Source organism: Mycobacterium sp. 852014-50255_SCH5639931 (assembly GCF_001665605.1).
In the GTDB taxonomy this organism is placed as follows: domain Bacteria; phylum Actinomycetota; class Actinomycetes; order Mycobacteriales; family Mycobacteriaceae; genus Mycobacterium; species Mycobacterium paraffinicum.
Genome location: NZ_LZSV01000018.1, coordinates 1 through 53,708, shown reverse-complemented (window position 1 = coordinate 53,708; position 53,708 = coordinate 1). Strand labels below are relative to the sequence as shown.

Here is a 53,708-nt window from a genome sequence, read left to right as displayed (position 1 = left end):
CGCCCGCGCCTCCGCACGCCCCGCCTCGCGCACCCGAGCCAACAACACCCAAGACTCCGGGGTAGACCGCGACGCCAGCGCGTACTCGAACATACATTCGATACTAGGCCGAGGGTCCGACAAGCCCGCGACGGCGGCGAGGCGCCGCTGATCAGCCGTCCACCTGGACGGTTTGCGCCGACCCAAACCGGGTACGCACCGAATGCGCTTCGGTCACGACGCGCCGTCGAGACCACCTCGGTTGAAACACACAGCTGGGCGCTTACCAGTTCTCTGGGCAGTCATCGCGAGCCTTCATCGCGCGGTGGCTACCTGAGCGTGTTTCGTTTCAGAAGTGAGGTGACGCATGGGCAAGACGGCCGCAGACTTCTTCTGCGCGCGGGTCCCATGGCCGAAATTCCGACAGTGCTTGCCTCGCAATAGCTCTGGTATGTCCGCGTCGATCAGTGCGCGGAACCGAGCCAGTAACGCGGGCGAATCAACGAGCTAGGAAGGGAAACCAAATGTTGTTGTTAGGCAACACAGGACGGCGCACGGGCGAGGCCCAACAGCTCGCCGAGCGGGCGCTGTACGACGTCGCGCACGGTCGCTTCGAGCGCTCGCTGTCCGGGCTGACGGCCATCGCGGCCCTCGTCACGACGGCGGAAATCTATTTCGAGCACTACAAGGCCAGCTTCGGTAACAAGTGGATGTGGAGCCCGATCGTGGTGACACCACCGGTGGTGGTCGCCGGTATCGGCGGGGTGTTCTCGCGGCGCTGGGCCAAACTCTGGCTGCCGATCACCGCGGGCATCTACACCGCCAACGGCCTGATGGGCGAATACCTGCATGCCCGCGGGGTCGCACGCAAGCCGGGCGGATGGAAGAACGCGTCCTACAACGTGCCCATGGGTCCGCCGATCGCGGCGCCCGGGTTGATGTGCATGGTCGGGGGGATGGGCCTGCTGGCCTCGATCCTGCGCCGCGAGCGGTTCCGGGGCTGAGCGCGATGGCCGACACCTCGCGCCCCGACCACCTGCCCAACCTGCGCGCGGATCGCAAACCGCCGCACCCGTCCTGGCTGCCCAAGCAACGCCGTGGTGTCACGCCCCAAATGATCGGCCGCTACCCGGATTACGACGTGCTCGAAACGACCGACACGTGGGACGAAGCCACCAAGAAGGTGGTGCTGGCCCGGCTGGAACCGCCCGGCCCGCTGCGGTTCTTCACCGCGGAGGAGGAACCGTGCCTGCGCGCGTTCTGCGACACGGTGCTGGCTCAGGACCGCGAGCCGCGAGTGCCGGTGCCCGAGTCGGTCGATTCCAAGCTCGCCGACGGCCGGCTCGACGGCTACCAGTACGCCGACATGCCCGACGACCGCGACACGTGGCGGCTGGTGCTGCTCGCGCTCGACGAGACGGCGTCCGCCCGGTACGGGAGCGCATCGTTCGCCGACGCCGAACCCGACACCCGGGAGGCGATCATCGACCAGTTCTCGCAGGGAGCCTTGGAGGGCGGGACCTGGGAGCGCCTCAACGTCAAACGCGCGTGGTCGGTGTGCATGCGAATGACGTTGTCCGGGTTCTACTCCCACCCGTGGGCGTGGAACGAGATCGGGTTCGGCGGACCGGCCTACCCGCGCGGGTTCATGCGCCTCGGCGGTGCCACCGGTCCCGCCGCCGCGCGCGAACCGTTCGAGACCCCCGGCGCCACCGACGAGGACCCGGTCCGCGTAGTCCAACGGGGAGAGTTGTGATGGGCGACCGACTCCGCGGCCTCCTCAGGGGAGCGATCGGGCCGAAGGACAACGAATCCCGTTTCCTGCTCGACGTGCATTCGCGCGACCTGCCCGGCGAAAAGACCATGCAGCGCTACGGCGACGACGACGAGGTCGACCTGGTGGTCGTCGGCGCCGGCGCCGGCGGATCCGTGCTCGCGCAACGGCTGGCACGGGCCGGCTGGCGGGTGGTGATCCTCGAGGCGGGCCCGTTCTGGCACCCCGACGAGGATTGGGTCTCCGACGAGGCGGGTTCGCACTCCCTGTACTGGACGCAGAAGCGCATCATCGGCGGCGACGACCCGATCGAGCTGGGCAAGAACAACTCCGGGCGAGGGGTCGGCGGCTCGATGGTGCACTACGCCGGCTACACGCCGCGGTTTCATCCCAGCGACTTCCACACCTACACCCTCGACGGGGTCGGGGCGGACTGGCCGATCCGCTACGAAGACGTCCGCCCCCACTACGAGCGGATCGAGCTCGAGTTGCCGGTGGCCGGGCAGAACTGGCCCTGGGGCTACCCGCATCGGTATTCCTTTTCCCCGCACCCGATTTCGGGTGCCGCGGCCAAACTGTGGCGGGGGGCGATGCAGCTCGGCATCGAGATGCGGGTCGGCCCCGTCGGCATCGTCAACGGCACCTTCGGTAACCGCCCGCACTGCATCTACCGCGGCTATTGCCTGCAGGGCTGCAAGGTCAACGCCAAGGCCAGCCCGTACGTAACGCACCTGCCCGATGCCTTGGCCCACGCCGTGGAGATCCGCGCCAACTGCATGGCCGCCCGCGTCGAGCTCGACGAGGCCGGCTCCGCGCGCGGGGTGGTCTACTACGACGAGGCCGGCGGCACCGAGCGGTTGCAGCGGGCCAAGGTCGTCGCGATCGCCGGGTATTCCATCGAAACGCCGCGCCTGCTGCTGAACTCGGTGAGCGAACGCTTCCCGAACGGGCTGGGCAACGACGACGACCAGGTGGGTCGCTACGTGATGGTGCAGGGCGCCACGCAGTCCGCGGGCCGGTGGTCGGACGAGGTGCGGATGTACAAGGCCCCTCCCCCGGAGGTGTCCTCGGAGCAGTTCTACGAAACCGACTCCTCGCGCGGGTTCGCCCGCGGCTTCTCCATCCAGACCGTTTCGCCGCTGCCGATCGGCTGGGCCGAACACGTTCTGGCCGACGGGCATTGGGGCCGGGCGTTGCGCGAATACATGCGCGACTACAACCACTGGGCGACCGTCGGCGTGCTCAACGAGCTGTTGCCGCTGCCCGAGAACCGGGTCACTCTCGCCGAGGAGAGGGACCCCTACGGCATCCCGGTGGCCCGGTTCGATTACACGCTGTGCGACAACGACAAGGCCAACATGGCCTACTCCACCAAAGTGATCGGCGACATCCTGCACGCCGCCGACGCCCAGGACGTGCTCACCATCGAGCGGTTCGCCCACCTGATCGGCGGCGCCCGGATGGGCACCCGCCCGGACAACTCGGTGGTCGACTCTGATCACCGGGTGTGGGGCGTGCCGAACCTGTTTCTGGCCGACGGCTCGGTGTGTCCGACGCAGGGCTCGGCGAACCCGGCATTGACGATCATGGCGCTGGCCTCCCGGCTCGCCGAACGGATGGCGACCGGAAAGATCGACAGCACCGCCCCGGCGAGGCGGCCATCGAAGGCGGGGGTCCGTGGCTGACCGCGCGATCGACATCGAGGCGGCCTTCTCGCCGCGGGTGTTACGCGAGTACGCCCTGCTCGCGGACGGCGAGCGGGGCGCCCTGATCGGGCCGCAGGGCGACGTCGCGTGGATGTGTGCGCCGCGCTGGGATTCCGACGGCGTGTTCTCGAATCTCATCGGTGGTGGCGGCGTCTACGCGATCACGCCGACCGACGTGCGGCATGTGTGGGGCGGCTATTACGAGCCGGGCAGCATGATCTGGCGCAATCGCTGGATCACCCGCGACGGCATCGTGGAATGCCGTGAGGCGCTGGCGTTCCCGGGCGATCCCGACCGGGTGGTGCTGCTGCGCCGACTCGTCGGCTGCCGCGGGACCGCGCGGGTGCGAGTGGTGCTGCAGCCGAGCGCCGAGTTCGGCCGGCACGGTCCCGGCGACATGCGCGTCGACGGCGGGGCATGGAGCGGGAAGTCGGGGCGGTTGCGGTGGCGCTGGCTGGGCGGCTGCGACGTGCGATCGGTGAAGGCGGCGCGCGGCCGCGGGGAGCTGCTCACGTGTGAGATCACCGTCGACGAGGGCGACCAGCACGATTTCGCGCTGGAGCTCTCCGAGCGCACCCTGCCCGACCAACCACCCGACGCCGACATCGCCTGGGACGCAACGGAAGCCGCCTGGCGTCGCAGCATTCCCGAGCTGAACTGCACCATCGCGCCCCGCGACGGGCGTCACTCCTACGCGGTGCTGCGCGGGCTGACCAGTAGCGGCGGCGGCATGGTGGCCGCCGCCACGATGAGCCTGCCCGAACGCGCGCACACCAACCAGAACTACGACTACCGCTACGCGTGGATCCGGGATCAGGTCTACGCAGGCATCGCCGCGGCGACCGTCGGGGCGACCGAGTTGCTCGACCGCGCGGTCGAATTCGTCGGGGCCCGGTTGCTCGAAGACGGCCCCGACCTCAAGCCGGCCTACACCGTCACGGGCGACAGCGTGCCCGGCGAGGAGACGCTCGACCTGCCCGGCTACCCCGGGGGCACCGACAAGGTGGGCAACTGGGTCAACCAGCAATTCCAGCTCGACGTATTCGGCGAGGCGCTGCAGCTGCTGGCCTGGGCGGGCAACGCCGACCGGCTCGACGCCGAGGGCTGGCGCGCCGCGCAGACCGCCATCGGCGCGATCGAAAAGCGCTGGCGCGAAGCGGATGCCGGCATCTGGGAGATCGATGACGAGCACTGGACGCAGTCCCGCCTGGCGTGCGTGGCCGGGCTACGCGCCATCGCCAAGGTTTCCGGCGGCGGCCACGAGGTGGCGGCCTGCGCCTCGCTGGCCGACGCGATCCTGGCCGACACCGCGGCCAGCAGCCTGCACCCGCACGGCGGCTACTGGCAACGCAGCCCGCGGCTGCCCGGGGTTGACGCGTCGCTGCTGCTGCCACCCGTACGCGGCGCCGTGCCCGCCGACGACCCGCGCACCCGGGCCACGCTGGACGCCGTCCGCAAGCAGCTCAGCCACGACGGGTTCGTGTACCGGTTCCGGCACGACGAGCGCGACCTCGGCGACGCCGAGGGCGCCTTCCTGCTCTGCGGATTCATGATGGCGCTCGCCGAACATCAACTGGGACATACCCATTGCGCGATGCGCTGGTTCGAACGCAACCGCGCCGCCTGCGGGCCCCCCGGGCTGTTCTGCGAGGAATACGACGTCCGGCAGCGCCAGCTCCGCGGCAACCTCCCCCAGGCGTTCGCGCACGCGCTGATGCTGGAATGCACGGCCACCCTCGCCGACGACGCCGTACACCATGACTGATTCAACGCAGAAGGAGATTTCGGCGATGACACCGACCACAAAAACAATCGTAGTCACCGGAGCCAGCGCCGGCATCGGCCGGGCCACCGCCCAACTGTTCGGGCAGCGCGGGGCGAACGTCGCCCTGCTCGCCCGCGGGTCCGCCGGGCTGGACGGCGCGGCCCGCGACGTCGAATCCGGCGGCGGCAAGGCGCTGACCCTGCCCACCGACGTCGCCGACCACGCGGCCGTCGTCGCCGCCGCCGACGAGACCGAGGCGACCTTCGGCCCGATCGACGTCTGGGTGAACGTCGCGTTCACCTCCGTGTTCGCGCCGTTCAGCGAGATCAGCGCCGAGGAATTCAAACGCGTGACCGAGGTGTCCTACCTCGGATACGTGCACGGCACCATGGCGGCGCTGGCGAAGATGCGGCCGCGCGACCGCGGCACCATCGTGCAGGTCGGCTCCGCGCTCAGCCAGCGATCCATCCCGCTGCAATCGGCCTACTGCGGCGCCAAGCACGCCATCAACGGTTTCACTGAATCGGTGCGCTGCGAACTGTTGCACGAACACTCCAAGGTGCGGATCACGGTGGCCCAGATGCCCGCGGTCAACACCCCCCAGTTCTCCTGGGTGCTGTCCCGCCTGCCGCGCCATCCCCAACCCGTGCCGCCGATCTACCAGCCGGAGGTCGCCGCCCGCGGCGTCGTGTATGCCGCCGATCATCCGGAGCGCAAACAATATTGGGTCGGCGACAGCACCATGGTCACGCTGCTGGCGCAGAAGTTCGTCGCACCGCTGCTGGACCGCTACCTGGGCCGCACCGGTTATGACTCGCAGCAGACCGAGCAGCACGTCAGCCCGGGGCGCCCGCACAACCTTTGGCACCCGCTGGACGAGGAACCCGGCAGCGACCACGGCGCCCACGGCGGGTTCGACGACAAGTCCCACACGCTGAGCCCGCAGGTGTGGGCGTCGCAGCACCCTGTCGTCAGTGGTACGAGCGCGCTAGGCGCGGCCGGACTGGGCGCGTGGCTCGCCGCGCGCCGGTGGACGCGATGAGCCTCGACGCACGCATCGACGAGGTCACCGCGCAGGTCTACGAAATCCCCACCGACGCACCGGAAGCCGACGGCACTCTGCCCTGGTCGTCGACCACCCTGGTGCTGACCGAGGTTGCGGCGGGCGGGCGCCGCGGGATCGGCTACACCTACGCAGCCGGCGCGTGCGGCACGCTGATCAACGGGCCGCTCGCCGGCACTCTCACCGGACACAGCGCCCTCGACATCACCGGGCGTTGGCAGGCGATGGTCCGGGCGATGCGCAACAACGGACGGCCGGGCTTGGTGTCGTGCGCGATCTCGGCGGTCGACACCGCGCTGTGGGACCTCAAGGGCAAACTCCTGGGCCTACCGGTATGCCGACTGCTCGGCATGGCGCACGACCGGGTGCCGATCTACGGCAGCGGCGGCTTCACCACCTATGACGAGCGCGCCACCCGCGCCCAACTCGAACGCTGGGTGGACGAGTGGAAGATCCCGCGCGTCAAGATCAAGATCGGCGAGTCGTGGGGCTCCGACGAGCGCCGTGATCTTGACCGAATCGCGCTGTCGCGCAAGGTGATCGGCCCCGACGTCGAACTGTATGTGGACGCCAACGGCGCCTATCGCCGCAAGCAGGCCATTCGGGTGGCCCACGCGATGGCCGACCACGATGTCACATGGTTCGAGGAACCCGTCTCCTCCGACGACTTGGCCGGGCTGCGGGAGGTGCGCGATCAGGTCACCCCGGACGTCACCGCCGGCGAGTACGGCTACGACCTGGCCTACTTCAACCGGATGCTCGCCGCGGATGCGGTCGACTGCCTGCAAATCGACGTCACCCGCTGCGGCGGCATCACCGACTGGCTGCGCGCCGCCGCCGTGGCCGCCGCCTGCAACGTCGACGTGTCCGGCCACTGCGCCCCCAACCTGCACGCCCACGTGGCCAGCGCGATCCCGAATCTGCGGCACCTGGAGTACTTCCACGATCACCACCGCATCGAACACATGCTGTTCGACGGCGCCCTGGCGCCCGACGGTGGGGCGTTGCGGCCAGACCAGGAACGGCCCGGGCTGGGCCTGGAGTTCAAACGCGCCGACGCCGAGCCCTATCGAAAAGCCTGATCCATGAATGGACCCGCCCGAAAGTGGGCATTGATATGCGGAGGACATAGTTACGGATCTGAAGGGCAATGCGCGATGACCGTGAACTTTGAAGACGAAACCGTCCGGCGCCGCGACGGGCGGGCGGCCGATGGCGGGTCGGCGGCTCCGGCGTCGGAGAAACTCATGTCCGACGTCGTCGAGGAAGAAGACCTCAACGCGGTCGACCTGGTCCTGGGGCTCGGCGAGCCGCAGCGCGTCGGCCGGTTCCGGTTTTTCCTGGACGGGCACCGCTGGGAGTGGTCGGACGCCGTCGCCCGGATGCACGGGTACAAGCCGGGACGGGTGCAGCCGACCACGGAACTGCTGCTCAAGCACAAGCACCCCGACGACCGCGAGCGCGTCGCCGCCGTCTTGGAGCGCGTGATGCAGGGCAAGCCGTTCAGCAGTCGCCACCGCATCATCGACACCGGCGGGCGCACCCACTGTGTCGTCGTCGCGGGCGACCGGATGCTCGACGACCACGGCACCCCGATCGGGACGTCCGGCTTCTATGTCGACGTCACCGACTCGCTGCAGACCGATATCAACAACGTGCTGTCGGCGGTCGCCGATGCCCGCGCCCGAATCGAGCAGGCGAAGGGCGTACTCATGGCCGCCTATGGCATCTCCGCGGAGCGGGCGTTCGACATCTTGGTCTGGCGATCCCAGGAAACCAACCTGAAACTGCGCGATCTCGCCAGCCGCTTCCTGGACGCGGTGGCCAGCAAGGCGTCGGCGGAGACCCAGAGCGAAGTCGACCGGGCGCTGCTGACCCTCGAATAGCCGCAGTAGGGTCGGGCCGGTGGCACACCTATTGGGAGCCGAGGCCATCCACCTCGAATACCCGACCCAGTTGGTATTCGGAGCGGTCACGCTGGGCGTGAACGACGGCGCACGCATTGGCATCGTCGGACGCAACGGGGACGGCAAATCCAGCCTGCTGCGGTTGCTCACAGGCCAGTTGCAGCCCGATTCCGGCCGCGTCACCCGCCGCAGCGGCTTGCGGGTGGGCGCGCTGAGCCAGGCGGACACCCTGGAACCGGACCACACCGTGGGCTGGACGCTGGTGGGCGATGCGGCCGAACACCAATGGGCCGGCGACGCGCGGGTGCGCGACGTGGTCGGCGGGCTGGTCTCCGACATCGGCTGGGACGCCGCGGTATCGACGCTGAGCGGCGGCCAGCGCCGGCGCGTCCAGCTGGCCAGGTTGCTGGTGGACGAGTGGGACGTCATCGCGCTCGACGAGCCCACCAACCACCTGGACATCGAGGGCATCGCCTGGCTCGCGGAACATCTACGGCAGCGCTGGGCGCGCAATACCGGCGGGCTGCTGCTGGTTACGCACGATCGCTGGTTCCTGGACGAGGTCGCCACCACGACGTGGGAGGTGCACGACGGGATCGTGGAGCCGTTCGAGGGCGGTTACGCGGCCTACGTGCTGCAGCGCGTCGAGCGTGACCGGATGGCCGCCGCCACCGAAGCCAAGCGGCAGAACCTGATGCGCAAGGAGCTGGCCTGGCTGCGACGCGGCGCGCCGGCCCGCACCTCGAAACCCAAGTTCCGCATCGAGGCCGCCAACCAGCTGATCGCCGACGTGCCGCCGCTGCGGAACAACGTCGAGCTGGCCAAGCTGGCGACCGCCCGGCTCGGCAAGGACGTCATCGATCTGCTTGACGTGTCGGTGGCGTTTGGCGGCCACCCGGTGCTGCGCGACGTCGAGTGGCGGATCGCCCCGGGCGAACGCACCGGCATCGTCGGCGCCAACGGCGCCGGGAAATCGACGCTGCTCGGACTGATCGCCGGGAGCATCAAGCCGGACACCGGGCGCGTCAAGCGCGGCAAGACCGTCCAGCTGGCCGTGCTCGACCAGCAGGGTGACACCCTGGCCGGGCTCGCCGACGACCGCATCGCCGACGTGCTGGGCCGGCTGCCCGGCGGGTACGAGGTCGAGGGCCGCGAGGTGACGCCCGCCCAGCTGCTGGAGCGGCTCGGCTTCGGCAAGGGCCAGCTCTCCGCTCGGATCGGGGAACTCTCGGGCGGCCAGCGACGGCGGCTGCAGCTGATGCTCACGCTGCTGTCCGAACCCAACGTGTTGCTCCTCGACGAGCCGACCAACGACGTCGACACCGACATGCTCACCGCCATGGAAGACCTGCTCGACTCCTGGCCGGGCACTCTGATCGTCGTCTCCCACGACCGCTACCTGCTCGAGCGGATCACCGACCAGCAGTACGCCATTCTCGACGGCCGGTTGCGGCACCTGCCCGGCGGCATCGACGAGTACCTGAGGCTGGCACGGCGGGAAGTCGCCGCGGCCGCGCCGCCTGCCGCCGTCGCTCCGGTTGAGCCGGCGGGGATGTCGGGAGCCGAGCGGCGGGCGGCGGAGAAGGAGCTGGCCGGCGTCGACCGCCAGCTCGCCCGGCTGGCCGACCGGATCGCGGACAAACACCACGAGCTGGCCGAGCACGACCAGTCGGACCACGTCGGCATCGCGCGGCTCACCCAGGAATTGCGCGCGCTGGAAGACGAGGTGGCCGCGACGGAGAGCCGCTGGCTGAATCTGTCCGAGGCGCTGGAGTGAGGCGTCTGCTCAGCGCCAGCGCAGGAGCACGAGCTCGGAGCTGAATCCCGGGCCCATCGCGAGCATCAGCCCGGGGCTGCCGCCAGGCGGCGGCTTGGCGATGGTGTCACGCAGGATGTGCAGCACCGAGGCCGACGACAGGTTCGCGATCTCGCCCAGCGAGCGCCACGTCAGCTCGAGAGCGTCCGGCGCCAACCCGAGGCTGTTGCCGATCGCGGTGATGACCTTGGGACCGCCGGGGTGCGCCACCCAGGCGCCGATGTCGTCGTTCGTCAGCCCGTGCTCACCCAGGAACCGGCTCACGTCGCCGGCCAGGTGGCGGTCGATGAGATTCGTCAGCTCGGGTGACATCACCAGGTGCAGCCCGGTCGAGCTGACGTTCCAGGCCATGATGTGCAGCGATTCGGGGTAGAGGCGACTGCGGGAGTCGACGATGTCGGGGCCGCCGGGGCTCAGCCGGTCGGCACGACGGTCGCCGACGGCGACCACGGCGGCGGCCCCATCGCCGAACATGGCGGTTCCCACCAGACCCGAGACGGTCGGCTTGACCGCGGGGAAGGTGAGCGAGCACAGCTCGACCGACACCAGGACCGCGACGCCGTCCGGGGCGCCGCGCAGGTAGTCGTGCAGTTGGCCCACCCCCGCCGCCCCGGCCGCGCAGCCCAGGCCGAACAGCGGCATCCGGCGCACATCCGGCCGCAGCCCGAGCCGTCCGGCGATCCGCGCGTCGAGCGACGGCACGGCAACGCCGGTGACCGTGGTGGTGGCGATCATGTCGACGTCCTGCGGCCGCAGACCCGCCTCGTCCAGCGCGCCCAGCAACGCTTCGCAGCCGAGTTCGACGGCGTGTTCGATGAAGACCTCGTTGGCTTCGCCGAAATCGGTCAGCGACGGGTATCGCTCCAGCGGCAGGACCAAGTGGCGGCTGTTGACCTTGGCCGCGGCGTGCAACCGCCGAACGACCTCTTCGTGCTCCTTCAATGCGGGCAATTCGACGATTTGGTCGGTGATTTCGGCCTGGCTGTAACGATGCGGCGGCAACGCTCCGAATACGCCCGCGATGAAGCTCATGCCCAACCCTCTTGCTTGCGTCCCAGCTCATAAGGGACTTTCATCAATTCCTGAAGTCTAAGCCGTTCTGAGTAGCCCGGCAAAGATTCGACGTATTCGACATGTGTTGTATTGCTTGTGGATTCCGTCATTCGGCGTCCTCGTCGTCGCCGGAGTTCAGCGCCATCGCGATCAGAGCGTCGGGGCTCAACGAGTCGATCATGTCCATGACCGGTTCGGCGACAACGCTTTCCGGTTCCCCGGCGAGCAGCAGAAGTTTGTCGAGCAATCCGGTCCTCCGAAGCTCGGCGAGCGGGATGCCGCGCACTGTTGACCACACCTTTTCCTCGTCCGATTGGTCGTCATCGCCGCGGAACAACTGCCGCCGCAGATGATCGGCCAGCGCCGCGGGGGTGGGATAGTCGAAGATCAGGGTCCGCGACAGCGCCAACCCGGTGGCCGTCGTCAGCCGGTTGCGCAGTTCCACGCCGGTCAGCGAGTCGAACCCGAGGTCGGCGAAGGCGCGATCGCGGTCGATGGCACGGCCATCCGGATGCCCCGACACGGCGGCCGTGTGCTCGCAGACCAGCTCGGCAAGCCGGCTCTGCTGCTCCGCGGGGCCCAGGGCGTGCAATTGTTCGGCCAGGCCCGGCGACCGGGTTGCCTTGGCGGGCAACGCATTATGCTCGTCACCGAGCCAGAATCGTTGCCGGGCAAAGCCATACGTCGGCAGGTCAACCCGGCGCGCGTGCGAACCGGCGAACACGGCCGGCCAGCTCACGCCCACTCCGGCGGTGAAGAGCCGGCCGGCCGCGCTGAGCAGCGACTCGATCTCCGGGGCGTACTTGGGCACGGTGACCACCGAGAGCGGCCGTTCGGTGGTCAGCGATTGGTCGACCGCCGCGCTCAACCCGCCGCCCGGGCCGACCTCTACGAACGCCGTCGCTCCCAGGGTCTCGGCGGCGCGCACGCCGTCGAGGAAACGCACCGGCCGGCGCACGTGCTCGACCCAGTACCGCGCCGACCCGTATCCGGGTCCGGCCGGCTCCCCGGAGACGTTGGAAACCAAGCAGATTCGTGGCTGTCGCGGCTGGATGTCGGCCACCCGATGGGCGAACTCGTCGAGCATCGGCTCCATCAACGCCGAATGAAACGCGTGCGAGACCGCCAACCGGTGCGTCCGCCGACCGGTGCCCGCCAGCCGGTCGGCCACGACGCCCACCGCGGCCCGCTCACCGGACAGGACCACCGAATTGGGTCCGTTGACCGCCGCGATGCTCACGCCGTCGTTCAGCAGCGGCGCAACCTCGGCCTCGCCGGCGCTCACCGCCACCATCGCCCCGCCGGCCGGCAGCGCCGCCATCAATTCTCCGCGGACCGCCACGATGCGCGCCGCGTCGTCAAGCGACAACACGTCCGCCACGCACGCCGCGACGATCTCCCCCACCGAATGACCCAGCACCACATCGGGTGTCACGCCCCAGGACCGCCACAACGCGGCGAGGGCGATCTCGAGGACGAACAACGCCGGCTGCGCGAACTCCGTGCCCTGCAACAGCTCGGCGTCGGTGCCCCACATCACCTCGCGCACCGGCGACCGCAGGTGGGCGTCCATCGCCGCCGCGGCCTCGTCGAAAGCCTGGGCGAAGGCCGGAAACCGTTGATGGAGTTGGCGGCCCATTCCCGGCCATTGCGAGCCTTGGCCGGGGAACACGAAGGCCGTCTGGCCCGCCGGTCCGGCCCGGCCCACCACCACACCGGGGGCCGGCTCCCCGGCCGTCAGCCCGGCCAGGCCACGCGTCAGTGCGTCGCGATCGTGGCCCACCAGCACCGCCCGATGCTTGAACACCGAGCGCGTCGTCGCCAACGACCAGCCCACGTCCGCCGCGGTCACCCCCGAATGGGCCACCCGCTCCGCCAGCCGGCGCGCCTGGTTGGCCAGGGCCTGCTCCGAGCGTGCCGACAGCACCCACGCAACTGACCCGTCACACTCATCAGCGGGCGGATCCGGTTGCGCGGGAGCCTGTTCCACGATGACGTGCGCGTTCGTGCCGCCCATGCCGAACGACGACACCCCGGCACGGCGCGGACGGCCCGCCGCCGGCCAGCGCAACGCGTCGACGTTGACCCGCAGGTGTTCGAGGCCGGAATTCGCGTCGGCGTAGTTGAGGCTCGGCGGAAGCACCGAATGCCGCACGGCCAGCACGGTCTTGAGCAGGCCCGCAATTCCCGCGGCGCCCCCGGCGTGGCCGATGTTGGTCTTGACCGACCCCACCTGCACCGGATGCTCGCGCGCACCGAACACCTCACCCAGCGCCCGGGCCTCGACCGCGTCGCCGACCTTCGTGCCGGTGCCGTGGGCCTCGACGTAGTCGATGTCGGCGCTGCCCAGGCCGGCGGCGGCAAGCGCCCGCCGGATCACGTCGGCCTCACCGGAAACCGAGGGCACCGTCTGGCCGGCGGCGCTGTGCCCGGAGTTAGCCACCGCGCTGCCCCGAATGACGGCATGAATGCGGTCCCCGTCCCGCAGGGCGTTCGGCAGCGGCTTCAGCAGCACCAGTCCCCCACCCTCGCCGCGGACGTAGCCGTCCGCGCGCCGATCGAACGCGTAGGTGTGGCCCGACGTCGACAGTGCGCCGAATTCTCTTTCCAGCATCGCCGTTTCGGTGGCCAGGTTGAGGTGAACCCCGCCGGCTATCGCCAGCGCCGACTCGCCCGCGCGCAGGCTTTCGCAGGCCAGGTGCACGGCGACCAATGAGGACGATTGACCGGAGTCGACCGTCATGCTGGGCCCCTGCAACCCGAAGGCATACGAGACCCGGTTGGCGATCATGCCGCGGCTGATGCCGGCGAACGAGTGGTGGTCGAGGTTGTCGGCGATATCGCGCAGGGTGAGCACAGCGTAATCGTCGGCCATCGCCCCGAAGTACACCGAAATCGCCGTTCCGCGCGCCGTTTCGGGCACCACGAACGCGTCTTCGAAGGCTTCCCACGTCAGTTCGAGCGCCAATCGTTGCCGGGGGTCCATCGCGGACGCCTCGCGCGGCGAGAGGTTGAAGAAGTCGGCGTCGAACTCCGCGACGTCCCCGGGCAGTTGCGTCGCCTCGCGGCCCTCGCGGATGAGATCCCAGAACTCGCGCGGGCTTGCCGCACCGGGGAATCGGCACGCGAGACCGATGACCGCGACGTCCGTCATGCTAGGGGCCCATCTCTTCGTCGAGGATGGCGAAGAGCTGGCTTTCGGTGGCGGTGGCGATGTCGTCGTCGAACGGGTCGTCGGGGTGCTCCGGGTAGGGGACTTCCGCCGGGCCGGTGAGGCTGTTCAGCAGGCCTTCCAGCCGGGTGACGAGCTGCGCTTTGTCGCCGGGGCTCCAGTCGGATTGGCCGAGCAGTGCCTGCAATTCGCGGGCCACGTCGTTGACGCGGGCCATGCGGTCGGGCGGCTCGCCGCTTGCCCCGGTGGTCAGCTGGCCGTCGAGGTGCTCGGCCAGGGCCGCCGGGGTGGGGTAATCGAAGATCAGCGTGGGCGAAAGGGTCAGTCCGGTCGCGATTTTGAGCCTGTTGCGCAGCTCCACCGCGGTCAGCGAGTCGAAGCCGAGGTCTTGAAATGCCTGCTCGCCGTTGACGTCCGCGGTGCTGTGGCCCAACACCGTGGCGGCGTTGCCGCAGACGAGCTCCACCAGCTCGCGCCGCCGCTGCTCGGGGGCCAGGCCTTCCAGCCGCGCCCGCAGGCCCGTCAGCGACACCATGTCGGTGGGGTCGAGGACCCGCCGCGCCGGCCGGGTGGCCAGCTGGCTCAACAGCGGCGGCAGCGCGGCGCCGGCGTGCGCCAGCGCGGCGGTATCGAGGCGGGTGGCCACGACGACGGGCGGCTCGGCCAGCAGTGCGGCGTCGAGCAGGCCGAGCGCCTGGCGCGTGGACAGCGGGGCCAGCCCGGCGCGGCTCATCCGCGCCTTGTCGCGGTCGCCGAGGTTGCGGGTCATGGCCGACTCCTGTTCCCACATCCCCCAGGCGATCGACAAGCCGGGCAGGCGGTGGGCGTGGCGGTACGCCGCCAGGGCGTCGAGGAAGCTGTTGGCGGCCGCGTAGTTGCCCTGGCCCGGGGCGCCCACGATCCCCGCCATCGACGAAAACATCACGAACGCCGACAGATCCAGCTCCCGGGTCAGCTCGTGCAGGTGCCACGCCCCGTCGACCTTGGACCGCAACACCGTGTCGATGCGCTCCGGCGTCAGCGACGCGATCACCGCGTCGTCGAGCGCCCCGGCGGCATGGAACACGCCGCGCAGCGGGAAACGAGCCGGCACCTGCGCCAGCAACCGCGCCACGGCGTCGCGGTCGCCGACATCGCAGGCGATCACCGACACCTGGGCCCCGGCCTCGCGCAGCTCGGCGACCAACGCGGGCACGCCATCCGTCCGCTCACCGCCGCGGCTGACCAACATGACGTGCGGCACGCGATGGCGCTCGACCAGATGCCGGGCCACCGCAGAGCCGGCCATGCCGGTTCCGCCGGTGATCAACGCGGTGCCGCCGGCCAGCCCGGCCGGCCCGTCGGGCATGGTGAGCACCACCTTGCCGATGTGGCGGGCCTGGCTGACGAACCGGTAGGCGTCCGCGGCGCAACGCACATCGAAGGCCTTGACGGGCAATGGCTTCAAAGCTCCGGCCGCGAACAACCGCATCAATTCCGCCGACATCTCCGCGATGCGGTCCGGGCCCGCCTCCATCAGGTCGAACGCGCGGTAGGTCTGGGCGATCGCGCCCGGGTCGCGCAGGTCGGTCTTGCCCATCTCGATGAAGCGCCCGCCGGGACTCAACAACCGCAGCGAGGCGTCGGTGAAGTCACCGGCCAGCGAGTTGAGCACGACGTCCATGCCGGCGCCCCCCGTCGCGGCGGAGAACTCTTCCTCGAAGCCCAGCGTTCGCGAATCCGCGATGTGGTCGTCGTCAAAGCCCATGGCGCGCAGGGTGTCCCACTTGCCGCGGCTGGCCGTCGCGAAGACCTCGGCGCCCCAATGCCGGGCCAGCTGCACCGCCGCCATGCCCACCCCGCCGGTGGCGGCGTGCACCAGTACCCGCTCGCCGGCCCGCAGGCCGCCGAGGTCCGACAGGCCGTAATACGCCGTCAGGAACACCACCGGCACACCCGCCGCCGCGGCGAACGACCAGCCCGGCGGCACCCGGGTCACCAGCCGCCGATCGACGGCCGCCTCCGACCCCGTCAGGCCCAGGATGCCCATGACCGCATCACCGACGGCCAAATCGGTGACGCCGGGGCCGATCTCGGTCACCAGTCCGGCGCCCTCGGCGCCCAACTGCGCGAGACCCGGATACATGCCCAGGGCCACCAGCACGTCGCGGAAGTTCACCCCGGCCGCGGCCACCGCCACCCGCACCTGACCGGCGGCCAGTTCCGCCGGCGGCCCGGATACCACCGCCAGGTCCTCCAGCGTCCCGGCATCACCGGCAGCCAGCCGCCAGACCGACGGCGCTTCGGGCAACCGCAACACCGGGTGCGCCTTGACCGGCTTCAGCCGGGCACCGTGGGCGACGCCCTCCCGCACGATCAATTGCGGTTCACCGCAGCCGATTACGGACCCGAGGTCTAGGGACCCGTCGGAGTCGACCAGCACCGCCCGGCCGGGATGCTCGGCCTGCGCCGACCGCACCAGCCCCCACACCACCGCACCGGCCAGGTCCGACACGTCCTCACCGGGCAGCGCGACCGCCCCGCGGGTCAGCACCACCAACGGCCCGGACCCGTCGCCCCGGGACTGCAACACGCTCAATGCCTCATGCGTGGCGGCGTAGACCGAGCCGACCACGCCCGGGCCGTTCGCTGGCGGCTGCCACACTTCGGGGGCCGCGTCGATGCCGTTGTCCGACAACGGAACCGGGGACCATACCGCCTCCAGCAGTTCGCCGCCACCGGCGCGCGCCGCGGCGGCCGCCGACAGCTGCGCGGCCGAGACCGGACGCGTCACCAGCTCGCGCACCGACAGCACGGGCAAACCCGACGAGTCGGCCACCTCGACCGACACGGCGCTCTTGCCCACCGGCGCCAGCCGCACCCGGACCCGCGACGCCCCGGCCGCGTGCAGACACACCCCTTGCCAGGAGAACGGCAGAACGGTCTCGGCCCGCTCGTCGGCCACCCCCAGTGCGTGCAGGGCCGCGTCCAGCACCACCGGATGAATTCCGAAGCCGCCCACCGTCACACCGGCGTGCTGCGGGGCCTCGACCTCGGCGAAGGTCTCCTCGCCCCGCCGCCACACCTTCCGCAGCCCCCGGAAGGCCGGGCCATACCCGTAGCCGCGCGCGGCCAAATCGTCGTAGGCGCCGGCCACATCGACCGCCGTGGCACCGACCGGCGGCCACACCGACAGATCGGCGCCCGGCTTGGGCGAGCCTTCGCCCAACACACCCTGGGCATGCAGCGTCCACTCCGGGCCGGCCTGCGAATACACCGCGGCCGCCCGGGACCCGCCCTCGCCGGCGGCGTCCACCACCACCTGCACGCGCACCGCGCCGCTGCTCGGCAGAGCCAACGGGGCCGACAACGTCAGCTCCTCGATCACCGGACAGCCGACCTCGTCGCCGGCCCGCAGCATCAGCTCCACAAACCCGGCGCCCGGGAACAACACCGTGCCGGTCACCGCGTGATCGGCCAGCCACGGCTGCGCCGCCATCGACAGCCGGCCCGTGAGCACCACCCCGCCCGAATCGGGGCGTTCGACCACGGCGCCCAACAGCGCGTGCCCGGCCGCGGCCAGACCCAGGCCGGCGGTGTCCCGCGCGCCTACCGACTCGGTCGGCAGCCAAAACCTGCGCCGCTGAAAGGCATACGTCGGCAGGCCGACCCGGTGCGCGTCCAGGCCGTCGAACACCGCGGCCCAGTCCACGTCGGCGCCGGACGCGAACAGCTGCCCGGCCGCCAGCAGCAGCGACTCGACTTCGGGGCGGTCCTTGGCCATCGACACCGCCGAAACGGCCGGCTCGGTCGCCAGGGACTGTTCCACCGCGGCGGTCAACGCCGCGCCAGGCCCCACTTCCACAAACGCACCGGCACCCAGCGATTCGGCCGACCGCACCCCGTCGACGAACCGCACCGGCCGGCGCACGTGCTCGACCCAGTAGTCGGCGGACCCGTATCCGGGTCCCGCCAATTGCCCGGTCACGTTGGAAATCAAGTCTATTCGCGGCGCACCGGGCGACACCCCGGCCAGCACCGCGGAGAACTCGTCGATCATGGGCTCCATTAGCGGCGAGTGGAAGGCGTGCGAGACGGCCAGCTGCCGCACCCGCCTCCCGCAGTCGGCCAGCCGATCTGCCGCGGCCGTCACGGCGGCCCGCTCGCCCGACAGCACGACCGCGTCGGGGCCGTTGACCGCCGCGACGCTCACGTTGTCGTTCAGCAACGGTGCGACCTCGGCCTCGGTGGCCGTCACCGCCACCATGACCCCGCCCGCCGGCAGCGCCGCCATCAACCGTCCGCGGGCCGCCACCACGCGCGCGGCGTCTGCCAGCGACAGCACCCCGGCCACACATGCCGCGGCGATCTCCCCCACCGAATGGCCGATCACCACATCGGGCGTCACACCCCAGGACTGCCACAGCGCCGCCAGGGCGACCTCGAGCACGAACAACGCGGGCTGGGCAAACTCCGTGCTCTCCAACAACTCCGGGTCGGTGCCCCACATCACCTCGCGCAGCGGCAACCGCGCATGGGCATCCACCGCCGCCACGGCCTCGTCGAAGGCCCCGGCGAACACCGGAAAGCGCTGATACAGTTCCCGTCCCATCCCGAGCCGCTGCGACCCCTGACCGGGAAACACGAACGCACGCTTGCCGACCGGGCGGCTGCGCCCGACCACCACGCCCGGGCCCGGTTCCCCGCAAGCCACCCCGGCCAGCCCGGTCCTCAGGGTGTCACGACCGCTCCCCACCACCACCGCGCGGTGTTCCAGGGCCGCCCGGGTGGTGGCCAGCGACCAGCCCACGTCCACGGCACGCAGCTCCGGCTCGGCCTCGAGGTGCGCCAGCAGCCGCTCCGCCTGGGCGGTCAACGCGTCGGCCGACCGGGCCGATACCACCCATGGGATCACCGCATCCTGGCGATCGCCTTGCGGCGCAAGATGTTCCGGTTCCGCCGGCGCCTGCTCGACGATCACGTGGGCATTCGTCCCGCTGATCCCGAACGACGACACCCCCGCGCGGCGCTGCCCGTCCCGCGCCGGCCACGGCTGGGGTTCGGTCAACACCGACACCGCGCCCGCCGACCAATCCACGTGCGGCGACGGCACATCCACGTGCAGCGTCTTGGGCATCACCCCATGTCGCATCGCCTGCACCATCTTGATCACCCCGGCCACCCCCGCCGCGGCCGACGTGTGACCGATGTTGGATTTGATCGATCCCAGCCACAGCGGCCGTCCCGCCGGCCGGTCCTGCCCATAGGTCGCCAGCAGGGCCTGGGCCTCGATGGGGTCGCCCAAAACCGTTCCCGTGCCGTGGCCTTCGACCAGGTCGACGTCCGCCGCGGTCAAGCCGGCGTTGGCCAGTGCGGCGCGGATCACCCGCTGCTGCGACGGCCCATTGGGCGCGGTCAACCCGTTGGAGGCGCCGTCCTGGTTCACCGCGGAGCCGCGCAGCACCGCGACCACCGGATGGCCCAGTCGCCGCGCGTCGGCCAGCCGCTCCAGCACCAGGACTCCCGCGCCTTCCGACCACGACGTCCCGTCCGCGGCGCCGGCGTACACCTTGCACCGGCCGTCCGGGGCCAGTGCCCGCTGCCGGCTGAACTCGACGAACGCGGCGGGCGTGGCCATCACCGTCACACCACCGGCCAGCGCCAGGTCACACTCCCCGGAACGCAGCGACTGCGCCGCCAGATGCATGGCCACCAACGACGACGAACACGCTGTATCCACCGACACCGCGGGGCCTTCCAGGCCCAAAACGTAGGACACCCGGCCCGAGGCCACGCTCAGGGTGGAGCCGGTCAACCCGTAGCCCTCCAGCTCGCCCTTCACCTCGCCGCCGTAGCCGGCGTGGATGACACCGGCGAACACCCCGGTCGCCGAGCCGCGCAGCCCCAGCGGGTCAATACCCGCCCGCTCCAACGCTTCCCACGAGATCTCCAACATCAGCCGCTGCTGGGGATCCATCGCCAGGGCCTCGCTGGGCCCGACCCCGAAGAATCCGGCGTCGAAGTCCGCCGCGTCGCGCAGGAAACTGCCTTGGCGGGTGTACATCTTGCCGGCCGCGTCCGGGTCCGGGTCGTAAAGCCCCTCGACATCCCAGCCGCGGTCCGCCGGGAAGTCCGACACGGTGTCGCGGCCCTCGTTGACCATTTCCCACAGGGTGTCCGGCGAGTCGACCCCACCCGCGTAGCGGCACGCCATGCCCACCACCGCGACCGGTTCGGACAGCCGGCCTTCGAGCTCCGAGACGCGTCGCCGGGCCCGCCTGAGATCCGCCGTCAGGCGCTTCAGGTAATCGACGTGCTGCGTGGTATCCGGCATCGTGGTCTCAGTGGCCGAGTTCTTCGTCGAGGATGGCAAAGAGTTCGCTTTCGGTGGCGGCATTGAGGTCGGCGTCGAGGCCCTCGGGGGCGGGGTGGTCGGCGGGGCCCAGGGCGGCGAGCAGGTTGTGCAGGCGGGCCCGCAGCGCCGATTTGTCTCCCGCAGCCCAGTCGGGCTGGCTGAGTAGCGCCTGCAATTCCCGGGTGATGTCGGTGAAGCGGGCCATCAGGTCCGGCCGGTCACTCGCCCCCGTTCCGGCCAGTTGGGTGTCCAGGTGCCCGGCCAGCACCGCCGGCGTCGGGTAGTCGAAGATCAGCGTGGGCGAAAGCGTCAGCCCGGTGGCCGTTTTCAGCCGGTTGCGCAGTTCGACGGCGGTGAGCGAGTCGAAGCCCAGGTCCTGGAATGCGCGGGCGGGGTTGATGTCGGCGGGGTTGGGCAGCCCCAGCACCGTCGCCGCGTTGCCGCAGACCAGGTCGATCAGCTCCCGCTGGCGCGCGTCGGGGGCGAGGCCGTGCAGGCGCGCGGTGAGACCCGTCATCTGGGCGGTGGTATCGGCGTCGTCGATGACGCGCCGGGTGGTGCGGGCGGCCAGCTCGGTCAGCAGCGGGGGCAGCGCGGCGGCGTTGTCGGACAAGGCAACCCGATCCACCCGGGCGGCCATCAGCACCGGGGCGTCGACCAGCATGGCGGCGTCGAACGACTCCAGCGCCTGCTCGGTGGACAGCGGCGCGATGCCGAGCCTGCTCATCCGGGCCTTGTCGCGCTCGCCGAGGTGGGCCGTCATCGCCGAGGCCTGCTCCCACAGACCCCAGGCCAGCGACAGGCCCGGGAGCCCGTGCGATCGCCGGTACGCGACCAGCCCGTCGAGGAAACTGTTGGCCGCCGCGTAATTGGCCTGGCCCGGGGTGCCGACGATGCCGGCCATCGACGAAAACACCACGAACGCGGACAAATCCAGCTCCCGGGTCAGCTCGTGCAGGTGCCAGGCCCCGTCGACCTTGGCCCGCAGGACCGCGTCCACCCGGTCCGGCGTCAGTGACAAGACCAGCCCGTCGTCGAGGATGCCGGCCGCGTGCACCACACCGCGCAGCGGATACTGCGCCGGTATCTGCGCCAGCATCGCCGCGACCGCGTCGCGGTCGGAGACGTCGCACGCCACCACCGACACCCGGGCGCCGGCCTCCTGGAGGCGATCCACCACCTCCGCCACCCCCGCGGCCTCAGCGCCGGCGCGGCTGGCCAGGACCACATGGGCGACGCGATAACGGTCGACGAGGTGATGGGCGAGCGCCGAGCCGGCCATCCCGGTGCCACCGGTGATCACCACGCTGCCGCCGGCCAGCCCGCCACACCCGCTCAGCACCGCGCCGGGCCCGGACGGAATGGTCAGCGCGACCTTGCCGACGTGGCGGGCCTGGCTGACGAACCGATACGCGGCCGAGGCGCATCGCACATCAAAGGTCTTGAGCGGCAACGGCGTCAAGGCGCCATCCCGCAGCAGCCCGACGATCTGCGTCAGCATCGCCGCGGTGCGGTCGGCACCGGCCTCCAACAGGTCGAAGGCGCAATACCGCGCGCCCCGATATCGTTCGGCGATGACGTCCGGATCGCGGACATCGGTCTTGCCCATCTCGATGAACCGCCCACCGGGGGCCAGCAGACGCAGCGACGCGTCGGTGAACTCACCGGCCAGGGAATTGAGCACCACGTCGACCCCGGCCCCGCCGGTGGCCGACGAAAACTTCTCCTCGAAGTCCAGCGTCCGCGAATCGCCGATGTGGTCCTCGTCGAATCCCATCGCGCGCAGGGTGTCCCACTTGCCGCGGCTCGCGGTGGCGAAGACTTCGGCGCCCCAGTGCCGCGCCAGCTGGACCGCGGCCATGCCCACGCCGCCGGTGGCGGCGTGCACCAGCACCCGCTCGCCGGCGCGCAGCCCTGCCAATACCGACAACCCGTAGAGCGCGGTGAGGAACACCACGGGCACCCCCGCAGCCGTGACCAGCGACCAGCCCTCCGGTACCCGCGTGACCAACCGCTGATCCACCACCGCCTCGGAACCGACCACCCTCAGCAGCCCCATCACCGCATCGCCGACCGTCAGCCCCGTCACGCCGGGTCCGACCTCGACGACCACGCCCGCGCCCTCGGCCCCCAACTGGCCACCGCCGGGATACATGCCCAAGGCCACCAACACATCCCGGAAGTTCACCCCGACCGCGGCCACCGCCACCCGGACCTGCCCGGCCTCCAGTTCCACCCGCGGGCACGGGCTGACCACCAGATCCTCCAGCGTGCCCCCGCCGCCGGCGTCGAGGCGCCAGCCCCCCGACGGCAGCCGCAGCACCGCTCCCCGGCGCACCGGCCGCATCCGGGCGGCGTAGGCCACACCCGCGCGGACCGCCAATTGCGGTTCCCCGCAGCCGATCACCGCGCGGGCATCCAGCGATCCGTCGGAGTCGATCAGCACCACCCGCCCCGGATGCTCGGCCTGGGCCGATCGCACCAGCCCCCACACCGCCGCACCGGCCAGGTCCGCGACGTCCTCACCGGCGAGCGCGACCGCCCCGCGGGTCTGCACCGCCAGCATCCCGGACCCCTCGTCGCGCAACCACGATTGCAGCTCGCCCAACGCCTCGGTGGTCGCCGCGTGCACCGACCGCACCACGTCGCCGCCGTGGGCGCCCGGCTCCCACAGCGTCGCGTCGTGATCGATGTCGTTGCCGGTCAACGCTATCGGCGACCACGCCACCTCGAACAACCCCTCGGCGGGCGCGGCCGCGAGCGACAGCTGCTCGGCCGAGACGGGGCGCATCGCCAACGAGCGCACCGACAACACCGGCAGCCCGGCGCCGTCGGCCAATTCCACCGACACCGACCCGGCGCCGGTGGGCGCCAGCCGGACCCGCGCCCGCGATGCGCCCGCCGCGTGCAACGACACCCCTTGCCAGGAGAACGGCAACACGGTCTGGCCCTGCCCCGCGGCGACACCGAGCGCGTGCAGCGCGGCGTCCAACAACACCGGGTGTATGCCGAAGCCACCGTCTTGCGCGCCGGCGTCGTCCGGCAGCGCGACGTCGGCGAAGATCTCCTCGCCCCGACGCCACATCGCCCGCAGGCCGCGGAAGGCCCGGCCATACTCGTAGCCCCGCTCCGCGAGCCGCGCGTACGCGTCGGCCACGTCCACCGGAGTCGCCCCCACCGGCGGCCACATGGACAGATCCCCGGCCGGCGGCACCGCCGCGGGCCGCATCAGGCCCTGGGCGTGCAGCACCCAGTCCGACTGGGCGCCGGCCGAATACACCGACAGCTCGCGCTGCCCCGATTCGGCGGCGGCGCCGACCACCACCTGCACCTGCACGCCGTCCGCCGCCGCCAGCACCAGAGGGGCCGACAACGTCAGTTCCTCGAGTGCCGCACATCCGACCTCGTCGCCGGCGCGGATGGCCAGTTCCACGAATCCCGCACCGGGGAACAGCACCGTGCCGCCCACCGCGTGGTCGGCCAGCCACGGCTGCGCGGCCGTCGACAGCCGGCCCGTCAGGACCACCCCGCCGGAATCGGGCCGCTGCACCACCGCGCCCAGCAGGGCGTGCCGCGCGCCGGCCAGCCCCAGGGTGGCCACGTCGCCCGAACCCGTCGATCCCCCCGGTAGCCAAAATCGCTGCCGCACAAACCCGTACGTCGGCAGGTCCACGCGCCGTCCGCCGAGACCGGCTATGGCGGCCCGCCAGTCCACCGGCACTCCGGCCACGTGGGCCTGGCCGGCCGAGAGCCAAAACCGTTGCAGCGAACCGTCGTCGCGGCCCAGCGACGGGACCACGAACGCGTCGCCGCCGCAATCGGCCACCGTCTCCTCGACGGCGGCGAGCAGCACGGGGTGCGGGCTGCATTCGACGAACACGCCATACCCGGCGCCGCACGCATTGCGCACCGCCCGTTCGAACTGGACCGGTTGCCGGATGCTTCGGTACCAGTAGTCGGCGTCCAGGCCCGCGGTGTCCAGCGGGTCACCCGTCACGGTGGAGAACAGGGCAACCGGGGACGACCGCGGCGCGATGCCGGCCAGCGCCTCGGCCAGCTCCGCTCGGATCGCATCGACGTGCCGGGAGTGGGAGGCGTAGTCGACGTCGATCCTGCGGGCGCGCACGCCGCCCGCCTCGCAGTGCCGCATCAACTCGTCGAGCGCATCCACCTCGCCGGACACCACCACCGCGGAAACACCGTTGACGGCAGCGATATTCAGCCGATCGCCCCACGCGGCGATCAATTCCTCGGCGCGGGCCAGGCCGCAGGCCAGCGACACCATGCCGCCAGCACCCGACAATCCCACCAGCAGCCGGCTCCGCAGCGCCACCACCCTGGCGGCGTCCTCCAGCGAAAGCCCGCCCGCCACGTAGGCCGCCGCGATCTCGCCCTGCGAATGACCGATCACCGCATCGGGGACCACGCCCACCGAGCGCCACAACTCGGCCAGCGACACCATCACCGCCCACAGCGCCGGCTGCACCACGTCCACCCGGTCCAACCCGGGCGCACCCGGCGCCCCGCGGAGGACGTCGACCAACGACCACTCCACGTGTTCGGCGAGCGCCTTCTCGCAGCGCTGCAGGTGTTCGGCGAAAACCGGCGAACTGTCCAGCAATTCGGCTCCCATGCCGAGCCATTGCGAACCCTGCCCGGGAAACACGAACACCGTCTTGCCCACCGGTTGCGCCCGGCCCACCACCGCGCCCGCGCCCGGCGCGCCGGCGGCCACCCGGGCCAGCTCCGCCAGCAGGCGCTCGCGGTCCGCGCCCACCAGCACGGCCCGGTGTTCGAACAGCGACCGCGTCGAGACCAGCGACCACGCCACATCGACCGCCCGCAGATCCGGGGCGTCGTTCACCCGCGCCAGGAGCCGGGACGCCTGGTTGGCCAGGGCGTCGGCCGACCGGGCCGACAGCACCCACGGCGCCGGCGCGTCATCACCCGCGGGCGCGGGGCTTTCGGGCTCCAGCGGCGGCTGCTCCACGATGACGTGGGCGTTGGTGCCGCTGATCCCGAACGACGACACCCCCGCGCGGCGCGGCCGGTCCTGCGCCGGCCACTCCCGCGCCTCGGTCAGCAGCGACACCGCCCCCGCCGACCAATCCACATGCGGCGTGGGCACGTCCACGTGCAGCGTCTTGGGCATCACGCCGTGCCGGATCGCCTGCACCATCTTGATCACGCCGCCGGCGCCCGCGCCTGCCGAGGTGTGGCCCATGTTGGACTTGATCGACCCCAGCCACAGCGGCCGGTCCGCCGGCCGGTCCTGCCCATATGTCGCCAGAACCGCCTGCGCCTCAATCGGATCCCCGAGGGTGGTCCCCGTGCCGTGCCCCTCCACCAGATCCACGTCGGCCGTGCGCAGCCGCGCATCGGCCAGCGCGGCGCGGATCACCCGCTGCTGCGACGGCCCGTTGGGTGTCGCCAGCCCGTTCGAGGCGCCGTCCTGATTGACCGCGGACCCGCGCAGCAGCGCCAGCACCGGATGCCCCAAACGACGTGCGTCGGAAAGCCTTTCCAGCACCAGCACGCCGACGCCTTCGGAGAAACCCGTCCCGTCGGCGGCGCCCGCGTAGGCCTTGCACCGCCCGTCGGAGGCCAGCGCTCGCTGCCGGCTGAACTCGATGAACATCGCCGGCGTCGCCATCACCGTCACACCGCCGGCCAGCGCCAGGTCACATTCGCCGGCGCGCAGCGACCGGGCCGCCAGATGCATGGCCACCAACGACGACGAACAGGCCGTGTCGACCGACACGGCCGGACCCTCCAAACCCAGCGCGTAGGCCACCCGGCCCGAGGCCACGCTCAGCGTCGACCCACGTAGGCCGTAGCGCTCCAGGTGTCCCGGCACCCGCCCCTGGCCGCCGTACGAACCGTGAAAGATTCCCGCGAACACACCCGTCGCCGAGCCCCGCAGGTCGGCGGGGTCAATCCCGGCCCGCTCCAACGCCTCCCAGGACACCTCCAGCAACAAGCGTTGCTGTGGGTCCATCGCCAGCGCCTCGCTGGGTGCGATGCCGAAGAACGCGGCGTCGAAGTCGGCCACGTCGGCCAGGAAGCCGCCGCACCGGGCGTAGGACTTCCCCACCGCGTCGGGGTCGGGATCGAATAGCCCCGATAGGTTCCAGCCGCGGTCCGCGGGGAAATCGGAGACCACGTCGCGGCCCTCAACCACCATCTGCCACAGGGCCTCCGGGGAATCCACACCCCCGGGATACCGGCAACCCATACCGACCACCGCCACGGGTTCGGTTGCCGCGGCGAGGTATTCGCGGGCCTCGCGCTTCAGGCGCTCGTTTTCCTTCAGCGATGCGCGGAGGGCCCTGACGAGATCCTCGGGATTGCTGCTCATAGGATTCGGCCTTCCGCGCTGCGCAACCGGACGGGCACGCATAAGCCTGGAGGATATCGACGTCCTAGCACGCGTCATTCACCTCCGTCACAAAAGATCACGCATTTGGAAAACTTCCCGCCATGTTTCGCCGCTGGATCGCCATCACTTCCTCACGGCAATGTTCTACGAGACGAGGGCGAGTCCACAGGCACACGTCAGAGCCAGCGCAGCAACACGAGTTCAGAACACAAGCCAGGCCCCATCGCGATCATCAGGCCCGGACTTCCGTTCGGCGGCGGTTTGGCGATGGTGTCACGCAGCACGTGCAGCACCGACGCCGACGAGAGGTTGCCAACCTCCCCAAGCGAACGCCAGGTCAGTTCCAGGGCCTCCGGTGACAGGTCGAGGGCCCCATTGATCGCATCGATGACCTTGGGACCACCGGGATGGACAACCCAGGCACCGATGTCGGTCGTGGTCAGACCGTGCGCGGCCAGAAACGTGGCGACGTCCTCGCCGATGTGTTCCCGTATTGCAGTCGCGACTTCCTTCGACAGCACGAGTTCGAACCCTGCGCCGCCCACGTCATAGCCCATACTGTGCAGCGAGTCAGCGTAGAGATGGCTGCGCGAATCGCGGATGCTGGGTCCACCGGCAGCAACCTGCTCGGCGCGACGCTCGCCGACGGCCACGACAGCGCCCGCCCCGTCAGCAAACAGTGCACTGCCGACCATCCCGGCCAGCGATGGCTTGTATCCCGGGTAGGTGAGTGAGCAAAGCTCGACCGAGATCAGGCCCGCGACGCCGTCTGGCGTACCGCGCAAGTAGTCGTGCAGCCGCGCTACCCCGGCCGCCCCGGCCACGCAGCCCAGGCCGAACAGCGGCACCCGCCGCACATCGTCGCGCAGCCCTAATCGCCCGGCGATCCGGGCGTCCAGCGACGGGGTGGCTAGGCCGGTCACCGTCGTTGTGATCAGCAGGTCGAGGTCCTGTGGTTGCAGGCCGGCCTCGTCAAGCGCGCCCGACAAGGCCTCGCAGCCGAGATCCACGGCGTTTTCGATGTAAATCCGGTTCGCCTCGCCGAAGTCGGTCAGCGTGGGATACCTCTCCAGCGGCAGGATGAGATGGCGATTGTTGACCTTAGCGCTGGCATGCAGCTGCCGCACGATGTCTTCGTAGCCCTCGAACTCGGGAATGCTGACAAAAAGGTCGGTTATCTCTCGCTGGGAATAACAATACGACGGCAACGCGCCGAATACACCTGCGATTACGCTCATTAATCCCACCCCCAGAATTACGAACTAATAGGCCGAACGGTTCACCCCACCGATCAGAGCTACAAGCCTAGTCTGGTTGGAACTCGACTTCCTGAAGCTTTCCCAAGAAAGCGGACCCAGCAAAAGACGGCGACCACGCTCACTGCCAGCGCAACAATACGAGTTCGGAACAGAATCCCGGACCCATCGCGATCATCAAGCCGGGGCTGCCGCTGGGTGGCGGCTTGGCCCGGGTGTCCCGCAACACGTGCAGCACGGACGCCGACGAGAGATTGCCGATCTCACCCAGCGAACGCCACGTCAGTTCCAGCGCATCCGGCGGCAGGCTCAGGCTCGCGTTGATCGCGTCGATGATCTTCGGACCGCCGGGATGGCTCACCCAGGCCCCGATGTCGGTCGTCGTCAGCCCGTGCGCACCGAGGAACCCCGTGACGTCCCGCTCGATGTGCTCCTCGACCACTTGCGCCAGGTCCTTGGCCAGCACGAGCTCGAACCCGGCGGCGCCGACGTCGTAGCCCATGGTCCGCAGCGAATCGGGATACAGCGTGCTGCGCGAGTCGAGGATGGCAGGCCCGCCGGCGCCCACCCGTTCGGCACGACGGTCGCCGACGGCGACCACGGCACCGGCCCCGTCGGCGAACAGCGCGCTGCCGACCAGTCCCGGCAGCGACGGCTTGTAGCCCGGATAGGTGAGCGAGCAGAGCTCGACCGAGATCAGGGCCGCGGCGCCGTCGGGCGCCCCCCGCAGGTAGTCGTTGAGCCGGGCCACGCCGGCGGCGCCGGCCACACAGCCCAGACCGAACAGCGGCACCCGGCGCACGTCCTCGCGCAGTCCCAGTCGCCCGGCGATCCGGGCGTCCAGGGAGGGCACGGCGAGGCCGGTGACCGTCGTGGTGATCAGCACGTCCAGGTCCTGCGGCCGCAGGCCGGCCTCGTCGAGCGCGCCCGAAAGGGCCTCGCAGCCCAGGTTGACCGCGTTTTCGATGAAGATCCGGTTGGCCAGGCCGAAGTCGGTCAGGGAGGGATACCGCTCCAGCGGCAACACCAGGTGCCGGCTGTTGACCTTTGAGCTGGCGTGCAACTGCCGGACGATGTCCTCGTAGCCCTCGAACTCCGGGATGCTGACGAAGAAGTCGGTGAGCTCGCGCTGGGAGTAGCGATACGGCGGCAAGGCGCCGAATACGCCCGCGACGACGCTCATTGCTGCCACCCCTTGACGACGAAGATCAGGGCCGAAATTTTCACCCGGATCACTTTCTGCGGGCAGTTTAGTCGGCCTGCCACCGCCCGGCACAGAAACCAAAGTCCCCTCATTCCCTGCCGCCGAGCCGCGCGTTGAGCTCCTCGGACTCGGCCAGGACGGCTTCGAGCTGCTCGGCGACCCGGACCGGCGCGGTCCCGCCCCGCCGGTCGCGCGACGCCACCGAGCCCTCGATCGTCAACACCTCACGGACCTGCGGAGTCAGCTCGGGGCTGATCGCGGCCAGTTCGTCGTCGGTCAGCTCGTCGAGCCCGACGGAGCGGCCCTCGGCCGCCCGCACGGCGGCCCCGGCGGCCTCGTGCGCGGCCCGGAACGGCACTCCCCGGCGCACCAGCCATTCGGCGATGTCGGTGGCCAGCGTGTAGCCGGCCGGGGCCAGGGCCGCCATCCGCTCGACGTCGAACGTCAGGCTGGCCACCAGGCCGGCCATCGCCGGCAGCACCAGCTCCAGCTGGGCCACCGAGTCGAACACCGGCTCCTTGTCCTCCTGCAGGTCGCGGTTGTAGGCCAGCGGCTGGGCCTTCAGGGTCGCCAGCAGCCCGGCCAGGTTGCCGATCAGCCGCCCGGACTTGCCGCGGGCCAGCTCGGCGATGTCCGGGTTCTTCTTCTGCGGCATGATCGAGCTGCCGGTGGACCACGAATCGTGCAACCTGACGTAGCCGAACTCCGTCGAACTCCACAGGATGATGTCCTCGGCCAGCCGCGACAGGTCCACGGCGATCATCGCGAAGATGAAGGCGGCCTCGGCGGCGAAATCCCGGGCGGCGGTCGCGTCGATGGAGTTGTCGGCGGCCTCCGCGAAACCCAGCTTGGCGGCGATGGCGTCCGGGTCCAGCCCCAGCGACGAGCCGGCCAGCGCCCCCGAGCCGTACGGGGACACCGCGGCGCGCCGGTCGAAGTCCACGATGCGGTCGACGTCGCGCAGCAGCGGGTGCGCGTGCGCGAGCAGGTGGTGGGCCAGCAGGACCGGCTGCGCGGACTGCAGGTGCGTCTTGCCCGGCATGATCGCCGTCGGGTGCTCGGCGGCCTGGCCGGCCAGCGCGGCCACCACCTCCAGCGCCCCGTCGGCCACCCGGCGCACCGCGTCGCGCAGCCACATCCGGAACAGGGTGGCCACCTGGTCGTTGCGCGATCGCCCGGCCCGCAGCCGGCCGCCCAGGTCGGGGCCGACCCGGTCGATCAGCCCGCGCTCCAGCGCGGCATGCACGTCCTCGTCGGTCACCAGCGGGCTGAAGCTGCCGTCGGCCACGTCCTCGGCGAGGCTGTCCAGGCCGGCCAGCAGCCCGTCGCGCTGCTCCTCATCGAGCAGTCCGGCGTGAAACAGGATCACGGTGTGGGCCCGCGAGGCGACGATGTCGTAGGGGGCCAGGACCCAGTCGAAGTGGGTGGACTTGCTCAACGCGGCCAGCGCGTCCGACGGGCCGTCGGCGAACCGCCCACCCCACAGCGAGCCCTCGCGCGTGCTCACGCTTCGTCGGCAGCCAGGTCCCGGCGGGACGCGATCTTGGAAGACAGCCCGTGCACGTAGACGAAGCCCTTGGCGGCCGACTGGTCGAAGCTGTCGCCCTCGTCGTAGGTGGCCAGGTTGAAGTCGTAGAGCGACTGCGCGCTGCGCCTGCCGTTGACGGCGATGTGGCCGCCGTGCAACACCATTCGGATCTCGCCGGTGACGTGCTCCTGGGTCTTCGCGACGAAGGCTTCCAGCGCGGTTTTCAGCGGCGAGTACCAGAGGCCGTCGTAAACCAGCTCGGCCCAGCGCTGGTCGGTGTGGCGCTTGAAGCGGCCCAGTTCGCGCTCCAGCGTGACGTGCTCGAGCTCGGTGTGGGCGGTGATCAGCACCATCGCCCCGGGCGCCTCGTAGATCTCGCGGCTCTTGATGCCCACCAGCCGGTCCTCGACCACGTCCAGGCGCCCCACCCCCTGGCAGCCGGCGCGGCGGTTGAGTTCCTCGATGGCAGCCAGCACGGACACCGGTTTGCCGTCGATGGACACCGGAACGCCGCGCTCGAACCCGACGATCACCTCGTCGGGCGTGTTCCAGTTGATGGTCGGGTCTTCGGTGTAGGAGTAAATGTCCTTTGTGGGCGCGTTCCAAAGGTGTTCCAGGAAACCGGTTTCCACCGCACGACCCCATACGTTCTGGTCGATGGAGAACGGCGAACGTTTGGTGACGTTGATCGGGATGGCGTTCTCTTCGGCGAACGCGATCGCCTTCTCCCGCGTCCACGCGTAGTCGCGGACCGGCGCCAGCACCTCCAAATCCGGTGCCAGCGAAGCGAATCCGACCTCGAACCGGACCTGGTCGTTACCCTTGCCGGTGCAGCCGTGCGCGACGATGCTGCCGCCGTGCTCGCGGGCGGCAGCCACCAGGTGCTTGGCGATCAGCGGCCGGCTGATGGCCGACACCAGCGGGTAGCGGTCCATGTAAAGCGCGTTGTTCATGATGGTGGGCAGGCAGAATCCCTCGGCGAACTCGTCGCGGGCGTCGACGACGACGGCCTCCACCGCGCCGCAGTCCAGGGCCCGCTGGCGGACGACCTCCATGTCCTCGCCGCCTTGGCCGAGGTCAATCGCCACCGCGACCACCTCGCGGCCGGTCTCCTTGCCGATCCAGCTGATCGCGACGGAGGTGTCCAGACCGCCGGAATACGCCAGAATGACGCGATCTGACATGAACCAATCTCCTTTTTTAGGTGAGCTCTTCTAGGGTGCGGGCCAGCTCGGCGCCGGTCATCGGCTCTCGGGCGGCCACGAAGACCGTGTCGTCGCCGGCGATGGTGCCGACGACGTACGGTAACGCCGCGCGGTCGATCGCGCTGGCCAAGTAGTTGGCGCCGCCGGGCGGGGTGCGCAGCACCGCGAGATTGGCGCTCGCGTCGGCGGAGACCAGGAGTTCGCTCAGCAGCCGGGACAGCCGCGCGGTGCCGCCGGAGACGCCGCGCACGGGGCTGCCGTCCTCGGGAACGATGTAGACGCCCACGCCGCCGTCGGCGCCGCGCAGCTTCACCGCGCCCAGCTCCTCGAGGTCGCGCGACAGCGTGGCCTGGGTGACCTCGATGCCCTCGTCGGCCAGCCGGGCCGCCAGTTCGCTCTGGCTGCTGATCGACGCCGACGACAGGATCGCCACGATGCGGTCCTGCCGGCCCGCCCGGGTGGTCTCGGGGGTGGTCTTGCTACGGGTCATGAGCGCCGCTCCAGCAGCCACACCAGCAGCGCCTTCTGGGCGTGCAGCCGGTTCTCGGCCTCGTCCCACACCACGCTGGCCGGCCCGTCCATCACCTCGTCGGTGATCTCGTCGCCGCGGTGGGCCGGAAGGCAGTGCAGCACAATGGCTTCCGGATCGGCCAGGCCCAGCAGTCGCTGGTTGACCTGGAACGGCCGGAACGGGGTGAGGCGGTCCAGGCCGTCGCCCTCCTGCCCCATCGACGTCCACGTGTCGGTCACCAGGACGTCGGCACCGGCCGCGGCCGCGTCGGCGTCCGTGGTGAGGGTGACCGAGCCGCCGGTGGTTTCGGCGCGCTCACGCGCCGCCGCCGTGAAGGCGGGGGCGGGGGCGAAGCCGTCCGGCGCGGCGATGGTGACGTGGATGCCGGCGGTCACGCCGCCGATCAGGAGGGAGTGGGCCATGTTGTTGGCGCCGTCGCCGAAGTAGGACATCCGCAGTCCGGCAAGCGATCCCTTGCGTTCGGCGATGGTCTGTAGGTCGGCGAGCACCTGGCAGGGGTGGAACTCGTCGGAGAGCGCGTTGACCAGCGGCACGGTGGCCGCCTCGGCCATGGCCTCGAGCCGGTCCTGCTCGAACGTCCGCCACACGATGGCCTCGACGTAGCGGGACAGCACCCGCGCGGTGTCCTGCAGCGTCTCGTCGCGGCCCAGCTGCGTGCTGCGGGCGTCGACGACGACGGCGTGCCCGCCGAGCTGGGCGATGCCCACCTCGAAGGAGAACCGGGTGCGGGTGGAGTTCTTGTCGAAGAGCACCGCGACACCGCGGGGCCCCTCCAGCGGCCGGCAGCTGAACGGGTCCTTCTTCAGGTCGGCGGCCAGCTGCAGCACCTCGGCCTGCTCCTGGGGCGACAGGTCGTCGTCGCGCAGAAAGTGCCTGATCATCCAGCGACCCTGTCCAGGATGCCCGGCAGCGCGGCGACGAAGCTATCGAGCTGGGCTTCGGTGACGATCAGCGGCGGTGCCAGCCGGATGACGTCGGGTGCGGCGGCGTTGACCAGGAAACCGGCTTCCCGCGCGGCGTTTTCGGTCTCCTTGGCGCGTGGCGCGGTCAGCACCATGCCTTGCAGCAGGCCACGTCCACGCACGTGGTCGATCAGCGGGTGGTTCAGGGATTCGATGCCGTGGCGCACCGACTTGCCCAGCACATCGGCGTGCCGGACCAGGTCCTCGTCGGCGATCACCCGCAGCACCGCCCGCGCCGCCGCCGCACAGATCGGGTTGCCGCCGAACGTGCTGCCGTGCAGGCCGGGCGCCATCAGGTCCGCGGCCCGCCCGACGGCCAGGCACGCGCCGATGGGCAGCCCGCCACCCAGCCCCTTGGCCATGGTCACGACGTCCGGGGTGATGCCGTCGTGCTGATGGGCGAAAAACGCTCCGGTGCGGCCCATCCCGGTCTGCACCTCGTCGAGCACCAGCAGCGCGCCGTGCCGCGCGGTGATCTCGCGCGCGAAGATCAGATAGCCCTCGGGCGGGACGACGACGCCGCCCTCCCCCATGATCGGTTCGAGGAACACCGCGGCGGTGGCGTCGTCGACCGCGGCCGCCAGCGCCTCCGCGTCGCCGTAGGGCACATGCGTGACGTAACCGGGCAGCGGCTCGAACGGCGCCCGCTTGCTCGGCTGGCCGGTCAGCGCCAGCGAGCCCATGGTGCGGCCGTGGAAACCGCCCTGCGCGGCAACGAGTTTGGTGCGTTCGGTCAGCCGCGAGAGCTTGAACGCCACCTCGTTGGCCTCGGTCCCCGAGTTGCAGAAGAACACCCGCGTCGGCGCGCCGGTCTTGTCGGAGCCCAGCAGGGCCGCCAGCTCCTCGGCCAGCGCGATGCCCGGTTCGCTCGCATACAGGTTGGAGGTGTGGCCCAGCGTCGTCATCTGCCGCGTGACGGCCTCGATGACCGCGGGGTGGCGGTGGCCGAGGACGTTGACCGCGATGCCGCCGAGCAGATCCAGGTACGTGTTGCCGTCCACGTCGGTGACCACGACGCCGTCACCGCTGGCCAGCGCAAGAGGCGGGGTGCCATAGTTGTTCATCATCACGGCTTCCCAGCGCTGCTTGATCGCTTCGGACTCACTCATTGGCGCCGCTCCTCCTCATCGCTGCGTCCCCCGCAAGCGGGCGGTACCCCCACTGCATCGTCGTCGGCGCACTCATGCGCTCACCACCTTGGTGCCGGTGCCCGCATCGGTGAAAAGCTCGACCAGCACGCAGTGTTCGACCCTGCCGTCGATGACGTGCGCGCTGGGCACACCCGCTGTCACGGCCCGCAGGCACGCTTCGACCTTGGGGATCATGCCCGCCTCCAGCCTGGGTAGCAGTTGCGCGAGTGTGGCCGTGTCGATTTCGCTGACCAGCGATTCGCGGTCCGGCCAGCTGGTGTAGAGACCCTCGACATCGGTGAGCATCAACAGCTTTTCAGCCCGCAGGGCCTCGGCGAGCGCCGCCGCGGCGGTGTCGGCGTTGATGTTGTGCACCACGCCCCCGGCGTCCGGGGCGAGCGTAGACACCACCGGAATGCGGCCCGCCGCAATCAGATCCAGCACGGCGGCGGTGTTGACCCGCTCGACGTCCCCGACCAGGCCGATGTCGGTCGCCACGCCGTCCACGGTGACGCTGCGCCGCACGGCGGTGAACAGTTGCGCGTCCTCGCCGGTGATGCCGACGGCGTAGGGGCCGTGCGCGTTGATCAGGTTGACCAGTTCGCGGCCCACCTGGCCGAACAGCACCATCCGCGCCACGTCGAGCACTTCGGGTGTGGTGACCCGGAAGCCGCCCTTGAAGTCGCCCGCGATGCCGAGGCGCCGCAGCATGGCGGTGATCTGCGGCCCGCCGCCGTGCACGACGACGGGGTGGACACCGCAGTTGCGCAGGAAGGCCATGTCGGCGGCGAAGGCGTGCCGCAGCGTGTCGTCGGTCATGGCGTTGCCGCCGTACTTGATGACGACGATCTTGCCGTACAGCTGCTTGAGCCAGGGCAGCGCTTCGGCCAGCACCTGCGCTTTGACCCCGGTCGGCAGTTCTCGCGTGTTGATGCTCATGAGCTGTATGCCGAGTTCTCTTCGACGTAGGCGTGCGACAGGTCGGTGGTGCGCACGGCCGCGGAGCCGCCACCCACGCCGAGGTCGACGGTGATGTCGATGTCCGCGCCGGACAGGTCCACCTCGCGCGCGCCCGGCGCCCCGACCCCGTCGACACACACGGCAAAGCCGTTGAACGACACCTTGATCCGATCCGGATCGAGCGTGACCGGCGCCATCCCGACGGCGGCCAGTACGCGGCCCCAGTTGGGGTCGGACCCGAACACCGCGGTCTTGACCAGGCTGTCGCGGGCGATCACCCGCGCCGCGGTCAGCGCGTCGTCGTCGGAGGCGGCCCCGGTGACGGTGACGGTGACGCGCTTGGTGACGCCTTCGGCGTCGGCCTGCAGCTGCGCGCACAGGTCGTCGCACACCCGCAGCACGGCGTCGTCGAGATCGGCCTGTGCGGGGGCGATCCCGCTGGCCCCGGAGGCGAGCAGTAGCACCGTGTCGTTGGTCGAACAGCTGCCGTCGATGTCGAGCCGGTCGAAGGTGCGCGCGGTGGCGCGGCGCAGCGCGCGGTCGAGCGCGGCCGGTTCGGCGGCCGCGTCGGTGGTGAGCACACAGAGCATGGTGGCCAGCGACGGCGCCAGCATGCCCGCGCCCTTGGCCATCCCGCCGACCGTCCAGTTGCCCGGGTGGTGCAGCGCAACCTGTTTCGGCACCGTGTCGGTCGTCATGATCGCGCGGGCTGCCTCGTCACCGCCGCTGAGCCCACCGGCCATGTCCTGCACGATGGTCCGCACCCCGGCGAGCACCTTGTCCATCGGCAACCGGTCGCCGATCAGCCCCGTGGAGCAGACCGCAACCTCGACGGCGCCGGTCTCGGTCCCCCAGTCGGACAACGCGGCCGCGACCGCCTCGGCGGTGGCGTGGGCGTCCTGGAAGCCGCCCGGCCCGGTGCAGGCGTTGGCACCGCCGGAGTTGAGGATCACCGCGCGCAGCGCCCCGGTGGTCAGCACCTGCTGGGTCCACAGCACCGGCGCGGCCTTGACCTTGTTGCGGGTGAACACGCCGGCCGCCGCGTAGTCGGGTCCCTCGCTGAAAACCAGGGCCAGGTCGCGGTTGCCCGACGCCTTGATGCCGGAGGCGATGCCGGCGGCCCGGAACCCCGCCGGCGCGGTGACGCCCTGTTCGCGCACCAGGCGAGCCTCGGTGGTGCGGGTCACGGCGCGACCCCGACCACCGAAAGGCCTTGTGCCTCCGGCCAACCCAGCGCTAGGTTCATCGACTGCACCGCCGCGCCGCCGGTGCCCTTGACCAGGTTGTCGATGGCGGCGATGGCCACGAAGGTCTCCGCGGCCTCGTCCACCGCGACGGCCAGGTGCGCCGCGTTGCTGCCGATCACCGATCCGGTGCGGGGCAGCTGACCCTCGGGCAGCAGGTGGATGAAAGGTTCGGCGTCGTAAGCCTTTTCGTAGGCGGCCCGTAGCTGCGACAGCGGCGTACGGGTGCGCGCGGTGCAGGTGGCCAGGATGCCGCGCGAGGTCGGGATGAGCACCGGGGTGAACGACACCGTGACGTCGCGGTCGGTGACGGCCCGCAGGCCCTGGGCGATTTCGGGGGTGTGCCGGTGGGCGCCCGCGATGTTGTAGGCCCGCGCGGATCCGATGACCTCGGAGCCGAGCAGATCGGTCTTGGCGGCGCGGCCGGCCCCGGAGGCGCCGCTGACGGCGACCACCGTGACGGCGGGCTCGATCAGGTCCCCGGCCACCGCGGGCAGCAACGCCAGTAGCGCCGCGGTCGGGTAGCAACCCGGGACGGCGATGCGGCGCGCCCCGCGCAACCGCTCGCGCGCGCCGGGCAGTTCGGGCAGCCCGTAGGGCCAGCTGCCGGCGTGCGGGGAGCCGTAGAACCGTTCCCAGGCGCCGGCGTCGGTGAGCCGGAAGTCGGCGCCGCAGTCGATGATCAAGGTGTCGGGACCGAGTTGTTCGGCCAGCGCCGCCGAATGCCCGTGCGGCAGGGCCAGGAATACCACGTCGTGGCCGGCCAGCACGGCGAGTTCGGTGGGCTCGACCACCCGCTGGGCCAGCGGGGTCAGGTGCGGATGGTGCTCGCCGAGGGTGCTGCCGGCGCTCGTCGCGGCGGTCAGCGAACCGATGGCGAGGCGCCCGTCGGCGTAGGCCGGATGCCCGAGCAACAGCCGCAGGATTTCCCCGCCCGCATAGCCGCTGGCCCCGGCGATCGCCACCCTCAATACGTCGGCCACCCCGCCGATTCTGCATGGTTATGCATTGCTTTGCAAATCCATTCCAATGCGGGTCGCTAGCCGCGCAGTTCGGCGCCGACCGCCTCGGCGGCGCGTCGCACCGCGGCGTCGCGGGCCGCGCTGGCGTCGTCCTCGGTCAGCGTGCGATCCGGGGCGCGGAAACGCAGGGCGAAGGTCAGCGATTTGCGGTCCTCCCCGAGCTGCGGGCCGGTGAAGACGTCGAAAAGTTGCAGGTCTTCCAGCAGCTCGCCGGCGCCCTCCCGGACGGCGTCGGCCACCGCCTGGGCGGGCACGTGCGCGGGCACCACCAGGCTGAGGTCCTGGAAGACGGCCGGGAACGGCGACACCCTGGGCGCCGGCAGCGCCTGGACGATGGGGATCGCGTCGAGGTTCAGTTCGACGGCGCAGGTGCCCTTCGGCAGGTTGGACCGCTCGATCACGGCAGGGTGCAGTTGCCCGGCGTGACCGACGACGGTCTCCCCGACGAGCACCTCGGCGCACCGGCCCGGGTGCCATGGCAGGCGCTGGGCCGCCCGCAGGCTCACCTCGACGCCGCTGGCGCGGGCGATGATGCGCGCCGCTTCGAACGCGTCGGCGGCTTCGGCCCGGCGGCCGGGACCCCAGGGGCCGCGCCGTTCGCGCAGGCCCGCCAGCACCACCGCGACGTGCTGCGGCTGGCGGGGCAGCGAGGCGTCCAGCAGGGCGATCTCGTGGTCGGTGGGCCGGCGGTGCACGGGAATGGGCTGCACTCCGCGGGTCTGCTCGGTCGGTTGCACCACCTGCGCCAGGGCATACAGCGCGACGTCCACCAGCCCGCGGGATACGTTGCGCACCAACGCTTCCAGCAGCGCGGGCAGCAACGTGGTGGCCAGGTGCGGGCGGTCGGTCTCCAGCGGGTTGAGCACCTGCGTGGTGGCGCGTCGCGGGTCGTCTTCCGGCAGGCCCCAAAGGTCGAACACGCCTGCGGGCAGGAACGGCGTCGGCAGGATTTCGACGTACCCCGATTGCGCGAGCGACTTGCCGATGGCGCGACGACGCTTCTGCCCCGCGGTGAGGCCCCGGCCCGCCGGGGCCGCGGGCAGCACCGACGGGATGGCCTCCAGCCCCTCCAGCCGCAGCACCTCCTCGACCAGGTCGGCGGGCTGCAGCAGGTCGGGCCGCCAACTCGGCGGCGTCACGGTCAACGTGTCGCCGTCGCCGGTCACGTAACACCCGATTTGCGTCAGGCGCCGCGCGGTGGCGCCCGGCGGGTAGGCCACCCCGGCGACGCGGTCGGGCAGGTCGGCCGGGATCCGGACCGGCGGTAGCGACCAGTCGTCGGTCGGCGGGTCTCCCCGCCAATCGGTCAGCTTCTCCGATACCGCTCCCCCGGCGATCTCGACGAGCAGCGCCGCGCAGCGGTCCAGTGCGGCCACCGAGACGGCCGGGTCCACCCCGCGCTCGTAGCGCCGGGCGGCCTCGCTGGGCAGGTGCAACCGGCGCTGGGTGCGCGAGACGGCTGCCGGGTCCCAGACGGCGGCCTCCAGCAGCACTTCGGTGGAGTCGGCGCGCACCTCGGTGCTGGCCGCGCCCATCACGCCGCCGATCGCCGCGGTCGCCCGGTCGTCGACGATCAGGACGTCGGCCGGATCGAGCCGGCGCTCGACGTCGTCCAGGGTGACGACCGTCTCGCCGGGCCGGGCGAATCGCACGACCAGGCCTCCGGAGATGCGGTCGCAGTCATGCGCGTGCATGGGGTGACCGAGTTCGAGCATCACGTAGTTGGTGACGTCCACCGCCGGCGACGTCGCGCGGATCCCGGCCAGCAGCAGCCGCCGTTGCAGCCACCACGGCGACACCGCCGCGGGGTCGATCCCGGTGACGGGCCGCAGGGCGAACCGGCGCACGCCGGTCTCCGCGTCCACCGTGAGCGGCCACGCCTCCCCTTCGGCCGGCAACGGCTTGATGTCCGCGGGGTCGACGAAGTTCAGGTCGTAGGCGCAGGCGATCTCGCGGGCCAGCCCGCGCACCGACATGCCGTAGCCCCGGTCGGGGGTGATCGCCAGGTGAAAGACCACGTCGTCCAATCCCAGCACCGTGGCGCCGTCGGCGCCCGGCTCGGCCGTGCCGGCCGGCAGCACCAGGATCCCGGAATGGTCAGCACCCAAGCCGAGTTCGGCCGCCGAGCAGATCATGCCGTCCGAGTCGCGGCCGTAGGTCTTGCGCGCCGTGATCGCAAACCCGCCCGGCAGCGTGGTGCCGGGCAACGCCACGACCACCAGATCACTGACTACGAAATTCGTTGCCCCGCAGACGATGTCGCGCTCCGCGCCGTCGCCGACATCGACCCGGCAGGCGCGGATCGGCTTTTTGAAGCCGGTGAGCTCCTCGATGCTCGTCACCCGTCCCACGGCCAGCGGCCCGTCGACCGGGCCGAGGGTGACGACCTCCTCGACCTCGTGGCCGATGCGCACCAGCGTCTGCTCGAGATCACCGGGGGCGACGTCCCAGCCAGGCGAGCCCGCCGCTACCACTTCCCGCAGCCAGCTGTAGGGGATGCGCATCAGGCACCCACCCCGAACGGCAACGAGAACCGGACATCGCCCTCGACCATGTCGCGCATGTCGGGTATGCCGTTGCGGAACTGCAGGGTGCGTTCCAGGCCCATGCCGAACGCAAATCCGGAGTAGACGTCCGGGTCAATCCCGGCTGCCCGCAACACGTTCGGGTGCACCATGCCGCAGCCGCCCCACTCCACCCAGCCGGCGCCGCCCTTCTTGCCGACGAACCACACGTCGACCTCGGCGGAGGGCTCGGTGAACGGGAAAAAGTGCGGGCGGATCCGGGTGCGCGCCTCCGGGCCGAACTCGGCCCGGGCGAACGCGTCGAGGGTGCCCCGCAGATGCGCCATGGACAGACCCCGGTCCACTGCCAGCCCCTCGACCTGGTGGAAGACCGGCGTGTGGGTGGCGTCGAGCTCGTCGGTGCGGAAGGTGCGGCCGATCGAGATGATGTAGACGGGCAGCTCGTGGGCCAGCAGGGTGCGCACCTGCACCGGCGACGTGTGGGTGCGCAGCAGCTGCCGGGAGTCGTCCGGCGCGATGTAAAAGGTGTCCTGCTCGCTGCGCGCCGGGTGGTCCGCGGGGAAGTTGAGGGCGTCGAAGTTGAACTGCTCGGTCTCGACTTCCGGCCCCTCCGCCAGCTCCCACCCCATCGCGACGAAGGTGTCGGCGATGTGGTCGGCGAGCTGGGTGATCGGGTGCCGGGCGCCGATCGGCTGCCGGCTTGACGGCAGGGTGACGTCGATGCCCTCGGCGGCCAGCACCGCCGCGTCGCGTTCGGCGCGCAGCGCCGCCAGTCGATCCTCGTAGCTGCGCTGCACTTCGGTTCGCGCGGAATTGACCCGCTTGCCCGCGTCGGCCCGCTCGTCCTTGGGGACGCTGCCCAGCGCCTGGCGGGCCAGCGCCAGCGGTGAGCGGTCACCGAGGTGCTCGGTCTTCACACGCGCCAGCGCGTCCAGATCGCCGGCGAGCGCGATCGCCTCCCGGGCGGCGCCGACCGCCGTGGCCAAGGCGTCCGGTGACAGGTCGACGGGCTGAGCACCCACGCGGCGACACTCTCCTTGCTGATGAAGGGCTGGGGAGGAAGCTTGCCCAGCGGCAAGTGCCGATCATAGTGATGCGGTGCGTGCAGCCCGGCGGGCGCTTCGGACTAACGGCGGGCGGACGGCCTAGCCGGTTGTGACGGGCTGCGCACCGGTCAGCGCGTGCTCGTCCAGCACCGCGCTGCGCCCGGAGACGAACTGCACGAGCTTGTGCGCGGCCAGCGCGCCCAGGACGCCGAAGGCGGGCGCCGCGGCCATCGTTCCCCAGTGGTGGGCCAGCAGTAGAAAGCCGAAGCCAGACGAGGCGGCCAGCATCATGATGCGCACCGGCGTCCAGTGGATGGGCTGGCGGAGCCGGGCGGAGACCAGCACGCCCAACACCACGGCGACGGTGTGACCGGCGTCGGTGAAATCGCCGCCGATGATCGCCGAGGAGGTGCCGGCCGCCACCCACCAGCCGACCCAGGCGGCCCGCCAGCGCTGGGGAATCACCGCCGTCATCGCTCCGAGCACCGCCAGGGCGCCGTAGCTCATCCCGACATCGCTGGCCCGGGTGATCGACAGTGGCATCCACTCGAACTCGACCGCGGCGGCCAGGGCGGCGGCCACGAGCAGCGTCGCGCCGATGTGACCGACGAGGAACGCCACCACCAGCCGAATGGTGCGCAGGTGCAGCTCGCCGAGCGCGAGCAGGCAGGTCAGGAACGGTAACCAGAAGTAGAGCGGACCGGCGTCGACGACCAGCGCGCTGCCCAGCAGCGTGCCCACGTGGCCATGGGCGAGGTTGTGCAGGTTGGTGCTGGCCCGCTCGACCAGCACGTCGTGCGCGTGCGGCCCGAGCGCCAGGATGGCACCGCTGACGGCAAGCAGCATCGCCACGTATCCCACCGTGAACTGGACCCGGGCGAGCCGGGCGAAGATGCCCCCAAACATTGCATCCATTATGTCGACTAATTTGTTTCGGAAGTGTGATCGGGCGCTGTCAACTCCCTATGAGTCCGCAAACGATATATCGCTAAGTCGGACGGGACGCCCGTAGTTTTGCCCGCGAACACCGGTTTACGTGCGCGTTTGGCCACGACGCCCATCGCGTCCAGTTCGCTCTGGGTGATCAGGTCGAGTGTCGAACCTGACACCATGACCCCGCCCTTAGTGGCCCGTTCCATCACCCGCGCGGCGATGTTGACGTCGACACCGAGCCAGTCCGCCGCCAACCGCTGGGGCCGCCCGGTGTGGATCCCGACCCGCATCCGCGGCGTGTAGCCCGCCACCTCGACCGACTTCAACGCCTCCTTGGCGGCCAGGACGGCCCGCACCGCGACCGTGGGATCGCCGAAGACGGCCATCAGACCGTCACCCATCCGTTTGACGATTTGGCCACCGGCGTCCAGCAGCGGCGACTCGATGGCCCGCGCCACCTGGCGCAGCAGGGTGAGCGCCGCCTCGTCACCGGCCTGCAAGGACCACGACGAGAAGCCGACCAGGTCGGTGAACACCAACGTCACCTCGGGATTCGCGGGACGTCGGGCGACCGACTCGATCAGCGCCTGCCACACCTGCAACAGCCCGAGGCTGACCTCACGCGACACCGCGTCGCGATCCCCCAGCAGCCGGTCGGCGGCTCGCGCCGCGGCGCGCGGTCCACCCTCGCCGGCCGTGGACAGCGGGTCGCCGAACTCGGGATCGCCGGGTAGCAGACGCCGCGCCCGGCGGATGAACGCCACCGCGCCGGGATTGTGATTCCGGTTGTGCAACCACTGCGAGGCGCCGTGCGCCGAGACCGCGGAATGCGGCGGCGAATCGGGCTCGCCCGAGTCCGAGTCGCGATGCGCGAGTTCCACCTGGCCAGGTTATTTGGTTCTGGCGGAGGCGGGCAATGAAGGCCCCACGGTTTGTGTCACAGCTCGCAACGTATCGCCTGATCACAGGGGCGCCACACCGCTATGGACGCTGCATAACACCCGCCGGCGCGCACGGCCGAAATCGTAGACAACGCGCGTTGTCAAAGTTATCGTGAGCCGAGGAGGCCGAGATGACTGCCATTCCAATGAGATCCGACGATCCGCTCGGACCCGATTCCCTGACCTGGAAGTACTTCGGCGATCTACGCACGGGAATGATGGGCGTCTGGATCGGCGCGATCCAGAACATGTATCCGGAGCTGGGCGCGGGCGTCGAGGAGCATTCGATCCTGCTGCGCGAGCCCCTGCAGCGGGTGGCCCGCTCGGTGTACCCGATCATGGGCGTCGTCTACGACGGCGACCGGGCGGCCCAGACGGGGCGGCAGATCAAGAGCTACCACCACACCATCAAGGGCGTCGACGCGTCCGGCCGGCGGTATCACGCGCTGAACCCCGAAACCTTCTATTGGGCCCACGCCACCTTCTTCATGCTGGTGATCAAGGTGGCTGAGTACTTCTGCGGGGGCTTGACGGAGGCCGAGAAGCGGCAGCTGTTCGACGAGCACGTGCGGTGGTACCGGATGTATGGGATGAGCATGCGACCGGTGCCCACCTCGTGGGAGGAGTTCTGCGAGTACTGGGATCGGGTCTGCCGCGAGGAATTGGAAATCAACCAGGCGACGCTGGACATCTTCCAAATCCGGATCCCCAAGCCGAAATTCGTGCTGGTGCCGACGCCGATCTGGGACCAGATGTTCAGGCCGCTGGTCGCCGGCCAGCGCTGGATCGCGGCGGGCTTGTTCGAGCCCGCGGTTCGCGAGAAGGCGGGCATGCGCTGGACGCCGGGCGACGAGGTGCTGCTGCGCCTGTTCGGCAAGTTCGTCGAACTGGCCTTCCTGGCGGTTCCCGACGAGATTCGGCTGCACCCCCGTGCGCTGGCCGCGTACCGCCGGGCCGAGGGGCGACTGCCCAGCAACGCGCCGTTGGTGGAGGCTCCGCCGTTCATGGCGCCGCCGCGCGACCGCCGCGGCCTGCCCATGCATTACTTCCCTCCCCGTCCGCGGTCGCCGCTCGATCCCGCGAAGGCCCTCATGGAGCGCGCCGGCTCGCTGGTGCACGGGACGCTGTCGCTGGCGGGTCTGCGGCCCGCCCGGGGTCGCGTCAGGGCCGCTTGAACATGCCCAGCGCCTGCGCGCTCTGGTAGAGGCAGATGGCCGCGGCCGAGGCCACGTTCAGGCTCTCGGCACCGCCGGCCATCGGGATGCGCATGCGGTGATCGGCCGCCGCCGCGATTTCGGTTGGCAGACCCTGTGATTCGGGCCCGAACAACCACGCGGTCGGCCTGGCGAGCAGTGCCGCGGCGTCGTCGAGGCGCGTCTCGCCGTCCACCGTGGTCGCCAGCACCTGCAGCCCCGCGGCGCGCACGGCGCCCAGCGCGGCGGCCGCGTCGGGCGCGGCGACCACCGGAATCGAGAAGATGCTGCCGGTCGAGGCACGGAGACACTTGCCGTTGTACGGGTCGACGCTGTGCCCGCCGAGGATCACACCCTGCGCGCCCATGGCGTCGGCGATGCGAATGACCGTGCCGGCGTTGCCCGGCTCGCCGATCTCGACGGCGACCGCGATCAGCCGGGGCGAACCGGCCAGCACGTCCGCCAGGCCGGTCGCCGGCATTTCGCAGACGGCGACCAGTCCGGCGGGGGTGACGGTGTCGGATAGCGCCTTTGCGGCCCGCTCGCTGACCAGATGGACCGGACAGCGCTGCGCGCCAAGCAAAGCCGCATACCGCTGCGACGCGGTTTCGGTGACGAAGACGTCGCGGACCAGACCGCGGGCGGCCGCCGCCTCGACCAGGTTGGGGCCTTCGGCCAGGAATCGGCCCGCCCGCCGCCGGCCGACGTGGCGATGCAGTTTGACCGCCGCGGCGACCCGGGCCGAACGTTCGGTCAGCACCTGCACCCGGGAGCCGGTTAGGCGGCCTCTCCGGAATCCGAGGGTGCGTTCACGTCCTCGGGCAGTGCGGCCCGGGCGACGTCAACCAGCGCGGTGAATGCCGCGGGATCGGTGATCGCGATGTCGGCGAGGTTCTTGCGGTCCACTTCCACACCGGCGGCCTTCAAACCCTGGATCAGCCGGTTGTAGGTGATGTCGTTGGCGCGGGCCGCCGCATTGATCCGCGAGATCCACAGTTTCCGGAACTCGCCCTTGCGCGCGCGGCGGTCGCGGTAGGCGTAGTTCAACGAATGCAGCTGCTGCTCTTTGGCTTTGCGGTAGAGCCGCGAGCGCTGGCCGCGATAGCCCTTCGAGGCCTTGAGAATGCTGCGCCTCTTCTTGTGGGCGTTGACCGCCCGCTTCACGCGTGCCATGGGTGTTCCTACTCTCGTTCTAAGTCAATGGGTCGGGTGCCGGCACCGACGGGTCCCGGCGCTCGGCTTGTTGAAGGTCAGCCGTTCAGCAGCTTGTTAATCCGCTTGGTGTCGTTGGCCGCCACGGTCGTGCGGCCTTCCAGCCGGCGAGTCCGGGTGGACGGCTTGTGCTCTAACAGGTGCCGACGGTTCGCCTTTTCGCGCAGGATCTTGCCGGTTCCGGTGCGCCGGAACCGCTTCGAAGCCCCGCTGTGGGTCTTGGCCTTGGGCATGTTTCCTCTACTTCTCAAATTCTCGCTATTTGGTCTAGGTCAGTTGGGTGAAGGGGTGTCGGCGCCCGCGTCGGCGTCCGATGCCGCGCCGTCCCCTGGTCCTTCGGGGTGCCGCGCCCTGGCACGAGTCTTCGCGCCTCGGTGCGGGGCCAGCACCATCGTCATGTTGCGGCCGTCCTGCTTGGCGGACGTCTCGACGAAGCCGTATTCGGCGACGTCCGCGCCCAGCCGCTGCAACAGGCGGTAGCCCAGCTCGGGCCGCGACTGCTCACGTCCGCGGAACATGATGGTGACCTTCACCTTCGAACCCGCCTCCAGGAAGCGGATCACGTGACCCTTCTTGGTCTCGTAATCGTGATCGTCGATCTTCGGTCGCAGTTTTTGCTCTTTGACGACGGTCTGCTGCTGGTTCCGGCGGGATTCGCGCGCCTTTTGCGCCGCCTCGTATTTGAACTTGCCGTAGTCCATGATCTTGCAGACCGGGGGTCTGGCGTTCGGGGCGACTTCGACAAGGTCGAGATCGGCGTCCGCAGCGACGCGAAGTGCGTCTTCGATGCGCACTATGCCTACCTGCTCTCCCCCGGGGCCGATCAATCTGACTTCAGGTACGCGGATGCGCTCGTTGACGCGGGTCTCAGTGCTGATGGGGCCTCCCTTGTTGGGCTTATAGGTATCCTGCGCTCGCGGCCAGGGCCTCGGTCGGGAGTCAGCGGCGGAAACACCACACCACCAGCAGAAAAGCCCTGCAATAGCAGGGCCCAATGCCGACCGATCACGGCTTGCAACTGGTCAAGCCGCCCGCGTTGCTCGCGGAACAGACATGCGCGATGCCTGTGACCGGACCGCCAAGCCTTGAAGGAAACTTCGTGGCACGCGGTGGGAGTGGGACTCCACTTACTGTTCCTGGCCTTCGCCGGGATGGTCGCGGACGCTAGTTTAGCAGCCACGGGGCGGCTTTTTGCACTTCGCCCCCGCCCCCGTCCGGCGCGCACGAGCACGCTTTGGCGACCGGACCAATTATTGCTAGCCCCACTTAGCGCTTCGCCAAGCTTTTCACGGATTGAGGGCATATCCTCGCGGTCTGTGACACTCGCTTCATCTCGTTCGGGGTCCCGTTCGGGGACTCGCGGCCGGTCGCAATCCCGGTATCGCTGGGTACCGGCGGCGGCCGGGTGGATCGTGGGCGTCATCGCCACCGTGTCCCTGCTGGCCAGCGTGTCCCCGGCGATCCGGTGGCTGATCAAGGTCCCCCGCGAGTTCATCAACAACTACCTGTTCAACTTCCCCGACACCAGCATCGCGTGGTCGTTCGTGCTCGCATTGCTGGCCGCGGCGCTGACCGCCCGGAAACGGATCGCCTGGCTGGTGTTGCTCGGCCAGATGATCCTTGCCGCCGGCCTGAACGTCGCCGACATGGCCGCGGGCGACAACACCGCGGCCGAGACCTTCGGGGAGAACCTCGGGTTCGCGGTGCACATCGTCGCGATCGTGCTGCTGGTGCTGGCATACCGGGAGTTCTGGGCCAAGGTCCGCAAAGGCGCCATGGTCAAGGCGGCCGCGGTGCTGGTCGCGGGGGACGTGGTCGGAATCCTCGTCTCGTGGGGTCTGGTGGAGTTGTGGCCCGGAACGCTGGCGCGCCCGGACCGCCTGCCCTACGTGGCCAACCGGGTCGTCGGATTCGCCCTGGCCGATCCGGACCTGTTCACCGGCAAGCCGCACGTGTTCCTCAACGCGATCTTCGGCCTGTTCGGAGCGCTGGCGCTGATCCTGGCGACCATCGTGCTCTTCCAATCCCAGCGCGCCGAGAATGCGCTCACGGGCGAGGACGAGTCGGCCATCCGCGGGCTCCTCGAGCTGTACGGCAAGCACGACTCGCTCGGATACTTCGCGACCCGCCGCGACAAGTCGGTGGTGTTCGCGCAGAGCGGCCGCGCCGCCATCACCTACCGCGTCGAGGTCGGCGTATGCCTGGCCAGTGGCGACCCGATCGGCGACCCGCGGTCGTGGCCGCAGGCCATCGACGCCTGGCTGGGCCTGTGCCAGGCGTACGGCTGGGCGCCGGGCGTCATGGGCGCCAGCACGCAGGGGGCGCGCGTCTACCGGGAGGCCGGGCTGAACGCGCTCGAGTTGGGCGACGAGGCGATCCTGCGGACCGCCGATTTCCGGCTGTCCGGTCCCGACATGCGCGGGGTGCGCCAAGCCGTCACTCGGGCCCGCCGGGCCGGGCTGACCCTGCGCATCCGCCGGCACCGCGACATCTCGACCGAGGAGATGGCCCAGACCATCACCCGCGCCGACGCCTGGCGCGACACCCAGACCGAGCGCGGCTTTTCCATGGCGCTCGGCCGGCTGGGCGATCCGGCGGACGGGGATTGCCTGCTGGTCGAAGCGCTGGACCGCGACGGCGCCGTCGTCGCGATGCTGTCGCTGGTCCCGTGGGGAACCACCGGGGTCTCCCTGGACTTGATGCGCCGCTCGCCGCAATCCCCCAACGGCACCATCGAGCTCATGGTCAGCGAGCTCGCGCTGACCGCCGAAACCCTTGGCATCAGCCGCATTTCGTTGAACTTCGCGATGTTCCGCTCGGCGTTCGAACAGGGCGCGCAACTCGGCGCAGGCCCGGTCGCCCGGCTGTGGCGGGGGCTGCTCCTGTTCTTCTCGCGGTGGTGGCAGCTGGAGACGCTGTACCGGTCGAACATGAAGTACCAACCGGAATGGGTTCCGCGCTACGCCTGCTACGAGGACGCGCGCCTGATCCCCCGGGTCGGCGTCGCCTCGGTGATCGCCGAGGGCTTCCTGGTGCTGCCGTTCACCCGGCGCGACAAGGTGCACACCGGCCATCACCCCGCCGTGCCGCCCAGGCTGGCGGAGTCGGGCCTGCTGCACCACGACGGCTCGGCGCCCGACGTCAGCGAGTTACAACAACGACGCGACGACGCGGAACTCGAAGAGTCGAGGGCCCGCCTGCCCGAGCAGGTGCGGGTGCGCCTGGCAAAACTGAAGATATTGCGGCGCAACGGCATTGATGCCTACCCGGTGGGATGCCCGCCCAGCCACACCGTCTCCCGGGCGCTGGACGCCGACGATCAGGAAACCGTCTCCGTGGCGGGCCGGATATTGCGGATACGCGACTACGGCGGGGTGCTGTTCGCCCAGCTGCGGGACTGGTCGGGCGAATTGCAGGTGCTGCTGGACAATTCACGCCTGGAGCACGGCCGCACCGCGGACTTCACCGCGGCCATCGACCTCGGCGACCTGGTCGAGATGGCCGGGCACATGGGCTTTTCCAAGAACGGAACCCGCTCGTTGATCGTGCGCGACTGGCGGATGATCGGTAAGTGCCTGCGGCCGCTGCCGAACAAGTGGAAGGGGCTGACCGACCCCGAGGCGCGGGTGCGGACCCGCTACGTCGACCTGGCGGTCAATCCCGAGTCGCGCGAGCTGGTCACGGCCCGCAGCAGCGTCCTGCGCTCCGTCCGGGAAACGTTGTTCGCCAAGGGGTTCATCGAGGTCGAGACGCCGATCCTGCAGCAGATCCACGGCGGAGCCACCGCCCGGCCGTTCGTCACCCACATCAACACCTACGACATGGACCTGTTCCTGCGGATCGCGCCGGAGCTGTACCTGAAGCGGTTGTGCGTCGGCGGCGTGGAGCGGGTGTTCGAGTTGGGCCGGGCCTTCCGCAACGAGGGGGTCGACTTCAGCCACAACCCGGAGTTCACGCTGCTGGAGGCCTACCAGGCGCATGCCGATTACACGGTGTGGATCGACGGCAGCCGGGAGCTCATTCAAAACGCCGCGCAGGCCGCCCACGGCGAGCAGACCGTGCTGCGGCCCGGCGCCGACGGCCGCCTGGAACCGGTCGACATCTCCGGGGACTGGCCGGTGAAGACCGTGCACGACGCGGTGTCCGAGGCGCTCGGGGAACACATCGATCCCGACACCCCGTTGTCCGTTTTGCGCAAATTCTCCGACGCCGCCCACATTCCGTATCGGGCGCAGTGGGACGCCGGCGCGGTGGTGCTCGAGCTCTACGAGCACCTGGTCGAGGACCGAACCGAGCGGCCGACCTTCTACATCGACTTCCCGACGTCCGTCTCGCCGTTGACTCGGCCGCACCGCAGCCGGCGCGGCGTCGCCGAGCGGTGGGACCTGGTGGCCTGGGGGGTCGAGCTGGGGACCGCGTACAGCGAGCTCACCGACCCGGTGGAGCAGCGCCGCCGCCTGCAGGAGCAATCGCTGCTGGCGGCCGGCGGCGACCCGGAGGCGATGGAACTCGACGAGGACTTCCTGCAGGCCATGGAGTACGCGATGCCGCCCACCGGCGGGCTCGGCATGGGCATCGATCGGCTCGTCATGCTCATAACCGGCCGCAGCATTCGCGAAACGCTGCCATTTCCGCTGGCCAAGCCCCACTAGGCGGCTTGGGACACGCAGGCGGTCCCATGGCGAACATTCGGTGAATATGTTCCAGGCCGGTTAACAATGGATCACAATGAATGCCGTGACCGCGTCGACGATCAATGCCACGACGCAGTTGCTGGCAAGTAGCCACACCTCGCTGATGCACGGCTGGGTGCCCACCACGATCCAGGTGGTGACCGCGGTCGTGCTGACCCTGGCCGTCGGCTGGCGGTCGCGTCGCTGGCGGACCGTGTGGTTGCCGGCGGCTGCGCTGGCCGGCGCTGCCGTGGCCTATCTGACGCACTGGTACATCGTCGACCGCGGCCTGTCCGACGAACCCGCGCCCGCGGCACTGTGGCTCTGGATCACGTTGACCGGCATGGCGGTGGCGGTGCTGGTCCTGGGGTGGCGCGGCGCTCGCCGCTGGCGGCGTGGGGCGGGCCTGCTGGCCGTGCCGTTGTGCGCGCTGTGTGCTGCGCTGGTGCTCAACCTGTGGGTCGGCTACTTCCCCACCGTGCAGGCCGCGTGGAACCAGATCACCTCCGGTCCCCTGCCCGACCAGACCGACCCGGCCACCGTCACCGCGATGGCCGCCAAACGGGCGCGGCCACCGCACGGCAGCGTGGTTCCGGTGGTGATCCCTTCTGACGCCTCGCATTTCAAGCACCGCGGTGAGCTGGTTTACCTGCCGCCCGAGTGGTTCACCAGCAGCCCGCCGCCGGCGCTGCCGACGGTCATGATGATCGGCGGCCAGTTCAACACCCCGGCCGACTGGACCCGCGCGGGCAACGCGGTCAAGACGATCGACGACTTCGCGGCCGCCCACGACGGCAAGGCCCCGGTGCTGGTCTTCGTCGACTCCGGCGGGGCCTTCAACAACGACACCGAATGCGTCAACGGCGTCCGCGGTAACGCCGCCGACCATCTGACCAAAGACGTTGTGCCGTACATGGTTTCCAAGTTCGGCGTCAGCCGCGACCGGTCGCACTGGGGCGTCGCGGGCTGGTCGATGGGCGGCACCTGCGCGGTCGACCTGACCGTCATGCACCCCGACATGTTCAGCGCGTTCGTCGACGTCGCGGGCGACTTCTTCCCCAACGCCGGAAACAAGACCCAAACCATCGCGCGGCTCTTCGGCGGAAACCCCGACGCGTGGGCGGCATTCGACCCGACCACGGTGATCAGCCGGCACGGCCCCTATAGCGACGTCGCCGGCTGGTTCGCCATCTCCTCAGATGGCCCGCCCGCCACGCGCCACGACCCGATGATGACCGACAGCGGCGCGATCCGTCTCGCCAGCCGGGAAGCCGCCGCCGACCCCGGCAACCAGACGGCGGCCGCTTACTCGCTGTGCGCACTCGGGCGCGCCAACGGAATCGACTGCGCGGTGCAGGCGCAGCCGGGCAAGCACGATTGGCCGTTCGCCGACCGGGTCTTCGCCGCCGCGCTGCCGTGGCTGGCCGGCCGGCTGGGCACGCCGGGAATCCCGCGGACCGCGTTGCCCGGCGCTGCCCCACCCGCGCCCGCCACCCCGGTCATCGTCCCGGCCGACCATTCGCCCGCCAGGCGGTAGCCCGCCGGTGTTATCCGTTGCGCGGGTCCGGCGCGCGATCTTTGCGCGGCACTGCAATCCGTGGAGCGCCTGGACCCGCTGGGCGAGCACCCCGCTGATCCTGGTGCCACCGTGGACGCGGCGCTGGAGCCATGCGGCGTGGATCGGGCTCTGGCTGGCCGTCAACCCGTTCGTTTTCGGCAAGCCGGCGCACGAGCGGGCGTGGTCGACGCGGGCGATGCTGGGCGAGGAGTTGTGGATCAGCCGTCGCCCCCGGGACGCGGCCATGGTGGTCAGCGCCCTGACATCGGTGGCCGCGCTGGCTGCCGTCGTCGCCGCGCGCCGCCGTCGCCTGCTGCCCGCGGCGGCTGCTATCGCGGTGCAGATGGCGTTGACGCTGGTGTACTGGGAGCAGATGGTGCGTTATCTGGAGCGCGAGCGGCGGGCGGGCCTTTAGTAGCGTGACCTCCATGCCCGACGAACCAACCCCACCCGATCCCGGGTACGACAGCGCCGGTGTGCCGACCTTCGAATCCGTCCGCGAGAAGATCGAAAACCGCTACGCGACATCCGTGGGCGACGCGGAATTGGACGCCGAATCGCCCGAGGGCCGCTCTGTGACCGAGCAATACGACGAGCGCGAGCGCGCCGCGGCCGAACGGTTGGCCGAGATCCGCGAGTCGATGCGCACGGATGAGGACTAGGGCAGCTGGCTTAGCGTCGGGGGGACGTCGATGAGTGAAACGCAGCCCGGTTCGCGGATCGGGAGCAGGTTCGGGCCGTACCAACTGCGCCGCCTGCTGGGCCGCGGCGGGATGGGCGAGGTCTACGAGGCCTACGACACCGTCAAGGACCGCGTGGTCGCGCTCAAGCTGGTCTCCGAGGAAGTCAGCTCCGACAACGTCTTTCGCCGGCGCATGCAACGCGAGGCCCGGACCGCTGGCCGGCTGCAGGAACCCCATATCGTGCCGATCCACGACTACGGCGAACTCGACGGTCAAGTGTTCATCGACATGCGCCTGATCGAAGGGCGTCACGTGGGCACGGAGCTGAGCCGCACCGGGCCGCTGCCACCGCCGCGCGCCGTCGCGATCGTCGAACAGGTCGCCTCCGCGCTCGACGCCGCGCACCGCGCCGGGGTCATTCATCGCGACATAAAACCCGAGAACATTCTGCTCACCGAGGGCGACTTCGCCTACCTGGTCGACTTCGGCATCGCCGCGGCCGCCACCGACCAGCGGGCGACCAGGATGACGAAAACCGGCGCCGCCATCGGCAGCTGGAACTACATGGCACCCGAGCGATTCGGCAACGACGACCCGACCTACCGCGTCGACATCTACGCTCTCGCCTGTCTGCTATTCGAATGCCTCACGGGGACAACACCTTTCCAAGCCACCAGCCTCAGCAGTCTGATGGCCGCACACCTGGTGGAGCCGATCCCGCGCCCCAGCCAACGCAATCCCGCCGTCCCGACGGCGTTCGACGAGGTCATCGCCCGCGGTATGGCAAAAGACCCCAACGACCGTTACGTCACCGCAGGCGATCTCGCGAAAGCGGCCCTGCGCGCGCTGAGCACTCCAGACCAGCACCGCGCGACCGATCTGATCCAGCAGAGCCAACACTTCGCCCCACCGCCGCGCATGGAACAGTTCCGGACCTGTCTCTTATACACATC

35 protein-coding genes and 2 pseudogenes are annotated in these 53,708 nt (G+C 70.3%); 14 read left to right on the top strand and 23 right to left on the bottom strand.

What is annotated here, in order from left to right:
- Positions 1–503: 503 nt before the first annotated feature.
- The 8 genes from A5758_RS11940 (at position 504) to A5758_RS11905 (ending at position 9,971) form a co-directional block, all read left to right on the top strand.
- Complete coding sequence (locus A5758_RS11940; protein WP_067210242.1) at positions 504–983, top strand: hypothetical protein; 480 nt, start codon at positions 504–506, stop codon at positions 981–983.
- A 5-nt stretch (positions 984–988) separates the two neighbouring features.
- Positions 989–1,735, top strand: a complete 747-nt coding sequence (locus A5758_RS11935) for a gluconate 2-dehydrogenase subunit 3 family protein (RefSeq protein ID WP_067740078.1) — start codon at positions 989–991, stop codon at positions 1,733–1,735.
- Positions 1,735–3,438, top strand: coding sequence for a GMC family oxidoreductase (locus A5758_RS11930; RefSeq protein WP_067740076.1), 1,704 nt, complete (start codon positions 1,735–1,737; stop codon positions 3,436–3,438). The genes A5758_RS11935 and A5758_RS11930 overlap by 1 nt, the downstream gene beginning before the upstream one ends.
- Complete coding sequence (locus tag A5758_RS11925; RefSeq protein WP_067740074.1) at positions 3,431–5,224, top strand: glycoside hydrolase family 15 protein; 1,794 nt, start codon at positions 3,431–3,433, stop codon at positions 5,222–5,224. The genes A5758_RS11930 and A5758_RS11925 overlap by 8 nt, the downstream gene beginning before the upstream one ends.
- Positions 5,225–5,249: 25 nt before the next feature.
- Positions 5,250–6,266 carry an SDR family oxidoreductase gene (locus tag A5758_RS11920; RefSeq protein ID WP_197503920.1) on the top strand — a complete coding sequence of 339 codons (1,017 nt, stop codon included), beginning with the start codon at positions 5,250–5,252 and terminating at the stop codon, positions 6,264–6,266.
- On the top strand, positions 6,263–7,369 hold the full coding sequence (locus A5758_RS11915) for an enolase C-terminal domain-like protein (RefSeq protein WP_067740084.1): 1,107 nt from the start codon (positions 6,263–6,265) through the stop codon (positions 7,367–7,369). The genes A5758_RS11920 and A5758_RS11915 overlap by 4 nt, the downstream gene beginning before the upstream one ends.
- A 75-nt stretch (positions 7,370–7,444) precedes the next feature.
- Positions 7,445–8,173, top strand: coding sequence for a PAS and ANTAR domain-containing protein (locus A5758_RS11910; RefSeq protein ID WP_067740072.1), 729 nt, complete (start codon positions 7,445–7,447; stop codon positions 8,171–8,173).
- A 19-nt stretch (positions 8,174–8,192) separates the two neighbouring features.
- Positions 8,193–9,971, top strand: coding sequence for an ABC-F family ATP-binding cassette domain-containing protein (locus tag A5758_RS11905; RefSeq protein ID WP_067740070.1), 1,779 nt, complete (start codon positions 8,193–8,195; stop codon positions 9,969–9,971).
- Between the two features lie 9 nt (positions 9,972–9,980).
- On the opposite strand, the gene A5758_RS11900 is transcribed toward A5758_RS11905, so the two are convergent.
- The 19 genes and pseudogenes from A5758_RS11900 to A5758_RS11815 form a co-directional block, all read right to left on the bottom strand.
- Complete coding sequence (locus tag A5758_RS11900; RefSeq protein WP_067740068.1) at positions 9,981–11,042, bottom strand: type III polyketide synthase; 1,062 nt, start codon at positions 11,040–11,042, stop codon at positions 9,981–9,983.
- A 127-nt stretch (positions 11,043–11,169) separates the two neighbouring features.
- Positions 11,170–14,217, bottom strand: a complete 3,048-nt coding sequence (locus A5758_RS11895) for a type I polyketide synthase (RefSeq protein WP_067740066.1) — start codon at positions 14,215–14,217, stop codon at positions 11,170–11,172.
- Position 14,218: 1 nt separating this feature from the next.
- Entirely contained in the window at positions 14,219–20,548 is a 6,330-nt protein-coding gene (locus tag A5758_RS11890) for a type I polyketide synthase (RefSeq protein ID WP_067740064.1), read from the bottom strand.
- Positions 20,549–20,555: 7 nt separating this feature from the next.
- On the bottom strand, positions 20,556–26,927 hold the full coding sequence (locus A5758_RS11885; protein ID WP_067740062.1) for a type I polyketide synthase: 6,372 nt from the start codon (positions 26,925–26,927) through the stop codon (positions 20,556–20,558).
- A gap of 197 nt (positions 26,928–27,124) precedes the next feature.
- On the bottom strand, positions 27,125–28,186 hold the full coding sequence (locus A5758_RS11880) for a type III polyketide synthase (protein ID WP_067740060.1): 1,062 nt from the start codon (positions 28,184–28,186) through the stop codon (positions 27,125–27,127).
- 139 nt (positions 28,187–28,325) lie between these two features.
- Positions 28,326–29,387 carry a type III polyketide synthase gene (locus A5758_RS11875; RefSeq protein ID WP_067740058.1) on the bottom strand — a complete coding sequence of 354 codons (1,062 nt, stop codon included), beginning with the start codon at positions 29,385–29,387 and terminating at the stop codon, positions 28,326–28,328.
- Positions 29,388–29,496: 109 nt separating this feature from the next.
- A complete protein-coding gene (gene argH, locus A5758_RS11870) occupies positions 29,497–30,915 on the bottom strand; it encodes an argininosuccinate lyase (RefSeq protein WP_067740056.1) in 1,419 nt (472 codons plus the stop codon).
- Positions 30,912–32,120: an argininosuccinate synthase gene (locus tag A5758_RS11865; RefSeq protein WP_067210198.1), complete on the bottom strand. Its 1,209-nt coding sequence runs from the start codon at positions 32,118–32,120 to the stop codon at positions 30,912–30,914. Before A5758_RS11865 ends, argH begins: the two co-directional genes overlap by 4 nt.
- A gap of 16 nt (positions 32,121–32,136) precedes the next feature.
- Positions 32,137–32,631, bottom strand: a complete 495-nt coding sequence (locus tag A5758_RS11860; protein WP_066953103.1) for an arginine repressor — start codon at positions 32,629–32,631, stop codon at positions 32,137–32,139.
- The gene (argF, locus tag A5758_RS11855) at positions 32,628–33,554 is read right to left on the bottom strand and encodes an ornithine carbamoyltransferase (RefSeq protein ID WP_067740054.1); all 927 of its coding nucleotides are present in this window, start codon (positions 33,552–33,554) and stop codon (positions 32,628–32,630) included. The genes A5758_RS11860 and argF overlap by 4 nt, the downstream gene beginning before the upstream one ends.
- On the bottom strand, positions 33,551–34,744 hold the full coding sequence (locus A5758_RS11850) for an acetylornithine transaminase (RefSeq protein ID WP_067740052.1): 1,194 nt from the start codon (positions 34,742–34,744) through the stop codon (positions 33,551–33,553). Before A5758_RS11850 ends, argF begins: the two co-directional genes overlap by 4 nt.
- A pseudogene (locus tag A5758_RS25765) lies at positions 34,741–34,812 on the bottom strand (16S rRNA (guanine(966)-N(2))-methyltransferase RsmD); the annotation flags it as partial. The pseudogene A5758_RS25765 and the gene A5758_RS11850, both read right to left, overlap by 4 nt.
- Positions 34,813–34,816: 4 nt before the next feature.
- Positions 34,817–35,704 (bottom strand): acetylglutamate kinase, encoded by an 888-nt coding sequence (gene argB / locus A5758_RS11845; RefSeq protein ID WP_067740050.1) that lies wholly within the window; start codon positions 35,702–35,704, stop codon positions 34,817–34,819.
- Entirely contained in the window at positions 35,701–36,912 is a 1,212-nt protein-coding gene (gene argJ / locus A5758_RS11840) for a bifunctional glutamate N-acetyltransferase/amino-acid acetyltransferase ArgJ (protein WP_067740048.1), read from the bottom strand. The genes argB and argJ overlap by 4 nt, the downstream gene beginning before the upstream one ends.
- Positions 36,909–37,968 (bottom strand): annotated as a pseudogene (argC, locus tag A5758_RS11835) (N-acetyl-gamma-glutamyl-phosphate reductase). The gene argJ and the pseudogene argC overlap by 4 nt, the downstream one beginning before the upstream one ends.
- Before the next feature lie 40 nt (positions 37,969–38,008).
- Entirely contained in the window at positions 38,009–40,495 is a 2,487-nt protein-coding gene (gene pheT / locus A5758_RS11830; protein ID WP_067740044.1) for a phenylalanine--tRNA ligase subunit beta, read from the bottom strand.
- The gene (pheS, locus tag A5758_RS11825; RefSeq protein ID WP_067210157.1) at positions 40,495–41,538 is read right to left on the bottom strand and encodes a phenylalanine--tRNA ligase subunit alpha; all 1,044 of its coding nucleotides are present in this window, start codon (positions 41,536–41,538) and stop codon (positions 40,495–40,497) included. Before pheS ends, pheT begins: the two co-directional genes overlap by 1 nt.
- 123 nt (positions 41,539–41,661) lie before the next feature.
- Positions 41,662–42,468 carry a rhomboid-like protein gene (locus A5758_RS11820; protein WP_067210151.1) on the bottom strand — a complete coding sequence of 269 codons (807 nt, stop codon included), beginning with the start codon at positions 42,466–42,468 and terminating at the stop codon, positions 41,662–41,664.
- 17 nt (positions 42,469–42,485) lie between these two features.
- The gene (locus tag A5758_RS11815) at positions 42,486–43,376 is read right to left on the bottom strand and encodes an adenylate/guanylate cyclase domain-containing protein (RefSeq protein ID WP_067740042.1); all 891 of its coding nucleotides are present in this window, start codon (positions 43,374–43,376) and stop codon (positions 42,486–42,488) included.
- 191 nt (positions 43,377–43,567) lie between these two features.
- Between A5758_RS11815 and A5758_RS11810 the strand changes: the two genes are divergently transcribed.
- Entirely contained in the window at positions 43,568–44,611 is a 1,044-nt protein-coding gene (locus tag A5758_RS11810; protein WP_067210143.1) for an oxygenase MpaB family protein, read from the top strand.
- Here A5758_RS11810 and A5758_RS11805 read toward each other — a convergent pair.
- The 4 genes from A5758_RS11805 to infC form a co-directional block, all read right to left on the bottom strand.
- Complete coding sequence (locus A5758_RS11805; RefSeq protein WP_067210262.1) at positions 44,598–45,389, bottom strand: RNA methyltransferase; 792 nt, start codon at positions 45,387–45,389, stop codon at positions 44,598–44,600. The two genes, A5758_RS11810 and A5758_RS11805, sit on opposite strands and share 14 nt — an antisense overlap.
- 17 nt (positions 45,390–45,406) lie before the next feature.
- Positions 45,407–45,802, bottom strand: a complete 396-nt coding sequence (rplT, locus tag A5758_RS11800; protein WP_046184507.1) for a 50S ribosomal protein L20 — start codon at positions 45,800–45,802, stop codon at positions 45,407–45,409.
- Between the two features lie 77 nt (positions 45,803–45,879).
- Positions 45,880–46,074, bottom strand: coding sequence for a 50S ribosomal protein L35 (gene rpmI / locus A5758_RS11795; RefSeq protein WP_066953125.1), 195 nt, complete (start codon positions 46,072–46,074; stop codon positions 45,880–45,882).
- Between the two features lie 39 nt (positions 46,075–46,113).
- Positions 46,114–46,719 carry a translation initiation factor IF-3 gene (gene infC, locus A5758_RS11790; RefSeq protein ID WP_082939437.1) on the bottom strand — a complete coding sequence of 202 codons (606 nt, stop codon included), beginning with the start codon at positions 46,717–46,719 and terminating at the stop codon, positions 46,114–46,116.
- A gap of 438 nt (positions 46,720–47,157) precedes the next feature.
- Here infC and lysX point away from each other — a divergent pair, with 438 nt between their 5' ends.
- The 5 genes from lysX to A5758_RS11765 form a co-directional block, all read left to right on the top strand.
- Positions 47,158–50,493, top strand: coding sequence for a bifunctional lysylphosphatidylglycerol synthetase/lysine--tRNA ligase LysX (gene lysX, locus A5758_RS11785; protein ID WP_082939664.1), 3,336 nt, complete (start codon positions 47,158–47,160; stop codon positions 50,491–50,493).
- A gap of 76 nt (positions 50,494–50,569) precedes the next feature.
- Positions 50,570–52,051: an alpha/beta hydrolase family protein gene (locus A5758_RS11780; RefSeq protein ID WP_197503919.1), complete on the top strand. Its 1,482-nt coding sequence runs from the start codon at positions 50,570–50,572 to the stop codon at positions 52,049–52,051.
- 7 nt (positions 52,052–52,058) lie between these two features.
- The gene (locus tag A5758_RS11775; RefSeq protein ID WP_231987293.1) at positions 52,059–52,487 is read left to right on the top strand and encodes a DUF6653 family protein; all 429 of its coding nucleotides are present in this window, start codon (positions 52,059–52,061) and stop codon (positions 52,485–52,487) included.
- 13 nt (positions 52,488–52,500) lie between these two features.
- A complete protein-coding gene (locus A5758_RS11770) occupies positions 52,501–52,734 on the top strand; it encodes a hypothetical protein (protein ID WP_067740038.1) in 234 nt (77 codons plus the stop codon).
- 30 nt (positions 52,735–52,764) lie between these two features.
- Positions 52,765–53,708, top strand: a 944-nt coding sequence (locus tag A5758_RS11765) for a serine/threonine-protein kinase (RefSeq protein ID WP_156622601.1), incomplete at its 3' end; no start/stop codon positions are given.

Excerpts from the sequence above, each read along its gene's own strand:
- A5758_RS11940 (WP_067210242.1), top strand. The coding sequence starts at position 504 with ATGTTGTTGTTAGGCAACACAGGACGGCGCACGGGCGAGGCCCAACAG.
- A5758_RS11935 (WP_067740078.1), top strand. The coding sequence starts at position 989 with ATGGCCGACACCTCGCGCCCCGACCACCTGCCCAACCTGCGCGCGGAT.
- A5758_RS11930 (WP_067740076.1), top strand. The coding sequence starts at position 1,735 with ATGGGCGACCGACTCCGCGGCCTCCTCAGGGGAGCGATCGGGCCGAAG.
- A5758_RS11920 (WP_197503920.1), top strand. The coding sequence starts at position 5,250 with ATGACACCGACCACAAAAACAATCGTAGTCACCGGAGCCAGCGCCGGC.
- A5758_RS11915 (WP_067740084.1), top strand. The coding sequence starts at position 6,263 with ATGAGCCTCGACGCACGCATCGACGAGGTCACCGCGCAGGTCTACGAA.
- A5758_RS11910 (WP_067740072.1), top strand. The coding sequence starts at position 7,445 with ATGACCGTGAACTTTGAAGACGAAACCGTCCGGCGCCGCGACGGGCGG.
- A5758_RS11900 (WP_067740068.1), bottom strand. The coding sequence starts at position 11,042 with ATGAGCTTCATCGCGGGCGTATTCGGAGCGTTGCCGCCGCATCGTTAC.
- A5758_RS11895 (WP_067740066.1), bottom strand. The coding sequence starts at position 14,217 with ATGACGGACGTCGCGGTCATCGGTCTCGCGTGCCGATTCCCCGGTGCG.
- A5758_RS11890 (WP_067740064.1), bottom strand. The coding sequence starts at position 20,548 with ATGCCGGATACCACGCAGCACGTCGATTACCTGAAGCGCCTGACGGCG.
- A5758_RS11885 (WP_067740062.1), bottom strand. The coding sequence starts at position 26,927 with ATGAGCAGCAATCCCGAGGATCTCGTCAGGGCCCTCCGCGCATCGCTG.
- A5758_RS11880 (WP_067740060.1), bottom strand. The coding sequence starts at position 28,186 with ATGAGCGTAATCGCAGGTGTATTCGGCGCGTTGCCGTCGTATTGTTAT.
- A5758_RS11875 (WP_067740058.1), bottom strand. The coding sequence starts at position 29,387 with ATGAGCGTCGTCGCGGGCGTATTCGGCGCCTTGCCGCCGTATCGCTAC.
- A5758_RS11865 (WP_067210198.1), bottom strand. The coding sequence starts at position 32,120 with ATGTCAGATCGCGTCATTCTGGCGTATTCCGGCGGTCTGGACACCTCC.
- A5758_RS11860 (WP_066953103.1), bottom strand. The coding sequence starts at position 32,631 with ATGACCCGTAGCAAGACCACCCCCGAGACCACCCGGGCGGGCCGGCAG.
- argF (WP_067740054.1), bottom strand. The coding sequence starts at position 33,554 with ATGATCAGGCACTTTCTGCGCGACGACGACCTGTCGCCCCAGGAGCAG.
- A5758_RS11850 (WP_067740052.1), bottom strand. The coding sequence starts at position 34,744 with ATGAGTGAGTCCGAAGCGATCAAGCAGCGCTGGGAAGCCGTGATGATG.
- argB (WP_067740050.1), bottom strand. The coding sequence starts at position 35,704 with ATGAGCATCAACACGCGAGAACTGCCGACCGGGGTCAAAGCGCAGGTG.
- pheT (WP_067740044.1), bottom strand. The coding sequence starts at position 40,495 with ATGCGCATCCCCTACAGCTGGCTGCGGGAAGTGGTAGCGGCGGGCTCG.
- A5758_RS11820 (WP_067210151.1), bottom strand. The coding sequence starts at position 42,468 with ATGTTTGGGGGCATCTTCGCCCGGCTCGCCCGGGTCCAGTTCACGGTG.
- A5758_RS11810 (WP_067210143.1), top strand. The coding sequence starts at position 43,568 with ATGACTGCCATTCCAATGAGATCCGACGATCCGCTCGGACCCGATTCC.
- rplT (WP_046184507.1), bottom strand. The coding sequence starts at position 45,802 with ATGGCACGCGTGAAGCGGGCGGTCAACGCCCACAAGAAGAGGCGCAGC.
- rpmI (WP_066953125.1), bottom strand. The coding sequence starts at position 46,074 with ATGCCCAAGGCCAAGACCCACAGCGGGGCTTCGAAGCGGTTCCGGCGC.
- A5758_RS11780 (WP_197503919.1), top strand. The coding sequence starts at position 50,570 with ATGAATGCCGTGACCGCGTCGACGATCAATGCCACGACGCAGTTGCTG.
- A5758_RS11770 (WP_067740038.1), top strand. The coding sequence starts at position 52,501 with ATGCCCGACGAACCAACCCCACCCGATCCCGGGTACGACAGCGCCGGT.